Genomic DNA, 56,253 nt, shown 5'->3' with positions numbered 1-56,253 from the left:
ATGATCTTCTTGCCGGTCTCCAGGTCGATGGCGTGCAGCGCCTTCTCGCTGGGGTCGGAGACGTAGGCGGTGTTGTCGCGGACGAACAGTGTGGGCCGGGGCTGCTGCCAGTCCAGCGGCTCCTGCCACTTGCCCACGGCCGGGATCTTCTTCTCAACCTTGCCGCTCGCCGGGTCGAGCACGTGGATCGCCCCGTCGGTGCCGAGGACCAGCGCCTCACCCTGCGGGCCGCGGCCCAGTGACCGGAAGGAGTAGCTGGTGCCCAGGTCGACCAGGCGCAGCTTCTTCTTCTCGGTATCGATGAGGGAGATGCGGGTGGGCCTCTCCAACTCGGCCTCCGCGTCGGTCTTGTAGTCGCCCAGGAGGACCGGAGAGGCGTCGCTGCCGGCCTGGTTGCCGATGCGGCCGTAGCTGTCCGGGGCGTTGACCTTGCTGAACTTGCCATCCTTGTAGATCAGGATGCCGTCCTCGCAGCCGACGGCGATGGCCTCGTTCTTGGCAGCCGCCTCACCGTGCACGCCGGGGCATTTCTCGTAGCGTGCGATCTCCTTGTTGTTCTTGTCCAGCACCAGCACGCCGGTCCGCTTCTCCTCAGTGCCCAGTGTGCTGAGGAGTTCGCCGTTGGCCAGCTCGATGGCGACACCGTGGTGTGCCTCGGCGGAGGCGTAGGTGCGTCCTTCCGGCTTCTTCCCACTGCGCAGGTCGGCGGGGTCGAAGACGTTGACTTCTCCGGTGCCGTCGGTGAAGAGCACCGTCTTGCCCGCGTGACGGACGACGTGACCGGGCTTGGAACCCTTGTACTTGAGGTCGGTGAGGGTCTGCCCGGTGGCGTCGAGCATGCGGAAGCCGGTGTCGGTGGAAACGACGACGTGGTCTTTGTCGCCCGCGGGGTTGACGCGGTTGAAGCCGGGGAGTTGCAGGGTCTTGGTCGGCTTGAGGCTTTCGCCGTCCAGGATGTACAGACCGCCGTCGAAGCTGGCGACCAGCGGGTCCTTGACCGCGGCGGCGGGCGTCGCGCTCGCGGTGCCCTCGGTCTTGGCATCGGAGGAGGAGTCGTCTCCTCCGCAAGCGGTCAGAACCGTGGACACCGCCAGGGCCAGTGCCGTTCCCGTGAGAGCTCTGTTGCGTATCGACTTGTTCATCGGTGTGTTCCTTTCCGGGCCGCTCGGTGGCGGCAGCGGTGTGTGACGGTTCCGGTCCGTCGGCCGGTGTGCGTGGCAGTAAGGGGAGTCAGCCGGCGGTCAGGCCGTCGGTCATGGCGGTGGTGTTGGCGCGCATCATCCGCAGGTAGGTGTCGGCGCCCTCGCCCTGCGCGGTCAGCGACTCCGAGTAGAGCTCGACCACTTGGACCCGGTCGTCCAGTTCCGTGCGCAGGACCTCGGCGAGCTTCGTGGGCTGGGAGGAGTCGGCGAACACTGTGCGTACCCCGGCCTTCTCCATCGCCACGGTGAGCGAGCGCAGGTCGGAGGAGCTGGGTGAGGCCAGCGTGGTGCCGCTGGGGACGACCGCGCCTGTCACCTGGAAGCCGAAGCGGTCGGCGAGGTAGCCGAAGACGTGGTGGTTGGTCACCAGGGCGCGCCTGCTCTCCGGGATGCGGTCGAAGGACTTCTCCATCCAGGCGGTCAGCTCGCCGAGTTGCTTGTCGTAGCGGTCGGCGTGGGCGCGTATCGCATGCTCGTCCACGCCGTCGACGTGCTCGACCACCTCGTCGGCTATGAGGCCACTGACCTTGCGGACCCGGTCGGGATCGGTCCAGAAGTGCGGGTCGGGCTGTCCTTCTCCGTCCTCGGGGCCGCCGTCGTCGGCCGTGTGGAAGGCGAGCGGGTCGGCCGCCTCGCCGACCGCGAAGGTGGCGACGCCTGACTCACGGGCGGCGTCCACGTGCCGCAGGACGTTCTCCTCCAGTCCCAGGCCGTTGTAGACCACGAGGTCGGCGCGCTCCAGTTCGGCGGCCTGCACCGCCGACAGGCCGAAGGAGTGGGGGTCGGCGTTGGGCTTCATCAGGACGGTGACGTCGGCTTCGTCACCGACGATCTCCCGGGTGATGTCGCCGAGGATGTTGGTCGTGACGACGATGCTCGGCTGGTCCCCACCGGTGGTGCAGGCGGAGGCCGCGGCGACTGTGGCGAGGGCGAGCAGGCCTACGATCAGGCTGCGCAGCCGTGCCACGCTCACCCGTACGCGCTGTTTCGCCTTGGTCCGGCTCATCGGCCGGTCTCCGCCATGAGGACCGGCTCGATGTCCAGGTCGAAGGTGCGCGCGATGCGCAGGTCGTCGTTGTAGTCGATCTCGAACACCCTCTTGCCCTTGGGGTCGTTGATGTAGGCGCGGCTGCGGTCGACCTCGATCACCGGGGCGCTGCCGTTGGTGCCGGCCGGGTCTTCTCCCGTCAGGAGTGCCTTGGTCCGTGCGACCTGCTTCCCGGTGGCGATGTCATAACCGTGCAGCGAGCCGTCGGTCTCCAGGACGAGCAACGGGGAGCCTTCTCCGGCGGTGTTCGCCGCGATGACGGGCCCGGTCTCCACCTGGGTCCAGGTCCGGTCGGTGACGTCCAGGACCCATACGGCGTCGTCTCCGGCCGGTGCGGTGAGGGTGTCGCTGCCGGGGCGCTGACGGAAGGTGGTGGCCCGTTCGTTCGGTGGGACGTCCTGGGGGTAGGGAATGGCCTCGGCGGTGAAGGCTCCGTCCTTGTGGCTGACGAGCAGGGCGCCGTCGGCGCAGCCCAGCACCACCCCGCGCCGGGTGACGGCGTCACCCCGGGGCTCTTCGCACTCGGCGTCCGGGGAGGCGACGTGCTCGCCCTTGCGGTCGAGCACGACGAGCTTCGTCGTTGCACCCTCTTGGGCGAACGCCAGCAGGTGTTCCGCGTACGGTACGACGGCACCGGTGTAGGTGCCCGTCAGCGTCCGGGAAGACGCGATCCTGCCCTTCTCCAGTTTGCTGCGGTCGTACAGAACTGTCCGCCCGTCCTCGCCGGTCACCGTGGTCACGACGATGTCGCTGCGCACCTGCGACCGGCCGCCCGCGGGCAGTTCACCGACGTCGCGTATCGCCGCGCTGTAGTAGTGGACGTGATCGCCGTGATCCACCATCCAGGCGCCGCTGTCGAGGACGTGCGTGCCGCCGGGGGTGTGCAGGTAGCCGAATCTTCCGTCCGTGCCCAGCCGGACGGCGCCTTCCACCCGGGCCGTCCTGTGCGTCTTGCCGGTGATGAGGTCGAGGACGCGGCTGTCTGCGCTGTCGGTGTCGTTGAGGAGCAGGCGGGACTGCTGTTCGGCAGCCTCGCGTGCTCCCTCCACGTATCCGTGCTGAGTGGCGGAGGCGGACCCCGTCACTGGTCGGGAGGCGCTGTCCTTCTGTCCCGCGCAGCCCGTGGCGAGCAGCGCGGTGAGTACCAGTGCGGCCGAAGCCCATGGAGTGACGTTTCTGCGGACGGTCATGACGATCACCTCGGGCTTCTTTCAGTTGACTTCGAGGGCAGGAACGGGTCCGAGGCGGGCACGGCGGTGCCGCAGGCCGGACACCACGTGGGAGAGGAAGAACAAGGTCACCGCGAGGGCCGAGACGGTCGCACCGGCGGCGGTGCTCAGGTGCCAGGACAGGAGCAGTCCGCCGAACGTGGCGGTGGCGCCGAGGAGTGCGGCGAGCGCCATGACCCCGCGGACGCTGCGCGCCCATGGCAGGGCCGCCGCCGGCGGAGCTATGAGCAGACCGAGGACCAGCAGCGTTCCGACGATGTGGAACGAGGCGACGATCGCCAGACCGAGCAGGCCCAGCAGTACGGCGTGGGCCAGACGCGGGCGCAGCCCCAGGGTTTTCGCCTTGCGTGAGTCGAACGCCAGGGCAAGGAAGGCCCGATGACCGAGCGCCGACACCACCAGCGCCACGAGCAGTGCCACTGCCAGCAGCAACAGGTCCTGCTCGCGGACGGCGAGGACGTCGCCGAAGAGGAAGCCGGTGAGGTCCACCGCGAAGGACTGCGAGCGCGACACGATGATCACGCCGAGCGAGAGCATGCCGACGAAGAGCAGACCGATGCCGGTGTCCTGCGACAGCCGCCGTACACGCCCCAGTACGGAGACGCCCGCAGTCATGACGGCGGCGCTGGCCACCGCGCCCACCAACAGGTTCCCGCCGAGCAGCGCGGCCAGCGCGATCCCCGGCAGCAGGCCGTGGGACATGGCGTCGCCGAGGAAGGCCATCCCCCTCAGAACCACCCAGGTGCCCGCCAGCGCGCAGATCGCGGACACCAGCATCCCGCCCCACAGGGCTCGCTGCACGAAGGTCACCTCGAACGGGGCCGTCAACCATTCCATGCCGGGGACACTACAATGAAAATCATGTTCAAAGAACCGGGCCATTCGCCCGCCCCGCCCTTGGAGTGGACCCCGCGCGTCCGCTTCACCGACCTGTGCGCGGGCTACCCAGGACGTCCCGTGTTGCGCCAACTCAGCGCCCGGATACCGAAGTTGGCGACAACGGCGCTCGTCGGACCGAACGGCAGCGGCAAGTCGACCCTGCTCGGCGTTCTCGCCGGTGTGATCCACCCAACATCCGGCGAACTGCGCCACGACGGAAACCGGCCCCCCGCGTTCGTACCGCAGCGCGGGGCCGTCGGTGACACCCTGCCGCTCACCGTCCGGCAGGCCGTGGAAATGGGGCGCTGGGGCGAGCGCGGGCCGTGGCGCCGGCTGACCCGCCGGGATCACGCGACCGTCGAGACTGCGCTCGACCGGCTGGGCATCGGCGGCCTCGCCGCACGCCAACTGGGAGAACTGTCGGGCGGACAACGCCAACGCGCCCTGATCGCCCAGGGGTTGGCACAGGAGTCGGATCTGCTGCTCCTCGACGAGCCGACCACGGGTCTGGACCCGGAGGCGAGGAGGCGGATCGGGGCACTCCTGACGGCACTTGTCGCCGACGGCGTCACCGTCGTCCAGGCCACACACGACCTGGAGGTCGCGCGCACGGCGGACGCCTGCCTTCTGCTCCAGGACGGTCGCCTCGCCGGACAAGGACATCCCGACCAGGTCCTCACCACATCGGCGCTGACCCGGATATGGCAGCCCTTCTAGGCCCGGACTTCGCGGGTCGTTGATTCGTATGGTGTGACCGGTCCGGGGGTGTCCTCGGGCTGGGGTGTGGCGTTGAGTGGGGTGTGTCGAAGATTTCCCGGTCCCCGCGGCCACGGTCCCGGCGTCAGCGCTTTGAAGTAGCGGTGACGTCCGTGGTGGAGAAACGTCTGGGCGCTCTGCCTGTCGTTTCCGAGTTCACTCGTCGGCTGGATCTGGCCGGGATCGTCGACGCAGTCTGCCCTGGTGGAGCCAGCGCTCTGGTCACGCACGGGCAGGTGATCGAGGCGCTGGTGGCCAACCGGCTGACCGCGCCCGCACCGCTGGTGCGAGTCGGGGACTGGGCCCGGACCTGGGCGGTGGAAGAGGTCTTCGGAATTGACGCCGGCCTGCTCAACGACGACCGGCTCGCCCGGGCTCTGGACGCGATCGCCCCGCACCTGGAGCACATTGCCGGGACGGTCGGAGCGAGGGCGATCGCCGAGTTCGGTATCGATGTGTCCCGCCTGCACTGGGACATGACCAGTATGTCCGTCCACGGGGACTACCCGGCCGAAGGCCAGGACGAGGACTTCCCGGTCATCAACTACGGGCACCCCAAAGACCGGCGGGCGGACCTGAAACAGGTCCAGGCCGGACTCACGGTGTCCGCCGACGGCGGGATCCCGGTGCATGCCCGGGTCTTCGGCGGCCCGGCGGCCGAGGTCTCCCAGGTCGTCGGCGCGATGAAGGACCTGCGCACGATGGCCGGGCCCCGCGACTTCCTGCTGGTCGCCGACTCCAAGCTGGTGTCCTATGCCAACGTCTCCGCGCTGCTGGTGGCCGGGGTGCACTTCGTCGCCCCGGTGCCGCCGCGCAGATCAAGGACGAGGTCTATGCCGCTCTGGATCTGGAAGGGGGCACGGTTGTGGACTGGGTGCCCGAGCGGGACACGGACAAGCCGGCCGAGCGCGCGAGAAGTACCGGGTGCTGGAGGACACCCACACCCTGAAGGGGGCCAGGAAGAGCGATCCCGAACTCACCGTCCGCCGGATCCTGGTCCACTCCACCACGAACGCCGCAGGCCAGCGGGCCGCCCGGACCAAGCGCCTGGCCAAGGCCACCGAGGAGATGAACAAGCTCGGCGCCTCGGCCGGCGGACGGCACTACAAGAGCACCGAGAAGATCATCGCCCGCATCGGTGTGATCACCGCCAAGCGCCGGGTCACCTCCTGCCTGCGTTCCACCGTCACCGAGGACGACAGTGGCATCCCCTCCCTGACCTGGCACTTCGACCAGGAAGTTCTGGAAGCGGAGGCCGCCGTCGACGGCTGGTACGCACTGCTGACCGCCCTGACCGCCCTGACCGCCCTGACCGCCCTGACCGCCCTGACCGCCCTGACCGCCCTGACCGCCCTGACCGCCGAGCAGGCAGACCCTGCCCAGGTCCTGATCCACTACAAGGGGCAGGGCACGGTCGAACGCCGCTACCACGACTTCAAAGGCCCCCTGGCCGTCTTGCCGGTCTTCGTCCAGCACAACCGGCGCGTCGCCGCCCTGATCCAGGTCATCTGCCTGGCCCTGCTGGTGTTCTGCCTCATCGAACGGCAGGTCAGACGGGCCCTGGGCCCCCGAGCAGACCATGACCGGGCTCTACCCCGACAACCGCCGGGCCCGCCCCACCGGCCGCATGATCTTCTACCATCTCGGCGAACTCACCCCGCGGATTGGCCACATCACCGATCCACCCACCGTCCAGATCACCCGTGGCGTTCAACTCCACCTCCTCGATACCGACATCGGACAAACCCGCTGGCCACAGACCTGAAACGGTGACCCGCGAAGTCCGGGCCTAGAGTGCCGCCATGCCTCCGTCTGATGTTCTAAGGAAAATCTCGCTCAGGGAAGAGATCTCGTCGATGCGGCAGCGGCAGCAGCGTCGGCGGCGCTCGCGTCAGCGTCGGTTCGCCACGGCTGCCGCAGCCGGTCTCGCCGTGATCGCCGGAGGCTTATGGCCGCTCCTGGGCACCGGGCCGCAGCCGGGCGACCATGGCCATATGCGCCGTCGACGGCACCACCCTGCGCGCCGACGTGGACGCGGATGGGCACCTGGACGAGATCCTCTACCAGAAGGGCGAAGGTGCCGGCTCGGTGGTCTTCCGGGGAGGAGATCACCGCACCACTGTCAGTGTGGGCGATGCCCGCGGGTTCTGGCAGAAGCTGCGAGGCGCGCCGAAGGAGGACATGGCGACGCGGGGAGCCTTCGGCGACTTCGACGGTGACGGGTACCTCGATCTGGCGCTCTTCTACAGTCAGGGCGACGAGGGCGACAGCCCGCGGGACAGCATGCTGGCGCATGAGGTGCACTACGGGCCTCTTGCCCGCGACCTGACCAGTGACCGGACCGGCACCATCCGTATGGGTAGCCCGGCGTTCGTGTTCGGGGTGTGGGTCACCGACACCGACCGCGACGGCCGCGTCGAGCTCCAGGTCCTCCAGTCGAGCGGGGACGGCGTGGCTGTCCGCCATGTCGGTCGTCAGAGTGACAGCGGGATCTCTGTGAGCGGCGAGGAGGCCGACTCCTACGCAGGGGCGGACTGGCCCGAGACGGAGCTTGCGCAGGTCGACTTCCGTGCCTGCGCGGCTCACTAGCGCGAGGACCCGCTGGGCCAGGTGCGCAGGGTGAGCTGCGGTCCAGGTCCGGCCGGGAGGTCAGACGGTGTCGACGTCGCCGCGCTTGATGCCCGCCACGAAGGAGGAGAAGGCGCCGGCGGGGAGCGTCAGGACCGGGCCGGCCGGGTTCTTGGAGTCGCGTACGGGGACGATGCCGCGCGGGGCGACGAGGTTGGTGGCGACCCACCCCACCCAACGCCACACTCCGGCCCGAGGACACCCCCGGACCGGTCACACCATACGAATCAACGACCCGCGAAGTCCGGGTCTAGGTTTTGAAGCCGCTACCTCCTCCTGTTAATAATGAATACCGTTTTCATGTAGCGTCGAGGCTCCACTCGTCTCTGGAGGCTGCCATGACGGCACGGCGTGAGGTGTCCCTGGGCACGGCGCAGGAGACCTTGCTCATCCCGCTGTACGGGCGGGCGATGGAGGACCGTAAACCGGAAGCCGCACTGCGTGACGCCCGGGCCGAGGAGATCGTCTACGACTTCGCCCGCTTCGACGGCCTGCCGAGTCTGGTGGGTTCGGTCCTGCGCACCTCCTTGTTCGACCAGCGGGTGTCCGATCTGCTCACCCGCCATCCCGAGAGCACAGTTGTGGAACTCGGCGCCGGGCTGAACACCCGCTATGAGCGGATCGACAATGGCCGGGCAGCCGCGTGGTCGGACGCAGTTCGGGCTGGTGTGGCCATCGAGGCAGCCGGGGGTACGACGGTAACGGCGCTGGGCCTGGCCGCCGAACCAGGCACCGGTGGCGACTCGGCTCACAGGAGGGCAATATCCGGTAGGCCGCCGCTGGCCTCAGCCGGCGGCGGATACAACCGTGCCGCCGGTCAGGGCAGCCCCATACTGCCCGTCGCCGTCTCTCGAAGCAGTGCCGAGAGTGTCATCGGCGTACAGGCGCGACAGGCGCGCAACGCCCATCATCACGAATCGATTCGATCCAAGATCGGGACCATACTCGGACCGGCCTTCCGCAGCTTGTCGCGATCGGAGCAGTTCTCGCTGGTCAAGCAACATCTGAGCTGTGTACCACCAACAGACGAAGAACCCGCTGGCAGGCTCCTGCCCTACCCATGGCAATCACTCAGCGTGTCTACGGGCGCGCCTCAGTGGGACTGGCCTATCCCTCGCAGTAGCTGTAACGCGGGCCAGTTCTGGGAGAATTTGGGGAGTCCGAGCAGCTCTGGGGAGCACGTAGGGAATCGACTACACAACCGGGCACGAGCCTGAAAGAACGCGAAGGAAGAATCAGCGCAGGTCAGATACCTGATCTACCGCGTTGCTGCAGGTCAGGGTCACCTGGTGGACGACTTCAAGAAGATCTTTTCGTCTGACAGAGGCGTGCACTCCCTGCCCGGACGTCCGCTACGGACAGCACAGTCAGGCTTCGCTCTGGCGGATGCATGAGGTATGAAGACGTCCGTGACCAAGCCGTCCCAGACCGCCACCCAGCACGCGTTCATCGCCCTTGCACCGCCCGACGATGCAAAGAACGAACTGGCGCACGCACTGAGCCCAGCCTATGCCGCCTGTCCCGACCTGCGCTGGAACCGCATCGAGGACTGGCACATCACCCTGGTCTTCCTGGGCGAGCTGCCCGTGCAGGCCGTCCAGCGGCTTTGTTCCCCCCTCGCCGACCTGGCGGCTGCCCACCCCTCGCTCGAACTGGCACTCCGCGGTGGCGGACACTTCGATGAGCGAGTGTTGTGGAGCGGCATCGAGGGCGACCTCGACCGACTGCACGAGCTGGCGGAAGCAGTACGGGCGCGGAGCAGGGACTGCGGCGTCGCCTTCGTCGAACGTCCGCTGCGTCCCCACCTCACGCTGGCCCGCGCTCGCCGCTACGACAACGCATCTGTGACGGCGGCAGCCGCCGGCCTCGACGGTTTCACCGGACGCCCTTGGCGGACCGAATACCTCCACCTGGTCGGCAGCACGGTAAGCGGCCACCCCGGTCCCCGGCGCTATCAAGACATCGGTGCATGGACGCTGGTCACGGGTCAAAGGCGCCTTGATCCGAAACAGCCACAGACTGTTGCGCTTGAGCACCAGGCCAGCTCAGGCCCCGCGATCATGCCAGCTCAGCCCCACGCGTCCTGAACCCGGCCGGGCAGTCCCTGGGAGTCGGGCCACCGCATGCTCCTCCGGTTACAGATGGCCGCGCCGGGCATGCAGCCGCACGCTCCGGGGCAACTGCACAACAGTTCCCGTCGAAACAGGATGGCGAGGTCATCGGCTGCAAGTGCTCCAGTCGCGTCGGGACAGGCACCAGACCCCATTCCCTTCGGCGTCTGACTCCGCGCGCTGGGCTACGGTCTCTCCGCGAGGAATAGCTCCAGTCCCGGCCGCCGTACGGAACCTTCTCGATGCGCTTGCCCGCTGGTTTCCAGGCCGTGCCGTTGCGCGTGGTTGACGACGGGCCGCCACTCCGCGACTTCATCGAACTCGCGCATCAGCATGCGGACCAGTTCTGCTCCGGCCCGCACGTTCATCCGCTGGAGCACGGCGTGGACACGCCAGTAGCGGTAGGTCTCCTGCCCGGGGCTCAGGACTGTGGGCGGATGTCGTCTCGTCGTCGACCCTTTTCTCGCACAGGGCTTGCAACGGCTCCGGAGATGGCTATGGCACGGCAAGGCACCAATCCTGGTACGGCGGCGGCTCTTCGAACGTTGGGAACGGGGTGGCCGTGGAACGGCGATGCGGCACCCGACGGCCGTCCAAATCCGGTGCGCGGTGCGCGGCTCCGCCGGCATGGTGAGGAGCCTCTGCTCACGGTGCGCCCGGCCGACGACGCCCTGTTACATGATCTTCATGACTTCACTGCCCGCCTGTTGTCTTGTACGACCTGCGGAAACGCGGCAACACGCGAGCCGACTACGGAAGGTGGGACGCCGGATTAAATATCCGGAGTGTTGACGTAATTCGGTGAGCGTTCCCATGCTGGAGACATGCCATCCACGGAAGGTCATCCCGCACGCGTCAGTCAGGGTACGGAGTACCCGTACCCCAGTTGTCGCACGGTGATGGCCGGCGCAGCCCGAGCAGGCGCAGCGGCCTGTCCAGGTCGTCGCTGACGACATCGCCGCGATTCCTCGGCCGGGGCACCGTCGATGCCCGCAGTCCCGGCTCCGCAGAGAGCTGGGCCCGCGCACGCACTTGAAAGGCCTGGCAGGCCGGAACACCGGGCCAAACAGGGCCGTTGACCCCACCCACCCACCCACCGTTCCGCAGACGTCGCCGTCTGCTTTTCACCCACGCAGGCAGGGCAAACCATGGGGTTTCCCCGAGGACAACAGAGAAAGTGACTGATGACCCGCAGTGAGAACAGGTTCCATGTCGGCCGGCGGTCCCTCCTGGCGGGAGTCGCCGGCGTGGGAACGAGTGCCGCACTTCCGGCGGTCGCCGCGCAGGCGGCGCCGGGGGCGTCCGTATCGGCCGAGTCCGCGGCGGCACGGCGGTACCCGTCGAACTGGCCCGACCCCGAATTCTACGGTCTGGCGGACACCCGGCTGGACCTCTGGCCGCGGGAGGACAACTCCTTCGTCCTCCCGCTGGAACTGCGCCCCCGTGACAAGGAGCGCGGCGTGGTCTGGATACGGGACACCTACGTCAACTGTTTCGTCGTCGGCGGCCGTCCGCTCTACGTCGCCACCGGAACCACCCGGGTGCCAGGACTCGGCGCTGCCGCCCCGTGGAACGACGGCATCTTCGTATGGACGTCCCGCTCTCTGAAGGGGCCCTGGAAACTGGCGGACACGACCGGTATCCGGCCCGGCGCGGAGAAGGGCAAGGTGTGGTCGCCCGAGTTCGTCGACGAGAACACCGCGAGCCGCACGGTCGTCGCTCCGTGGCAGGAATACTGGTACGACGACCGGTTCGGCAAGCGCGGCCATGCCTGGGCCCCGGAACTGCACCACTTCCGCGGCAAGTGGTACATCGTCGCGTGCACCGGCGACTACGCCAAGAAGGTCGGCTCGTTCATGCTCGTGAGCGAGGGCGGGCCCGAAGGCCCGTACCGGCTCGTCGAAGGCAACCTGCGGAAGCCGTTCGGTGACCCGGTCACCGGGGGGCCGAGCTCCATCGAGCCCGGCGCCTACCACCACATCGACGGCGGCCTCTACTCCGAGGGCGACGACGCGTGGCTCGTGCTGCACAACAACCTGTATGCGAAGTTCACGGACGACATGGAGGACATCGTCACGACGACCAACCTCCCGACGTTCCAGCAGCGGCCCTACTCGCCCGAGCCCTATCTCGAAGGCGCGTACGTGTTCAAGCACAAAGGTAAGTACCACCTCGTCCACGCCGCGTGGAACCGGGCGTCCATCAACGCCGACGGCACCACCCGCCATGCCTACGACGTGCCCGCCACCGGGCGCGTGCAGTACCAGTACGACATGATCGTCGCCGTGGCGGACAGGTTCGAGGGTCCGTACTCGCAGCGGTACACCGCCGGTGTCGGCGCCGGCCACAACAACTTCTTCGCCGACCACAACGGTGACCTGTGGGCGACGTACTTCCTCAACCCGGCCTTCGGCTACTACTCCAACTCCTCGCGGATCGATGAGGCTGCCGTGCCTGGTGTCGTACGGCTGGAATGGACCGGCCCCGAGAACAACCGTCTGTACGTCCAGCGCCGGAAGTAGCGGTCGCACGATCATCCGTACCGGTTGGAGGCTCCGGGAGTACCGTCGCTGTCTGTGCCGCAGCCTGCCAGCACCATCATCAGGGCCGCGGCGACTGCCGCACCTCCCACCTCACGCGCCATCAAGGCCCCCACACTGTTCTCGTGAAGGAGGAGTGCCGCACGAAGAGATCATGCAGCTACCGGGATCAAGGTTCCGTCGAGTCTCAGCGACCTGATCGTGACCACCGCCGTGTTGTGCCGCGATGAACGACGCATCCGAAGCTTGTTGGTCTTGTGCCCACGCACTGCGCCCTTGCAGTGCAGCGCGCCGTGTCAGCGAAGGCGTCCCTTCCGCTGCGGCATTCGGGGCGCGGGCGGCCCTCGCGCAGGCTGCTGCAGGGGGGCAGCCGGTCAGCGATGTGATACACGGTGGCTCGGGGTCAGACCGGTCGCGGAGCCGGAGGCTGATCAGCGCGGTGATGGTGAAGGCTGCGACCTGGTAGAGCATGGCGTGCCGGAACGCGGCGTCCGTGTCGGCGGCGGGGGCGTAGTAGGCGAGTCCGGCCGCCGTCACCCCGATGGATCCGCCGAGCTGCTGTGCCGTGGGCAGCAGTCCGGAGACCGAACCGGCGGCGGGACCGTGCACCTGGGCCAGTACCAGGGTGAACACCGACGCGGTGAACGCGCCGAACGCGGCTCCGCCGACGGCCAGCACGGGCAGTGCCGCCTGGCGTCCCGCCGGCGAGCCGACGAGCGGGGCCAGTGTCAGACACATCCCGGCCAGCACCAGGGACGCGGCGGTGAGCACCGTCGGCCCGTGACGGCGGGTGAGCGCGGGCGCGGCTCTGCTGCCCAGAACGGCGGCGGCAGCGAACGGTGCCGAGGTCAGCGCGGCGGACAACGCCGAGTACCCGACGGCGGACTGAAGGTGGAGGAAGAGCAGGTAGGTGAAGGAGGGCACCCCCGTGTTGAACGCGAACACCAGCAACGTGCCCCGCCGCGCCGACCGGTCACGCAGTACCGCGGGATGGATCAGAGGGTCCGGCCGGTGGGGGAGGCTCCGGACGAAGTAGCCGAGGGCGGCCACGGCCACGGCGAAACCCGCCCACGTCCACCAGGGCCAGCCTGCTTCCCGCCCCAGCGCCAGGGGCAGGACCAGCGCGCAGGCTCCGACGGTGACCAGCAGCGCCCCCAGTTTGTCGACGCGGAGTCCGTCCGCCCCGCGGGTGCGGGGCAGCGCGGTCGCTCCGGCCAGCGAGGCGAGCGCCACCGGCACGGTGAGGAGGAGCACCGGCCGCCAGCCGAGGCCGAAGAGGTCGGCACTGAGGACGAGGCCGCCGATCAGCGGCCCGGCCAGTGACGCGACGGCCATGGTGGCGCCGTACAGGCCGAGGGCGCGTGGCCGGCGTGGAGCGGGGGTGGCGGCCTGGATGAGCGACAGGACCTGGGGTGCGACCAGACCACTGCCCGCACCCTGCACCAGCCGGGCCGCGATCAACGACGCGGCGTCGGGGGCACACGCACCGGCCACCGAGCCCGCGGTGAAGACCACGGTGCCCGCCACGAACAGCCGGCGGTAGCCGTACCGGTCGCCCAGCCGCGCGGCCGGGATGAGCAGGCACGCGTACGTCAGGGTGTATCCGGCGAGGACCAGTTGTACGGCGCCCGGCCCGGCGCCCAGACCGGCCTGGATCGCCGGCGTGGCGACCTGGGTGACAGTAACGTTGAGCAGCTGAACGAAAGTGGCGCTGAGCACCACCGGCAGCACAAGGCGTCGGCTGCTCACGGCAGCAGAGCCGCGGCGAGCTCACGGGGCCGGGCGGCGAACGGGCTGTGGCTGCCCGGGAGGGTGCGCACGGTGAACGGGTTGCCGGGCATGGCCCGGTCGGCTTCCGCGATCATCAGATCCTGCACGGCTGTCGGCAGCGCCCGGTCGTCCGCGCAGCGCAGGAAGGTCCGCGGGACGCGCCCCCACCGTTGCGGGGTCACGATGACCGGGGTGGTGGGGATCGTCAGCGGCAGATCGGGGCTCAGTGCCGAGCGCCAGCGGTCGAAGCGGTCCAGGGGGAGGTCGTGGTAGTGGGTCTGCCGCAGTTCCTCGACGTAGGCGGGATCCTGCGAGAGCGGGTTGATCCGCACGGCGCCCAGTTCCCCGGGGTCGCCGAGGTTGAGGCTCTGGCCCTGTGCCGTGGCGTTCTCGGGCGAGCCGAGATAGTCGAAGAACCGCGGTCGCCCGGCAGGCACGAAGGCCGAGAGGTAGGCGATCTCGTCGACCAGTTCGGGTGCCCGCTCGGCGGCCAGTGACGCGGGGCCGCCGCCGGCACTGTGCGCGACGAGTACGACATGACGGTGGCGGCGGGCCTGGCGCAGAGTGTCGAGCACAGCGTCGGCGCTGTCGTCCATCGTCACGGTGGCGAGCGCGGACTTCTCGGTCAGCAGGCCCGGCTGCCCCGGCTGAAGGTATCCGCTGGGCAGCGGTGCGTCGAAGCCGTGCCCCGGCAGGTCGATGGCCATGCTCGCGGCACCGCGTCCGGCGAGTGCGCGCTGCGTCGCCGCCCACTGCCCGGAGCCGTGCCAGGCCCCGTGCACGAAGACGAAGACGGTGTCCGCGGAGGAAGAATCAGTCATGCCTGCATTCCACGCGACCAAGCCTCGATCATCCAGTAAAAGATCTGGCAAGCTGGCCTACGATACTTACAAGGTATGGCCGGGAGGCTGACATGGAGGCGCGGCACCTGCGGTACGCACTGGCCCTCGCCGAGCACGAGCACTTCGGCCGGGCGGCCGGCGCCCTGGGCATCGCGCAGCCCCCGCTGTCCAAGCAGATCGCCGACCTCGAACGTGAGGTGGGTGCTCGCTTGTTCGATCGCACTCGCCAGGGGGTGTTCCCGACGGCTGCGGGCGCGGCCTTCCTCTCCCGGGCGCGCAGGGCGCTCGACGAGATCACGGCGGCCTCGGTCGACGCGGCCAGGGCGGCGCGCGGCGAGACGGGCCGGCTGCGCCTGGGGTTCATCGCCTCGGCGTTGCTCGAACCCCTGCCGGATGTCCTCGGCCGGTTCGGCCGCGAACGGCCCGACGTGCGGCTGGAACTGCACGAGATGGCGACCAATCGCAGCACGGCCGCGCTCGTCGCCGGAGAACTGGACGTGGCGATCGGCCTCGGTCCGCCACGGGGCGTCGGGGCCGAGCAGTTGGTATCGGTCCCGATCGGACACGACCATGTGGTCGCGGTCGTGAGCAGCACGCACCCGTACGCGGGTCAGCCGTCGGTGGACGTGGACCAGCTGCGACGGCAGCCGCTGATCGTGGCGCCGGGGGAGGACGAGCCCGCCGTCGTCACCGGACTGCGGACCCTGCTGGGCAAGGACTCCCCGGCGCTCTCCGGCGCGACCGTCGCAAGGGACATCCACACGATCATCGGCCTCGCCGCCTGTGGTGTGGGCGTCGGCCTGGGACCCTCCCGCATGCTGGCGGCCCCACGACGGGGCACGTGGTTCTGCGAGGTGACCCCGCGCACACCTCTGCCCGATCTCGTGCTGTCCTTCAGTGCCCGGGACCGTTCCCCGGCACTGAACGCCTTCCTCGACGTCATCCGCACCAACTGCCCCGATGTCGGCGCCGCACTTGACCACCGGCTCGGCCCACTCGGCCCATCCGGCCCACTCGGCCCACAAGAAGAAGGCGACCACGGCTCGATTCCTACCTGACCCTGCCTCGCCGAACGCGTAGGAGGAGTTCACCCCGTTTCTGCGCGTCGCTCACACACACCCAACGACCCAGAACCCACACCATTTCTGATCGCTAGGGCATCGTCGAGCGTTCGGTTCGCTCGATTGACAGCCTGCCTGCCGTGGATTGGGCTGCCCGGGGACGGGGACGGGGACGGGGACGGGGCGGCTGGGGTTCTGGCGGACGGCCTTTGTTGGGTATCGCAAGGGCAGGCCAACTATGCGCGGCGCGGCGGATGGTGAGTGTGGCAGTGCTTCTCCGCGATCTGCTTGGCCAGGTCGTACGCCGTCATCGGTTCCATGCCCGGCGCTGTACGGCGGCCTGCTGAATCGGCGGAACGGCGAGTCAGCGGCTACGCGGTGGCCAACCTGGCGCGGTACAGGAGCAGTTCACCACGAGGTCATTGGCACCGCTGTACGGCAGGGTCCGACCGGCGGCTGTTCGGGCTGCCGGCTCCCGGACATGGGTCGCTCGCATGACAACGACTTCACCGCTGCAGGAGGCTCTCCGCGACGCGGCACGGGCGCTGCAGAACGGCCGGTGGCAGATCGGGAAGCCCGACCTGGACGCGGCCGGCGTGCTCGGGGACCAGTTGTGGGCGCCGTTCCAAGACGCCCTGGAGGCCGAAGCGCCGGACCCGGATCGGGTACGAGCGCATCTGAAGGCGGTGCCGGCGGCGTGCGTGGCCGCGCTGCAGGTGCCTGCATCGGATCGGTTCGCCGAGCTACTGCGGATGGTGCCGCAGGCCCTGGCCGATGTGGAGCAGGACCAAGCCGTGCGGTTGTTGGGTCAGTTCGCTTCCTCGGCGGTCTGTCTTGATCGGAGCAGACCGCCGAGTTTGTGACCTGGGCTATTGCGCACCTTCTGAGTCAGCAGCCCGCACGTCTCCCACCTGTGCGGTTGCCAGGTGTTTTGGGACGAGCGCGGTGTCGGGTCGGCAGGGCGGGCACGCGTCGACGCCGTCGGCGAGGCCCTGATGCGGGCTGCCGGAGCGGAACTCGTGTGGACAAGCCTCCGGGTGGTTGACCCGTTCGATCACGTTGTGCGGCCGACGGCCGAGGAGTTTTCCCGAGCCCAGGTCGGACGGGCGGATCAGCGCAGTCCGGCGAAGAGATCGGTCTCGGGTACGGCGGAGCTGGTGGCGTCCTTGACACGTACGAACGTCTCCGTGCCCATCAGCTCGCCGAACCTCTCCTTGCCCATCTTGAGGAAGAAGATGTTCTCGCCCTGACTGGCGTGCGCGGCCAGTGCGTCGAACTTCTGACCGCTGAACGCGATGGTGTCCACCCACGTGCTGATCTCGTCGTCGGGGAGACCCATCTCGGCCATCGCGGCGGCTTCGGCAGGATCCGGCTCCGGCATGTCCGGATGAAGCTCGCGCATGATCTCGCCGAACTGCTGCATCCCCGAGCGGGGCATCGTCGTCCAGTACACCTTCGGTGTCAGCGCGGTCATCTCCAGCGCCGCCATCGTGATGCGGTGGGCCTGGATGTGGTCGGGGTGGCCGTAGAAGCCGTTCTCGTCATAGGTGACAACTACATCGGGTTGGTAGTGCCGCATGAGTTCCGCAAGTCGGGCCGCGCCTTCCTCCACGGGGGTCTGCCAGAAGGATCCGGGGGCGTCGTTGCTCGGCCAGCCCGTCATCCCGGAGTCGGCGTAGTCCAGCATCTCCAGATCGCTGACCTTCAGAACGTCACAGCTCGCCTTGAGTTCTTGACGGCGCATCAAGGCGACGGCCGCCGGATCGTGCCCGGGATCGCCCGGCTTGACACCTCCCGGTCCGTCACCGCAACCGCCGTCGGTACACGTCACGAGAACCGTGCGGATTCCTTCCGCCGCGTACCGCGCGAGGACGCCTCCGGTTCCGGTGGCCTCGTCGTCGGGGTGGGCGTGTACTGCCATGAGCGTCAAGGGCCTGTCAGCCATGAAAAAAATCCTCCTGCAGAAATTACGTCTCGGTCCGAGAATGGGCCGCGGGCGTACCGTGATCCTGGGACCCGGATCCTGGTGGGGCGGACGACCTTGTGGTCTCCGTGGTCCCCGCCCGCGGCGCCGGTCCCTCCGTTGATGCAACGGCGCAGGCCGGACCGCTGTTCCCGGCGCAGCAGCTTGGCTTCCGGGCGCCGGCCTTTCAACGCGAACGAGATACAGGCGCGACTCGCACGTCTCACCCGCACGTCTCAGCGCCACGTCGGAGCCGGTTTCCGTCCGGCACCAGCCGTGAGATTCCGACACGAAAATTGAGGCCCGACAGCTGGCACAGGGGCGTCGTCAGGTCAGCGGAGCAGAAGGTGGTGTCCCGCACGAGCCCAGGGTGCAACGGCGGTCTTCGGGGATCGGTGATCGTCCGATGGCGTTCGGCCGTTCAGACGCGGTCGTGGAGAGTGACCTGGTAGCCGTCGGGGTCGGCGAAGGTGAATGTCCGGCCGAAGGGGCCGTCGATCGGTGCGGAGACGATGGTGTGACCGTCGGCGGCGAGAGCATCGTGAATGGCCTGGACGTCGGTGGCGTGGAGCCAGATCGCGGCGCCGATGCCGGGCTGGGCCACGGATGCGAGATCGGTGCCGGGAACGATGTCGCGGAGTGCGAACGCGATCGGTTTCGTCTCGAAGACGACGGCGTGCGGAGGTCCGGCCTGCGAGCGGACGAGGCCGAGGTACTGCTCGTAGAACGCCTGCGAAGCGTGGAGGTCGCGCGCTTGGAGCGAGATGAAGTCGGGGCCGGTGGCGGGCATGATGATGCTCCTTCTTTTCGTGTCAGCTTTCTGACACAGGTCAACCTATGTCAGAATCCTGACATGAATCAAGACGGTGTCGACCTGAAGACGTCACTGGGATACCTGCTGAAAGGGGCGTCGAGTGCCCTCCGCGCAGCCATGGAGGAGGTGCTGCGGCCGCTCGGGATGAACGTGACGCGCTACTCCTGCCTCGAACTGCTGGCTCAACGGCCGGGCTTGTCGAACTCCGAGCTCGCGCGGGGTGCGTTCGTGACACGGCAGTCGATGAACGTGCTGCTCCAGGCCCTGGAACGAGAGGGCTACGTGACCAGGCCCGCGGAGGCACCCGTCGGAAAGGTTCTTCCCACGCGGCTCACGCCTCGCGGCCGACGGAGCCTGGAGAAGGCGACCGTAGCGGTCCGGTCCGTCGAGGTCAGAATGCTGGCCGGCATGACCGAGACCGAGCAGTCAGGCGCGCTCCGGATCCTGCAGAGCATGATCCATTCCCTGCGGGACGGCAACGACGGTGCATAGCTCGTTCCCCGGCACACGTCTCGCCGCGCCCGGACAGAAGTGCAGCCGAGCGTGAAAATCCGTGCCGGCGACCTCGAGACCCGACAGACCCCGACTGCACCCTCTTCTGTGATGAGCCACTGAAGCGCGAGGCCCCCGGCGGGCCTCAGCCGGGTCCGGGAGGCGCCGAGTGCGTCGGCGAGTTCCGCGGGATTGGCCGGCGCCTTGCGCAGGGCGAGCAGGATCCGGCGGTGGATCGGGGTCGGAGGGCGTGTGGCCGGAGCGGGCCAGCGCGTCGATGTCGGAGGCGACAGCCATCGCCTCATGGCAATGCATCCGATCCTGAATTCAGTGCGTGAGCGTTTTCCAACCTCACGTTGACGCGTGGTGAAGGACGAGGACGGCCTTCACCACGTCGGTGATCCGGTTGGTGCTGCAGCGGAGCTTCCGCAGAAGACGCCAGTCCTTGAGCGTGGCCATGGCTCGTTCGCCGACGCATCGGATCTTGGCGTGACTGGTGTTGTGGCGGCGCTTCCACCCCTTCAGACGGCGACCGCGGAACGGGACCCGAACAGGCCCGTCGGCGCCTTGATACGCCTTGTCCGCCCAGCACTTCAGGCCCGCCGCGGTGAGCGCGTCGATGATTCCGTGGTGTCGGGCAGCAGTGAGGTCGTGGGTCGATCCGGGCAGGGCGGGCGAGGCCCGGAGCAGGCGTCCGAACGGATCGGCGAGGACCTGGATGTTCATGCCGTGGCGCTTGTGTTTCCCGGAGTAGTACGGGGAGTCCGCAGCGATCCGGTCGATCGGCAGCAGGGTGCCGTCCAGGATCACGAACGCCTTCTCGCGGATCGTCCGCATCGCCTCGGCGAGTGAAGGCGCGAGGGCGGCCAGGGCCTCGACGGCTTCGCGTATATAGCGGTAGACCGTGGCGATCCCGATGTCGAATCCGGCGGCGAGCTGGGCGTAGGTATCACCGCACCGCAGGTGCGCGAGGGCGAGCAGAGCCTGGCGGCCGGCGGGCAGGCGTCGCCATCGTGTACCGATCTTTGCCCGCCGCGCGGCCAGTTGACCGGTAAGGAACCGCAGGGTTCGGCTGGACAGATCGATCGAGGATGAGTGGACAAGCATGCGTAGCTCCTGGCAGGCACGGGTGATCTTGGTCGAGAACCCGTCTACCAGGAGCTTTGTCGTTGCGCAGGGGCGTCCAACTTGCGGTCAGCATCGGGATGCTGGAAATCGGCTCACTGTTCAGTCACGGTGGTGAGCTCGGCGACGAATCCCGTTCGTGACCTCGACGCGGTCGCTCCCGGAGCCGATATTCAGCACATCGGCCGGTTGCCCATGAACGAGTACTCATGCAAGAGTAGTCGTATGTCATCGATCAGGTTGTTCATCCTCGACACGTTCGCGAGGAACGGCGAGATGCACGGGCATAGGGTGCGCCTCCAGGCCGAGCGGGAACATCTGCACCTGTGGACGGACGTGTCCGTGGGCAGCCTGTACCAGGCGATCAAGCGCCTGCTGGCTGAGGGCTTGCTCGAAGAGGTCAGGACCGAGAAGGAGGGCAATCTGCCCGAGCGTCAGGTGTACGGCATCACCGGTGAAGGGCGGCTGCGTCTCAAGGAGCTCCAGTCCGAGAGTCTGCGCCACATCTGGATGAAGCCGGACCCGTTCGACCTGGCCCTCACCCGCCTGGACCCGGAGAAGCTGGACGAGCTCCACACGGTGATCGCATCCCGGCTGGATGAACTCGCCTCCATGCTCTCGGACACCGAGGCGCTGAACGCCAACGCCATCGACGGCGGCCACCTGACGGTGAGCGAGGCACTGGCGGTCAGTCACAGTGCGCACAGGCTGCGCGCCGAGATCGCCTGGCTCCAGGAGGTCCTGGACGCGGTGCCCGAGATTGTCACCGATGAACGGACCCGTCAGCCCGACACCCTCTGAATCACCGGATTCCGCCCCCCCCGAATCCACCCGCATCGCAGTCGACGCGGTATCGCCGGTAAGGAGCACGCCCCATGTCCGAACTCATCGAACCCTTCACCCTGTCCGTGCCGGAGGGACAGCTGACCGACCTGCGTGAGCGGCTCTCCCGCACCCGGTGGCCCGATCCAGAGACCGTTCTGGACACCAGTCAGGGACCCCAGCTGGCGAAGCTCCGCGCGCTGCACGACTACTGGCTCAACACCTACGACTGGCGGCGGTGCGAGAAGACCCTCAACGGCTTCGGCCAGTCCCGCACCATCATCGATGGTCTGGGCATTCACTTCCTCCATGTGCGCTCGCCTGAGCCGGACGCCCTCCCGCTGGTCATGACCCACGGATGGCCCAGCTCCGTCCTCGATTTCCACAAGGTCATCGGCCCACTGACCGATCCCGCGGCCCACGACGGTGACCCGCGGGACGCCTTCCATCTCGTGGTGCCGTCGCTGCCGGGATTCGGGTTCTCCGACCGGCCTACGGAACCCGGCTGGGGATTCCCCCGGGTCGCCGATGCCTGGATCACACTGATGGACCGGCTCGGCTACCGACGATGGGGCGCCCAGGGCGGCGACCTCGGATGCGCGGTCACCGACGAGATCGGCCGCAAGGCCCCCGACGGATGCGTCGGACTGCACCTCAACTTCGCCATGTTCCCGCCAACGCCCGACGAGATCCGGGACGCCACCGAGCATGAGCAGGCAATGCTCGACAGCGCCGCCTACTTCTGGGAGAACCTCTCGGGCTACGCCAAGGAGCAGGCAACCCGCCCTCAGACCATTGGCTACTCCCTCGCGGAGTCCCCCATCGGCCTGGCTGCCTGGGTCTACGCGATGTTCCAGGACACCTGCGGCACGCCGGGGGACGCGGAAGCATCTTTCACCCTGGACGAGCTGCTCGACGACATCATGCTCTATTGGCTTCCCAACACCGGGACGTCCTCTGCGCGGACCTACTGGGAAATGGCACGGTCGGCACGGCCCTCCGCGCCGAACGCCGCCGCACCGATCACACTGCCTACCGGATTCAGCATGTTCCCGGAGGAGCACGTCCGGAAGTCCCAGCGCTGGGTGGAACGCCGCTACAGCAACGTCGTCCACTTCAACGAACTTGAGGTGGGCGGGCACTTCGCGGCCCTGGAACAACCGGCACTCTTCGTTGACGAAGTCCGGACCACCTTCCGTTCCTTGCGCTGAGCGCACCGCCGGCTTCGGCACCTCCTACCGACAGCTTCCCCCCAGGAAGGGCGATACCTCATGACACCCCTGCCCGGCGAACTCCTCAAACTGCTGAACCGGCCCAGCCCCTGCTTCATCGCCACCACCATGCCGGACGGCTCGCCTCAGCTCACCCAGACCTGGGTCGACACCGATGGTGAACACATCCTCATCAACACCGTCGAGGGCTACCGCAAAACCAAAAACGTTCAACGCGACCCCCGTGTGGCCGTCAGCATCGCCGACCCGGATGACACCTCCCGCTACTTCTCCGTACGGGGACGCGTCACCAGCGCCACGACCGACGGCGCCGCCGAGGGCATCGAACACCTCGCCCAGAAGTACACAGGCCGCCCCTACGCCTCGTACGGCGGCCCGGGCCAGACCCGGCTCCTGCTGACCATCACCGTCGACTCCGTCATCCATTCCCCCATGCACTAAAGACCAAAGGGACCGTCATGACCAGCTTCCCCCACAGCGCCGGCACCGCCCGCCCCTATGTCTGGGCGCCGGACCAGTCCCCGGCCTACTGGAACGTCGGCACGTACTGGAGAGTGCTCGCCGACGGCAGCCAGACCGACGGCCGGTCCTGCACGTTCGAGGAACTGTGTCCGCAAGGACTCGTCGCCCCACCGCACGTCCACGACAAGGAGGAAGAGGCGTTCTTCATCCTCGAAGGTGATTTCGTGTTCACCGTCGGAGACGAGGAGATCCAGGCCGGACCCGGCAGCTACATCTACCTGCCGCCCAAGGTCCGCCACGGCTTCCGCGTCGAATCCGAAGTCGGCCGTGTCTACAACATGCTCACCCTGGCCGGATTCGAGCAGAACATCATCACCAACGGCCAGCCCACCCCCAGGTCTCGATGCCCCCACCGGGAACGAGCGCCGTGCCGCTATGGAGGCAATTGCGTATCTCCAGGCCCCCAGCCCCCTGGGACGACCCTGCCTGGGCGCCGTCGGTGTTGATGCACCCGCCGAGCGCTGTCGCCCCCACTCACGGTACGCGCGCGGACACGCCATGCCTTCGCCGGCCGCGGAACGCTCAGCCCGGTAAGCGACTGTGGCGATCTGAGCGACGACCGGACCAGCGGATTCGGGTCACCCTCGTTCCACGCCGCTACCACGCGGCTCGGCGCAATGTCGATCAGCGGCACCACAGCCAGCTCCCTGGGCAGGTTGTGCCCGAACGGGGCAATGCCGACTGTTCCGTTCCAGAGCACGGCCTGCGGGCACTCCTGGACAGCGCGTACCCCCGGACCCTCGCGCGGCTCCCCGCCGTTCCAGTACGAATGCCAGATCGGATCCGTGCCGTCCGGGAACTGGAACCAGTTCCTGTCTGCCAGGTCGGCCACCTTCAGGCGGTCGCGGCGGGCCAGTGGATCATCGGCGCGCAGCACCGCGCCGACCGGGTCGACGCGCAGCTCGTGCACTGTCGGACCTGTCTCGTCGAACGGCCCACGGGTCAGAGCGACGTCGACCAGTCCGGCGCGCAGTCCGCAGGTCGGATCGGTCAGGTCGGTCTCGCGGATGCGGACCTCGACACCTGTCCGGATCACCGACATGGTGAAGGCCGTCCTCGTCCTTCACCACGCGTCAACCTGAGGTTGGAAAACGCTCCTCGTCTTGTCGATTCTGCGAATGCCCCGTGTTGGCTCATGTGGGAACGGTGGGCCAAGCTCAGCGACGACGGATCGCGACGGCCGTGGGAGCGATCACGCCGGCCGTGGCGGGCAGTCCCACAAACAGGGTCACAGGGTGGAGCAGTGTGTCGGCGAGGGGGTTCGGGTCGGGGGCGAGGTTATTCGGGTACATGCCCATGGCCAGCGCGATGGTGAAGATCGCCAATCCCGCCCAGAACGCGAAGAACGCCGCGAGAAACGCGATCGGCACCAGCGAGGCAATCTGTCGACGCCTGCCCTCCACCTTCGCAGTCTCGGGTTCGATCCAGCGGGCTCTCCGTACTGGTCGCCAGCGCGTGCGGTGGAGGAACAACAGGAGTAGGAGCAAACACAGCGAGGCAACTGATACGAGCATTCCATAGAATTGGGCGTTGTCGTTGGACGTGTTGTTGTCCCAGGCTATGGAAGCGATGATCGGGCCGAGGAAGGCAGCCGGGACAGCGATCCAGAAGTACAGGTAGGTCCGGATGACCTCGACCGAGCGAAGGCGAGAGCTGCCGACGAACTCGTACTCGGTTGTCGTGCGGACAGAAGAGAACCCGCTCTCGTCGGTGATCTTGCCTTGCCGCACGTAGTAGCGGCCCAGCGGGACGACCGGCAGGATGAACACGATCCAGCAAGTGGCGAAGAAGCAACCACTGGCGTCTGGACGGGAGTTGTGCAGCAGTGTGGTCCCCATGGCGTTGTAGGTCCCTAGCGAGGGCGGTCCATCGCCTGAGGGCAGCGGATACACGGGATCGGGCATGGCTGACATGATATTCACGCTGTTGGGGACGGGTCCCGACACCGGCCTGTATGCCGGCCGAAGGTCGGCCTGTAACACGTGTTCACGGCTATCGCCGTGAACATCGAGCGCCTCGGCCGACTGCCACTGACCGGAGGAGCACTGCCTTCCCGGCCTCCGACTGCCATCCAGGACTTCCTGGACCAGCACGGGATCCTCCGGCTGAAGTCCTGGCGGACCGTCTGCGGCTGACCTCACCAACTAGAAGATCCCCGACTGTGAGGATGTGGGAGGCACCGCTCGAGGGTCCGACCCGATCCCCGATTGACGCTCCGGCTGTCCTCATTGTGAATCGCCGACCTGCCGAGCGGTGCCATTGCGCGTACCGGCCCGGCGATCGTGACTTCACAGGAGCTTGACCGAGGCGGTCCCATCACAGTCGTGTCCGTCCGCCGGGCCGGTGCGCGCGAGCCCACACGGGCCCTCCATCTTGATCGTGGACACCTCGGCACTGGATCTTGAGTCCAGGGAGAGGAGTCCCAGGTGGGGACCTACAAGTACTCGGCGGAATTCCGGGCCGACGCTGTGGCATTGGCCCGTTCGTCGGGCCGGCCGTCTCGCGCGTTGCCGCCGAGCTGGGTGTGAACCTCGAGACGCTGCGGCAGGGGATCAAGACGGCAGAGAAGGCCGAGCGGCCCGAGGCGGTTGCGGCGTCGGCGAAGGACGCGGAGATCACGTCCTTGCGTAAGCAGGTGCGTGAGCAGGTGCGTGAGCTGGGGATGGAACGTCACATCTTGCGCCGGGCCCCCAAACCGACCTCATCGCGCCGTTGTCCGACCGGGGGATCACTCTCTCCACCAGCCAGGTGTATCGGCTGGTGGAGGAACGTGCCGAGCGGCTCAGCTTGAAGATCCTCATGGCGCTGCTCGATCTCCTGGACTGCACGATGGACGACCTCATCGAGCCGGTCGCCGCCACGGGCGCCGCTGGAATCTCAGATCCCAGTCTCCAGGTGTCCACGATCGAGGGGAAGTTTCACAACAAGTGGTCTCCGATCCCACGTACAGAACCAGCGCCACGCGCCCTATGAGCCCCTACTGCACGGCCGGCCACCGCACGGCCTCATGCACTCTCCGGGTTCATGAGGCACATGAGGCACAGGAGGCACAGGAGGCAGTGAGGTCGCCACGTTGCGACAGCGTCACCTAATTGTTATGGCGGATGACAAATAGCGCCTCCCGCACTCTGGCGCACGGGTTCCGGAGCGCCGTAAGTTCCCGCTCACAACATTCAGCCGGGCGGATCACCCGACACCCGGCAATTCCCCCGAGAGCGCGCTTCTCGCCTTCCTTCTCACCACCCTCGGCCGACCGGCCGTCCGGCCGTAACACCAGAAAGGACCCTGCCCATGCGCAAGGGACTCCTCTTAACCACTGCCTCGGTGGCACTGGTCAGCTCGCTCACTGCCTGCGGCGACTCCTCGTCGGGCGACAGTGACTCCAGCTCCGACGCCAAGCCGAAGATCGGTGTGATCCTCCCGGACAGCAAGTCCTCGGCCCGCTGGGAAACCGCGGACCGCAAGTATCTCTCCGAGGCGTTCAAGGCTGCGGGCGTCGAGTACGACATCCAGAACGCGCAGGGCGACAAGCAGGAGTTCCAGACCATCGCTGACCAGATGATCACCAGCGGTGTGAACGTCCTGGTGATCGTGAACCTGGACAGCGGCACGGGCAAGGCAGTTCTGGACAAGGCCAAGGGGCAGGGCGTCGCCACGATCGACTACGACCGGCTCACCCTCGGCGGCTCCGCCCAGTACTACGTGAGCTTCGACAACGTCGCGGTCGGCAAGCTGCAGGGCGAGGGCCTCAGCAAGTGCCTGACGGACATGAAGGCCAAGAAGCCCATCATCGCCACACTCAACGGCTCACCTACGGACAACAACGCCACTCTCTTCGCCGAGGGCTACAACAGCGTCCTCGATCCGAAGTACAAGTCGGGCGAGTACGTGAAGGGCCCGGACCAGTCCGTCCCGGACTGGGACAACGCCCAGGCCGGCACCATCTTCGAACAGATGCTCACCAGCGAGCCCAGGATCGGCGGCGTGCTCGCCGCCAACGACGTTCTCGGCAACGCGGCCATCGCCGTCCTGCGCAAGCAGAACCGCAACGGCGAGGTCCCGGTCACCGGCCAGGACGCCAATGCGCAGGGCTTGCAGAACATCCTCACCGGCGACCAGTGCATGAGCGTGTACAAGGCGGTCAAGAAGGAGGCCGACGCCACGGCCGATCTCGCCGTCGCCCTCGCTCATGGCAAGAAGGGCAAGACGAACGCGACCGTCGAGGACCCCGAGGGCAAGCGCAAGGTCCCGTCCGTGCTGGAGACGCCGGTGGCCATCTACAAGGACAACGTCAAGGACGTCGTGGACGACGGCTTCGTCACCAAAGAAGAGCTGTGCACAGGCAAGTACACCGCCCTGTGCGCCAAGGCCGGCATCAAGTAGCCCCGACCGGCCGGCCGGACCATTGCCCCTGGTCCGGCCGGCCCGACCGCGGGCCCCGGGGCTCCCACCTCCTCGGGACCCGCGACCTCACGACCGTAAGGAGCCGTCTTCCATGACAGCGACCCCGATCCTTCGACTGCGCGGGATCGACAAGAGCTTCGGCGCCGTGCAGGTACTGCACGACGTGTCCTTCGACGTCCACCCAGGGGAAGTGACCGCCCTCGTCGGAGACAACGGCGCAGGCAAGTCCACCCTGGTCAAGTGCATCGGCGGTATCCACCCGATCGACGGCGGCGAGTACTGGTTCGAAGGTGAGCAGGTCCAGATGCACAGCCCACGTGAGGCGGCGGCCCTGGGCGTCGAGATCGTGTACCAGGACCTGGCGCTCTGCGACAACCTCGACATCGTGCAGAACATGTTCCTCGGCCGTGAGAAGCGCCGGGGACTCGTCCTGGACAACGCCACGATGGAGGAGATGGCCGCCCAGACCCTCGACGGGCTGTCGGTACGCACCGTCAAGTCCATCCGCCAGCAGGTCTCCAGCCTCTCCGGCGGCCAGCGGCAGACCGTGGCCATCGCCAAGGCCGTGCTGTGGAACAGCAAGGTCGTCGTCCTGGACGAGCCGACCGCCGCGCTCGGTGTCGCCCAGACGGCACAGGTCCTCGAACTGGTCCGGCGACTGGCCGACAACGGTCTCGCCGTGGTCCTGATCTCGCACAACATGAACGACGTCTTCGCGGTGTCCGACCAGATCGCCGCCCTCTACCTGGGCCGGATGGCCGCCCAGGTCAGCACGTCGGACGTGACGCACTCCCAGGTCGTCGAACTCATCACCTCGGGCCGCAGCGGAAACCTCGGCCTCGCCCACAGCAACGGAGTCACCGGATGACCGCCGCATTCGCCCCCGAGAAGCCGGAACTGCCACGCGGTCCCGGTATGCCGAAGAAGAACGGAGCGGCCGGAGCCACGAGTCTGCGCTCGGTCGCCCAGAACTACATCGATCGGGTACGGGGCGGCGAGTTGGGCGCCCTCCCCGCCGTACTCGGCCTGATCGTCCTGTGCGTGTTCTTCGCCGTCCTGCGCCCGGTCTTCCTGTCCGAGCTGAACTTCGCCAACCTGCTGACCCAGGGCGCGGGCAGCATCGCCATCGCCATGGGCCTGGTCTTCGTTCTCCTCCTCGGCGAGATCGACCTGTCCGCGGGGTACGCCAGCGGGGTCTGCGCCGCCGTCCTCGCCATCCTGCTCACCGACCACGGATGGCCCTGGTACGGCGCGGCCGGCGCGGCGATCCTCACCGGCACGGTCATCGGCCTGATGCTCGGCCTCCTGGTGGCGAAGGTCGGCATCCCCTCCTTCGTGGTCACCCTGGCCGCCTTCCTGGGCTTCCAGGGCATCGTGCTGATGCTGCTCAAGGAAGGCACCAACATCTCGGTCCGGGACGAGACGATCCTGGCCGTCGCCAACAACAACCTTTCCCCCGCGCTGGGTTGGGTACTGCTCGCCGTCAGTGTCGGGGTGTACGCGGCGATCCAGCTCCGGCAGAACCGCAACCGTCGAGGGCGCCGGCTCGCCCCCGCTCCACTCACCCTGCTCGCAGTCAGGATCGGCGGCCTGGCGGTGCTCGGTGCGATCGCCGTCCACCTGCTCAACCAGGAGCGCAGCCGCAACGTCATCGTCGACTCGCTCAAGGGCGTGCCGATCGTGGTGCCGGTCATAGCCGTCCTGCTCGTCGCCGGTACGTTCCTGCTCCAGCGCACCTCGTTCGGCCTGCACATCTACGCGGTGGGCGGCAACCCCGAGGCGGCCCGCCGGGCCGGCATCAACGTGGCAGCCATCCGGATCTCCGCGTTCGTCATCTGCTCGTCCCTGGCCGCGGTCGGCGGCATCATCGCCGCGTCCCGGGGCAACTCGGTCGACCCCAACACCGGTGGCAGCAACGTACTGCTGCTGGCGGTCGGCGCCGCTGTGATCGGCGGGACAAGCCTGTTCGGCGGTCGGGGCAGAGTCGTTGACGCCGTGATCGGCGGCATGGTGGTCGCGGTCATCCAGAACGGCATGGGCCTGATGGGGTACAGCTCAGGGGTCAAGTACGCTGTCACGGGTTCGGTTCTGCTGGTGGCCGCAGGCGTGGATGCGCTGTCCCGTCGCCGGGCCGTACAACGATGATGTCTGGGGCGCCATGAAAGCCGGTCCCTCGCAGGAGGAGATTCGCCGGCACAACCTCGGCACCCTGCTCCGTCATGTGCACATCGGCGGATCCATGTCGCGGGCCGTCCTGGCCGAGCGCATGGGACTCAACCGCAGCACCATCCTGGGTCTGGTGAGCGAACTGGGCTCGGCCGGCCTGGTTCGCGAGGAACTGCCCCGTGAGACCGGCAGAGCCGGCCGGCCGTCCCTGGTCGTGCGGCCCGAGTCCGACCGCGTGTACGTCCTCGCCTTCGACGTGGGCGTGGACCGGCTGGCCGCCGCCCGCATCGGCCTGGGCGGGGTCTTCCTCGACCACCGGGAGATCCCCGTGCTTCCCGGCCACAGCAGCGCCGGCAAGGTGGCCGAGGTCCTCGCCGGCTCCGCGCTGGAAATGGTGGGCTCGGCACGGCACGGCACCTACTGCGTCGGCGTGGCCGCCGCCGTCCGCGGAATGGTGCGCCGACCCGATGGCCTCGTCCGTGCTGCCCCCCACCTCGGCTGGGAGGACGAGGAGTTCGGCGAGGACCTCATGCGCCGGCTGGGCCTCGGCCTTCCCGTCTCGGTGGGTAACGAGGCCAGTCTCGGTGCGCTCGCGGAGCACCTGCGCGGTGCCGGAGCCGGCTGCCAGGACCTCGTGTACCTGCATGGCGACATCGGCATCGGCGGCGGTGTCATCACCGGTGGCCAACTGCTGGGCGGCGACTGTGGATACGGCGGCGAGATCGGGCACATGGTCGTCAACCCGCGGAATGGCAGACCCTGTGGCTGCGGGGCGCGCGGCTGCCTCGAAGCCGAGGCGGGGGAACGCGCCCTGCTGGAGGCCGCTCAGCGCGACCCGTCGGCCACCGGCCGGGAAGCCGTACGCGCTGTCGTCGAAGCGGCCGACCGGGGCGACATCACCGCCCGCGCCGCCCTGCACGACGTCGGCGACTGGCTCGGTATCGGCGTCGCCAACCTGGTCAATGTGCTCAACCCGCGCACGGTCGTCTTCGGAGGGACGCTCCGCGAGGTGTTCCTCGGCTCGGCCGCCCAGATCCGCAGCCGTATCAACCGCCTTGCCCTCACAGCCTCCCGCGAGAACCTGCGGCTGCGAGTGGGGGAACTCGGCGACGACGCGGTGCTCATCGGAGCCGCCGAACTCGCCTTCTCCGAGATCCTGGTCGGTCCTCTGGAGACGCTGGCCCGCGCCGGTGCATAGCCGGTACAGCGACGCGACCGGCATGGAGGCCGGACCGCGGCGCTTGGGGCGTGCAGATCATTGACCTGTCTTCTCGGTCTTGCTTGGAGTGGGGTCGGAGGCGAGGAGCCTGAGGAAAGCAGGCGGGGCCCGGTGCGTGTAGACGATGCGCCCAACTCGTTCTGACGAACCTCGAAGCCAACCGCTGACAGACGATCTACACCGAAGGCTGCCGCCCACGACCAGCGTGAACGCCCCGGAAGACCGTCACATCACCCTTTGACCCGCGACTTCAAGTTGACGGAAGCTCGATCGCTCCGCCCGGGGCGCCACGCCGAACTGGGTGAGCGCGGCGACGGCCGAACTCGACACCAGGAGCCCCGTACACGCCGCCGAACAGCGCAGTGAGCCGCGCCGGCCAGCCCCACACCGCAGGTCTGTAACGGACGGCGGACTCGGTGCGCATACAGGGCCGGTCGCAGTCTTGATTTCCGTGAATGCCGGTGCGTGTGGTGGTCCGGCCGGGAATGCGGCAGTGGATGACCGCACAACTCCGCGTGCGGCAGTTTTCACGCGGGGATCAGTCCCGTCACTGTCGATCACTGTCCAGCCGGCCAGCGGCACCCCTTCCATCTCGACCTCGGGAAAGCCCTCGGGCCGTTTGCGGAGCAGTTCGTAGACGCGGCGGCGTACTGTCGCCCGGGCTCGCCCGGCCCGGGCACGGGCGAGTTCGTCGAGTTCCTTCGGCGTCCGCCACGCGGTGGGGTGGGAGGCGACCGGCCCGAAGACGGGCCGCCCCGGGAGAGGGCGCCACCGTCGCCCTGGTTCTCGCCTCCGACGACTCCAGCTATGTCAACGGCCTAGAACTGGGCCTCGCCGCACTCCTGAAGACCGTGAGCGCCCGAAGTGACGGTCACTCGGCATCGGTTGGCGACGGGACGTCAAAGGCGTTGAGTATCACGGAGATGCTGGAGTACTGCGCGATCAGGAAGACGAGCTCCGCCGTGCCCTGCTCGCCGAAGGACTCGACCGCACAGCGGTAGAGCGCTCCCGGAAGCGGCGCGCCCGAGTAGAGGCAAGCCGCCACATCGTGAGCGACCAGTTCCTCCGACGTCAGAGCCGAGGGCCGCTGTCCTGCCACCAGACCTGCGACGACGCTCTTGGACAGGCCGACCGCCAACGCGACCCTGCTGTGAGAATAGAGTTCGTAGGCCGCGCCGTACCGCGATCCGATGGTGAGGATGGCTACTTCGCGCACGCGCGTCGCGAGCACGCTGCCGCTCGTGACGGTCGTGAACCACTCCAGCAGGGGCCGGGCAAGGCCGGGAAAGCGCAGCATCACGGGGAACGGGCCGATCAGCGCGCCGTTCTCGTCCGTCGAGGTGAAGGGTGTCCGCAGCCCATCCATCATCCGCCGAACATGCTCGTCGAGCACGCGCTGCTCGTCCGACAGAGCACTTGGCTCGATAGCGGGCATCCTCATGATTTCCTCCTGCGTGTGACGGGGCTGCTGCGATGGCCGGCGGGGAGCTTGAGGACGCTGAGGGTCGGGCGGACGTTGGACAGTTGGCTGCGGTCCGGGCTCCCGAGTGGGTGGCCGCCTCGCGATCTCCTGAAGCCGGGCGGTACCGAGGTGGACTTGCCGACCACCATCCATCGACGTCATTTCACAAAGTACACTGGCAAGTGTGATTTTAGGAATGTGGAGTGCGCCGCGTCCCACGGCGTGCCCGCGCACTTTCCGTCCTGAGTGCGCCGAACTCGGCCAGAACGCCGCTGCCGGTGGGGACTTGGTGCGCCTGCGCCGAGGTGGGTGGCGTCGTAGTTCTCACGGCGGAGGGCCGCGGTGAGCCGTACTTGAAACTCAGTAGGCGGATTGTCGCACCACTGATGACGACTCGGCATGGTGCTTGTCGAGAGGCTGAAGGGGTTCCCGACACGAGATACGGAGACTTCTTCGATGGCGACCTTCTTGTACCAACTGGGCCAACGGGCCTTCCGGCGGCGTCGGTGGGTGGCCCTGATGTGGGTGGCTGTGCTGGCCGTCGTCGGCATTGGCGCCCTCAGCGCTGCGGAAGCCCCTGACGATTCGTCGTCGATGCCGGGGATCGAGTCCCAGAAGGCGTTCGACCTCATCAACGAGCAGTTCCCCGGCAGCGAGGCGAACGGCGCGAGCGCCCGGATCGTCTTCGTCGCGCCGGACGGCCAGAAGATCACTGCGGCAGGCCACCGATCGGCCGTCGACCGGTTCCTCACCGAGGCGGCCGACGGACCACAGGTCGCCGACGTGTCGAGCCCGTTCGACGGACCGGGGCTGAGCAAGGACAAGAGCACGGCCTACGCCACGGTCACGTACAAGACCAAGGACGACGAGCTCACCGATGCCAGCAAGAAGGATCTGGAGGGGGCTGTCGAGGAGGTCCGCGACACGGGCCTGACCGTCGAGGTCGGCGGAAGCGCGCTGGCCACCGAGGCTCCCGCCGGAATGGGCGAGATCGTCGGCGTCCTCGTCGCGGCGATCGTACTGCTGATCACCTTCGGCTCCTTGGCAGCGGCAGGGCTTCCGCTGATCACGGCCGTCATCGGCGTCAGCATCAGCCTGGCCGGGATCACCGCTCTCGCCAACGCCTTCGGACTGTCCTCGACCAGTGGCGAGTTGGCCATGATGCTCGGTCTCGCGGTCGGTATCGACTATTCACTGTTCGTGGTCTCCCGCTACCGGGAGGAACGGGCGAAGGGGTGCACTCCGGAGGAGGCCGTCGGTCTGGCCCTGGGCACGGCTGGTTCCGCGGTCGTCTTCGCCGGCCTCACGGTCGTCATCGCGCTGGCCGGGCTCTCGGTGATCGGTGTACCGATGCTGACGAAGATGGGCCTGTCCGCCGCAGGAACGGTCGTCATCGGCGTACTGATCGCGCTCACCCTGGTTCCCGCACTGCTCGGCTTCTGGCCGAACGCCGTCCTCGCCCGTCAGACCCGTAGCGGCCGGGCCCGCAAGTCCGAGCGGGCCTTGCGAATCCCCAGGATCAGGATCCGCCGCCGCGGCCGGCAACTCAGCAAGAGTCAGGAACCCGGCGAAAGCCAGGCACCCCGCAAGAACCGGGAACCCCGCAAGCGCGCGGAAGCCGGAAGCTGGAGCGTCCGCTGGGCGAGCTTCGTCCTGCGACGGCCCGTAGCGGTGCTGCTCGTCACCGTCGTCGGCCTGGGCGCGCTCGCCGTGCCTGCCCTTGATCTGCGGCTGGGCATGCCGGGTGACGAGGCCAAGCCCACTTCGACCACTGAACGCCGTGCCTACGACGCCCTCGCGGAGGGCTTCGGCCCCGGGTTCAACGGTCCGCTGACGATCGTCGTGGACGCACGGGACGCTGACGACCCGAAAGCCGCGGTAGAGACGGTCGCCGAGAGGATCGGCGCCACCAAGGGCGTCGTATCGGTCTCCCCGGCCCAGTTCAACGAGGCCAAGGACACCGCGGTGCTGTCTGCCACACCCTCCACCGCTCCCAGCAGCGAGCAGACCAAGAACCTCGTCCACACCATCCGCGACGAGCGCCCGGCGACGGAGACCGAGACCGGCGCCACCTTCGAGGTCACCGGCACCACAGCCTTGAACATCGACATCGCCAAGAAAATGCAGGACGCGCTGATCCCCTACCTCGTGGTCGTCGTGGGCCTGGCCTTCCTCCTGCTGATGGTGGTCTTCCGTTCCGTACTGGTGCCTCTCAAGGCGGCTCTCGGCTTCCTCCTGTCGGTTCTCGCGTCCTTCGGCGCCGTGGTCACGGTCTTCCAGAACGGCCACGGGGCCAGTCTCCTCGGAGTCGATCAGACCGGGCCGATCATGAGCCTGATGCCGATCTTCCTGGTGGGCATCGTCTTCGGACTCGCCATGGACTACCAGGTGTTCCTGGTGTCCCGGATGCGCGAGGCATACGTCCACGGGGAAGGAGCCGGTCAGGCGGTAGTCTCCGGATTCCGCCACAGCGGCCGGATCGTGGTGGCGGCCGCGCTGATCATGATGGCTGTGTTCTCGGGCTTCATGACGGCCGGCGATTCCATGGTCAAGATGGTCGGCTTCGGCCTCGCCACCGCCGTCCTGTTCGACGCGATCGTCGTCCGGATGGCCCTGGTTCCTGCTGTGCTCGCGCTGCTGGGCAAGCGGGCCTGGTGGCTCCCCGGCTGGCTGGACCGACTGCTGCCGCGGGTGGACATCGAGGGCGAAGCCCTCAACCGCCGGGCCACTGAACTCCCTGCCCCGACCGATGAATCACACCAGGACATGGTGCGCGTCTGACCGACACACCAGGGGAGGGGCCCCATGCCCGGCATGGGGCCCCTCCCCGCTCCACGACCACTCCGGGCCAGACCGGCCGAAGGAACAACCGTCGGCATGTCGGGACCGGACCCACCCCAGCGGAGAACCTCATGCTCGCGACTTGGCGGCAATACGCCGGCCAACACCCCAGGCTCGTCGAAGCGGGGTTCCTGTTGCTGGTGTACGCGGCCACCAGCAACCAGTACAACGAAGGGGGACCAGGCCGGTGGCCCGGACTTCTCTTCGCCACTGCCGCGTGCTCTTCGCTGCTGGCGCGGCGCAGCCATCCAGGAGCGGTCGTCGCGGTCACCTCGGTCTGCGCCGCGATCTCCGGCAGCATCGGCCACCTGATCAGCCCTCTCCTGCTGCTCCCCGTGATCGTGGCGCTCTACGAACTCACCCTGCTCACCCCGCAGAAGACCGCGCACGCCTACGGCACCGCCGTGATCGCGCTGATCGTCCTGACCGCCCTTCTCTCCGACGACAACAACCAGCCCTGGGGACTCAAGACGGTCAGTCCCGCCTTCTGGATCATGCTCCCGGTCGTTCAGGGCTCGGCGATCCGGGCCCGGCGGGCCTACCTGGAAGCCGTTCACACACGAGCCGAGCACGCCGAACGTACACGGGAGGAGGAGGCACGCCACCGCGTCGCCGAGGAACGGATCCGCATCGCCCGCGAACTCCACGACGTCGTCGCCCATCACATGGCCCTGGCCAATGCGCAGGCCGCCACCGCTGCGCACCTCGCCCGAACCCGACCCGAGCAGGCGCAGACGATTCTTTCCGAGCTGGGCACCACGACCTCATCGGCGCTGCGCGAACTCCAGGCCACCGTCGGCCTTCTGCGCCAGGCCGACGACCCTGAGGACCCTCTTGAGCCGAGTCCCGGACTTGGACGTCTACCCGAGCTGGCATCCGCTTTCGGCGCCGCCGGCCTCACCGTCCTCGTCACAGTGGACGGCCAGACACGGCCCTTGTCACCCGGAGTTGACCTGACCGCGTTCCGCATCACGCAGGAAGCGCTGACCAACGTTGCCAAGCACGCCGGCGCGAGCACGGCCCGAGTCGAACTCGCCTACACCATCGACCGTCTGACCCTCACCATCAGCGACGACGGCGGCACCGTCCCGCGCGCACCAGCCCCCAGCGGCGGCTTCGGCCTCATCGGAATGCAGGAACGCGCCCAGTCTGCCGGCGGCCGTCTCCAGGCAGGACACCGGCCTGAAGGCGGCTTCGCCGTCACCGCTCAACTGCCCATCCACGCCTGACTCCTGAAAGACCCTGATGACCATCCGCGTACTGCTCGCCGACGACCAGGCCCTCCTGCGGGCGACATTCCGAATCCTGATCGACTCCTGCGACGACCTGGAAGTGGTGGCGGAGGCAGCCGACGGTGCCGAAGCCGTCGACCTCACACGCGTCCATCACCCCGACGTCGTCCTCATGGACATCCGTATGCCGGGCACCGACGGCCTCGCCGCGACCTCTGTCATCTGCGCCGACACGGACCTGCAGAACACTCGCGTCCTCATCCTCACCACGTTCCAGAGCGATGAGCATGTGGCCCGGGCCCTGCGCGTCGGCGCCAGCGGCTTCCTCGGCAAGAACGTCACCGCTGATGAACTCCTCGGCGGAATTCGCACGGTGGCCTCCGGAGACGCACTTCTGTCCCCTGCAGCCACACGCTCCCTCATCACACGCTACCTCGCCACGCCCGACCGCAGCGACGGCCCGACCCCACGGGTCCTGGAGAACCTCACCCCTCGCGAGCGCGAGATGGTGGTTCTCGTAGCGGATGGGAAATCCGACGACGAGATCGCCGAGGAGGCGTGCCTCAGCCCACTGACTGTCAGAACGCACGTTCAGCGGGCCAAGACGAAGATGGAGGCACGCAGCCGCGCCCAGCTGGTTGCCATCGCCTACCAGGTGGGCCTGGTGCGACCTCTTCCATGAGGCGCTTCGATGGACCGGACTGGTTGAACCGAGTGTCTGCTACACCTGCCGGAGACCGGCCGCGTACTCGGTGTCGGCTGGGGTGTGAAGGAGACCGCGACCCAACCGTCACGGCTCGGACGGAATGCCGATCGCATCGGCCCACGCGTGAATCAACTCGTCGTGGCCGGTGAAGTGCCGGCGCCGGACGACTCCGGACGGGTCGACATGGCGTGGCTCGGAGACTCCGAACTGCTGCAGCAGGTCGACGAGGAACGGCCGTGCGGTAGTAGTGAGCCGGGGGGACAGGCACGTGGTCAGGTCTACGGCGGAACGAGCGGAGCCGACACTGGTGTACTGGCGCTTTCCTGCCGGACCGTACGCGCCACCGGCGTTGTTCCACACCTGTATCGGCGCTGTGGGGCTGGGTCCGACAGGGCAGACGACAGCGACTTCCACGGCGGCTTCGCCCAGGGCCGAGACGTGACGGGCGAAAGCCGCGTTGAGACGCAGCAACGCGATGGTGATCCAGGCGATAGCCCCCTCGCCCAGTGCCCAGACGGGTTCGCCGTCCGGGGGACTGTTCTGAAGTGCCCCCACCTGCAGTCCAGCGAGCACTGACCCGTCCGAACGGAACTCGTAGTAGTACGAGTGCGCTGTACGGCCCGGTTGCCGCGGTGGCGCGAATGTCAGCCTGTCCGTGCGGACGTCCGGGTGCTCGCCTCCGAGAGGGATCGGTGCGGGCCAGTCAGTAACCTGCCGACCGATCCATCGCCGGATGTCTCTGCCGCTCGCCGCGTTGAACTCGCCCGACGCCGGGCGGGTCGGCGACGTGCTCACCACGAGCCAAGGCGAGGTGGCACTGAGCTGTGCGGTCGCGTCGGTGACAGGTTTCCCGAGATGCTCATGTCGTTCGATCAAGCTCGTACTCCGCGTTCAAGGGATGTGTGTGCCGGGACTGAGTCGGAGGCAACAGGTCGGCCCGGCTTCGACCATGCGGAAGCCGGAAGCCGGAAGCCGGAAGCCGGAAGCCGGAAGCCGGAAGCCGGAAGCCGGAAGCCGGAAGCCGGGAGCCGGACCGACCTGTCGAGATGTCGAGATGTCGTCAGAACAGCTTGCGGGCCTCGGAGTCGGCGAGCAGTTCCGGGTCGGGCACCCGGGACTTGCTGGCGACGTTGGCGAGCATCTGGTGCGCCATGTGGAAGCCGAAGTCCTCGGCCACCGTCTTCTTCCAGTGCCGCGACACGATGTTGTGGGTGGCCCACCGCGTGTAGCGCGGCCGCTTCATGATGAACCGTGCGAGTTCCCAGGACCGATCGAGGAGCTCCTCGCGGGGGAGTACGTCGCTGACGATGCCCCACTCGAGGGCCTTGTCCGCCGGGATCGACTTGGCGGCATAGATGTAGTACGCGGCGCGCTTGGGACCCATCAGGGCTTGGAGCGCCATGTACTGACCGTCCCCGGGAGGGGAACCGAGCCAGAAGTGCGGGTCCATGAAGTCGGCGTCCGGCGCCGCGAGTGTCACGTCGCTCATCATGGCGAACTCGGTGTGCACGCCGGGGCCGTTGACGGCCGCGATGGTCGGAATGTCGATGTTGTTGGTGAAACTCTCGATGAGTTTCCAGCCGTCCGTCATCCGCTGGTGGATGTGGTCGGGATCCAGGTCGGAGGCGGGTTTGGGGTTCATCCCCTTGGGGTTGCCGGTCATCCACCGGTCACCGGTGCCGGTGATGATCAGTACCTGGTTCTCGGGATCGTTGCCGATCTCCTGCCACACACGCGTCCAGACATTGTGTGCGGCGTGGGTGTGCGCGTACGGGCCGTCGTCCGTGTGCAGGCGGACCTCGATGATGCCGTCCTCGCGCCGCATCCGGAAGAAGTTCGCGTACCTGGCCGAGTAGTCCTCGAAGTTGGGCGGAGCAAGGTAGCCCTCCCAGTGATCGGCCGGATGGAAAGCCATGTCAGTACCTCCACGTAGTGGGCGGCCGCCCCTCGGTGTTTCGAGTTCGGGCGACGCCAGGGTGGACCGGCCGACCACACGCGTCGGCCCGAGTCACAAAGTACACTCATGAGTGTGCTTTTAGGAGTCGACTGTACGCTGAGCCCATGTCGAGGGCTATCGCGGCGGTTCAGACTCCCGGGCGCCGGCGGCGTTCCGAAGGCAAGAGGGCGGCGATCCTGGAAGCCGCGGAAGCGTTGTTTCTCGCGGAGGGCTATGAGCGGGCGAGTGTCGACGCCATCGCAGGTCGGGCGCAGGTATCGAAGCGGACCGTCTACGACCACTTCGGCGACAAGGCAACGATCTTTCTGCGGGTGACCGAGCGTGCCCACGACGCAGTGGCCGACACCATTCGCTCCGCGATCGACGAGGAGCTGGCTCGGGGGCGTGACCTGCGCGAAGCCTTGACGGCGTTCGGGCAACGAGTGGTCACGCAGGCCTTTCCGTCGTCCGACTACGTGACCTTCCGGCGACTGACCTCGCAGCGATGGGCGGTACCGCAGCTGGCCGAGGCCACGCGCGACCGCCCCGAACGGATGCTGGAGGAGCGCTTCGCCACGCTGGTCGCCGACGGTGAGATCCGGGCCGCGGATCCCGGCCTCGCCGCACGCCACTTCACGGCCCTCACCATCAGTCTCGCGCTGGAGGCACTCGACGTCCGGGCGGACACCGAGGGCGGAGAGCCGGAGATTCTGGCGATCATCGTCGACGGTGTCGATGTGTTCCTGCGGGCGTACCGCTGACCAGCCCTCCGGCACGGCAGGCGGCGCCGAGTCGTTTCCTCGACGGCGCGCACGCGGGAGTGGCGCCCGTGGGGGAGCGGCCCCTGATGCCGGGAACGCCCGCAGCGCATCAATGATCGTGAGGTCGAGTGAGCCATCCATAGGTGCTTTCATGCAGCAACCCAGCACCTCAGGCAGATTTCATGCATTTTTCAGGCTGAATCTCAGGGTCGCTCTAGCGTGACGGCTGTCATGGAAAGCCAATGAGGGCAGGTCGGCGCGTGGGACTCAACGATGGAGCTGCGTTGCGGATAAGCAACGTGCGGCTCATTGACGGTGTCAGCACAGAGGCAGTGGACGATGCTGTGCTGGACGCCAACGACAACGGCTGGATCACCTACGCCGGACCGGCGGCACAGGCGCCCGAGCCGATCCCCGGTGTCAGGGCGATCGACGGTCGGGGCGGAACACTCCTCCCCGGACTGTTCGACTGCCACACCCACCTCGGTGTGGCCTCCGACCGGTCGATCCTGGAAACCGCCTTTCTGACGGACCCCGTCCTGGGTGTTCTCCAGACGACTGAACGTCTGCGCCGGACGCTCGACGCCGGAATCACATCAGCTCGAGACCTCGGTGGACTTCCCGCCGGATTCCGCGACGCCGTCGCATCGGGACTGATCACCGGCCCACGCCTGCAGACATCGGTCGGCGTGATCAGCCACACCGGCGGACACTCCGACGACACCTTCCCCGGCGGAAGAAGCCTCGGCCTCGACTACTGCGAGATCGCGGACGACGTGGTGGGCGCACGGAAGGCAGCGCGACGGATGCTGCGCTCCGGCGCCGACGTCATCAAGATCTGCACAAGTGGCGGGATCAGCAGCGCCCACGACGATCCCGACGACCAGGACCTGCTCGACGAGGAGATCACGGCGGTCGTGGACGAGGGACATCGCCACCGAGGACGCCCGGTCGCCGCACACGCACAGGGGCGGGCCGGCATCCTCGCCGCGATCCGCTGCGGTGTCACGTCGATCGAGCACGGGTTCGGCATCGATGACGAAGGATGCGACCTCATCGGAGAGAGGGGTGCCTTCCTCGTACCGACCCTGTCGACCGCCTTCCAGCCGCTGGACCCGCGGAAGACCGCGCCGTGGCGCTACGAGAAGAAGCTTCGCTGGAACGAGCGGACCAAGGAGAACATCGCCGCGGCCATCGCGCGGAAGGTGAACATCGCGGTGGGCACCGATGCCGGCATCACCCCGCACGGGCAGAACCCGTTCGAGCTGTCGTGCCTCGTGGAACTGGGCATGTCGCCGATCGACGCCATCCGCGCGGCGACATCCAACAGTGCCCGGCTCCTCGGAGTGGCGGACACACTCGGGACACTGCGCCTCGGATACGCCGCGGACCTCGTCCTCTGCGCCGAAGATCCGCTGCGGGACATCGGTGCGCTGTCGGCACCCGAGAACATCACCCTCGTCGCCCAACAGGGAATCGTCCGCAAGTGCACGCTCGCCGACTCCGGTTCGCCACAGGACCTGTCCTCGGCACCTGGACAGAGAAGCCTGCACGCCGTGGCACGCCCGTGAATCTCGTCTGCACGTCCCTCTCCGCCCTACCCCGGCACAGCCGCCTGGGGCGATCCGCAGTGGAAAGGAGCCGCTCATGCAAGACATGAGTCCCAGCCTCACCAGAGACGAGCCGGCGACCGAACTGAACACCGGCTGGACCAAGCCGGTCGTCGGCTGTGTCGCCATCCTCATCCTGGTGAACGTCATGGTCGACACTGTGCTCGCCTCGCCCACCTTCGTGCTTCCGGAGCTGAGCGACGCCTTCGACACCAATCAGTTCGCGTGGATCGATTCCAGCGCGATGCTGGCGGGAGCCACCTGGGCACCACTGCTCGGCAAGAGCGCCGACATCTACGGCAAACGCAAAGTGCTCGTGATCACACTGATGGTCGCCGGCCTCGGCGGAGTCGTGTGTCTCCTCGCGCCCCACATCAGTGTCTTCGTCCTCGGACGCGCCCTGCAGGGCGCCGCGATCGCAGGCCTGTTCCTCTCCGTCGCCATCATCCGCGACATCTGCGCGCCCAAGTTCGCCATGGTGGTGACAGGCATCGTCACCTCGGGCTCGGCCGTCTTCGGGATCGTCTCCCCTTTCATCCTGGACTTCGCCACCGAGGCGTTCGGCTGGAAGTTCGTCTTCGTGGTCTCCGCGGTGTTCGCGGGAGTGGCCGCGCTCTGCGTCCACCTCGTGATCCCGAACTCTCGCAACCGCACGCCGGGCAAGGTCGACGTCGCCGGGGCGCTCACACTCGGCGGCGGCCTCGCGGCCGTTCTCGCCTACATCAGCCTCGGCCAGGAATTCGGCTGGCTGAGGATCGCCCCGCTCGCCATCCTCATCGGTGGGCTGGCCGCGCTGACAGTCTGGTACCTCGTCCTGAGCCGTATCCCGGAGCCCGTGATCGACATCCGTGGCATCTCAGCGGTCCTCGGACTCGGTCTCCTCGTCGTCGTGATGGGCACGGGCGCCTATCGGAGCATGCTCCAGCTCTTCAGCCTGCTGATCGACGTCTCTCCCGACGAGGGCCTCGGATACGGCATCAACGGCCCCGGAGCGCTCGGCCTGATGTTCGGCATCCCATCGATCGGGATCATGCTCGGCGGCATCGTGGCGGGCGCGATCGCCACCCGCGTGGGCCCAGCCCGGCCCTTGGCCGTGGGCGTGGCTCTCGGAACGATCGCCTCCTTCGTGATGTTCTCGGCCGGCGCCGACAGCCTTCCGATCGCCGTGACCTGCTCGTTCCTGCTGAGCATGACGGCAGGCTCGTTGGTCACCTCCGGATTCAACCTCGCGTCCGTCCTCGCGCCGCCGGAGCGGCAGGGCACCGTCTCCAGCATGGTCATGGTGATGGTCGCCGTCGGTTCGGTGACGATGAGCTTCATCGGATCGGCGATCCTCGCGGCCAACGAAATCGTCGTCGACGGAGACACGGTCAACTCGTCGACCGGCGTGCACACGTACATCGCCGTCGCGGGCTGCACGTTCGTCCTCGCCGCCATCCCGATGGCCTTCCTGGTACGGAAGTTGCGAGGCCACGCGGACGTCCCCGCAGAACCCCAGCCAGGAGCAGGAGCATGACGAACCTCGCACCGACAAGTCCCTCAGGGGCGCGGCATCCGTACAGTCCCGTGCGGGCGACCGAGGCCGGACTCGTCTACATCTCGGGGCAGCTGGGCATCGCCGACGGCGACATCGTGGAGGGCGGCATCGCCCACGAGACACGACAGGCCCTGGCCAATCTCCAGAGCAAGCTGGCCTCGGTGGGCCTGGAGCTGCGGCATCTCGTGAAGATCACGGTCTATCTGGCCTCCATGGACGACCGCAACGTCATGGACGCGATCTATCAGGAGGCGCTTGTCGAGCCCCTGCCGGCCCGCACGTGCATCGCCGTCGCCGAACTGCCCTACAGGGCCCGGGTCGAGTTCGACGCCATCGCCGCCCGAGACGGGGCCTGAATGCCCAACTCCCTCATGACACGCGGTAGGAACAGTGTCTGACCTCGCAGTATCCGTCGGCGACATCCGCGCAGCGCATGTACGGATCGCCGAGGACGTGGTGCGGACCCCGCTGTTGCCCGCTTCGTGGGCGCCGGGCGACCTCTGGCTGAAGGCCGAGAACCTCCAGCCGATCGGCGCCTTCAAACTGCGGGGCGCCGTCAACGCGATCAGACGCCTCGATCCGGACGTCAGGGCCCGCGGTGTGGTCACGCATTCGAGCGGCAACCACGGTCAGGCAGTCGCGTGGGCAGCCCGAGCGGCAGGCGTCACGGCGGTGATCGTCATGCCGCAGGAGGCCATGCCCGTCAAGGTGGAGGCCACCAGAGCCCTGGGCGCCGAGGTCATCATGGCCCCCGGCGCCCGACGAGAGATTGTCGCCGAAGCCGTGGGGGCGGAGCGGGGGATGACGCTGATTCCCCCCTTCGACCATGCCGACGTGATCTCCGGTCAGGGGACGCTCGCCGTCGAGGTACTCGAAGACCTGTCCGACATCAACACGGTGCTCGTGCCGATCGGAGGCGGCGGACTCATCTCGGGAGTGGGTGTCGCCGTGAAGGCCTTGTCCCCCCGAACCCGGGTGGTCGGCGTGGAGCCCTCCCTGGCCGCGGACGCGCGCGACTCGCTCGCCGACGGGCGCCGGATCGCGTGGGACGCGCAGGCGACGTATCGCACGATCGCCGACGGAACGCGGACGCCTGTCGTGGGCGAGATCACCTTCCCGATCATCCAGGCGACGGTCGACGAGATCGTCACGGTGGACGAGGACGACATCCTCGCTGCCGTGGGCACCCTGGCGCGTCGTGCTCACCTCGTCGCCGAACCCAGCGGCGCACTGAGCGTCGCCGCCTACCTCGCCGAGCCGGGGAAGTACGGGCGGGCGGTCGCTGTCCTGTCGGGCGGCAACATCGACCCGCCCGTCCTCGCCCGCGCGCTCACCCTCCCCACCTGAAAGGAACCACACGCACATGACGTATGCGAAAGCCGTCGCCGACGGCATCTGGGCGGCAGGCACCGCGCGGGTCGGGTACATCCCCTCCGTGAGCGTGGCACCGGTCGTCAACTCGTTGGTCGCGACCGACGGCGGCACGGACGGCGTCTCGCCGCGTGTCACACCGCTCTCGCGGGAAGAAGAGGCGATCGGCGTCATGGGGGCGGTCGCGTTCACCGGCGTACTCGGCGCCGTCGTCATGCAGGACAACGGTTTCGGCAACGCGCTCACGGCACTCACGACGTTCACGCTCTCCTACCATCTGCCGTTGCTCGTCTTCGCGAACACCCGCGGGAGCCTCGGCGAGTACAACTCGATGATCCACTCCATCAGCCAGCCCGTACCCGCCCTGCTGCGCACGGTCGGGCTCCCCGTCGTCGAACTGGACCGCAGGAGCAGCGCCGAGGACTGGTACGACACCGTGAAGGAGGCCGGTGTGCACGCCGTCATGACGTATCGCCCGGTAGTGGTCCTCGGGTCGTTCTGGAACACCGACGGGAAGGCTGCCTGATGAAACGCATCGAAGCACTCCAGGCCCTCGCGGACCTGACGGGCCGGCATCCCGTGGTCGTGACGTGCGCGGCGACGAGTCGCGAGCTGGCCTCGGTCAAGGACAGCGACAACCACCTCTACCTCCTCGACGCGATGGGCCTCGTCGGATCGGTGGCGACCGGACTGGCCCTCAGCATGGCCCCCTCCGCACCGAAGGTCGTCGGCATCGAGGGCGACGGGTCGCTGCTGATGAACCCGAACGTCCTCCCGACGGGCGGATACCTGGCTCCGGACAACCTGCTCCTCGTCCTTCTCGACAACGGCGTGTACGGGTCGACCGGCGACCTGCCGACCTACTCGTCGAAGATCGACCTGGGGCGGTTCGCGGCCGCCGTGGGATGGACCACGCGATCGACGGACACCGTCGACGGCTTGAAGGCCGCCTTCGGGGAGCTGCTCACGGTGCGGGGCCCGGCGTTTCTGCATGCCCGGATCGAGGCAGGAAACGCGGCAGGCATCGAGAAGCTGCTGATCGACCCGGTTCTGGTCACGGATCGTTTCACCCGCTGGATTCGCGAGGTCCACGCATCGGCGGTCGCGGCATGACGGGAAGGGACGGCGGCATCGTCGTGGTCAACCCCACGACAGGCTACGAGCTGGGCTTCTACCCGTACACGACTCCCGAAGCCATCGACCGGGTGCTCGACGACGCGTCGGCCTCGCCGTGGCCCCGGTCCCGTGTGGAGGACCGCGTCGCGGCGATCGGCCGGCTCGGCGACGTCCTGCTGGAGCGGCGGGAGCCGCTGGCGGCGCTGATCACCCTGGAGATGGGGAAGCCGATCAGGCAGGCGCGCGCCGAGATCGACAAGTGCGTCACCGCGTGCCGCTACTACGCCGGGGAACTGCCCGAGATCCTGTGGCCGGACACCTTCGACATCGACGGCGACACCGCGATGGTCCGGGTCGTGCCGATCGGGGTCGTGTTCGCGATCCTCCCGTGGAACTACCCGTGGTGGCAGGTGATCCGGGCGATGCTTCCCGCGATCGCGGCGGGTAACACCGTCGTCCTCAAGCACGCCGAATCCGTCACCGGAAGTGCGATGGCGGTCGAGGACGTGTTCCAGGAGGCCTTCGGCGCGGGCGTCCTGCAGGCCATCGTCGTCGACGGGCCGACGGCATCGGACATCATCGAGGACAGCCGGGTCGCCGCCGTCACCTTCACCGGCAGCGATCGCGTGGGTGCGCTCGTCGCCTCGCGTGCGGGCGCCGCGCTCAAGAAGTGTGTGCTGGAGCTCGGGGGATCCGACCCGTTCGTCGTCCTCGCCGACGCCGATGTCCCCGCCGCGGCCGCCGCCGCTGTCAAGTCCCGATTCCTCAACAACGGGCAGAGCTGTATCGCGGCGAAGCGGATACTCGTCCATCGCGATGTGCATGACGCGTTCGTGCACGAACTGGTGCCGCACGTCCGCGACTTGAGAGTCGGCGACCCGGCGGAGGAGACGACCGAGGTCGGCCCGCTCGCGCGCCAGGATCTGCGTGACTGCCTGAGTGAGCAACGTGCCCGGGCCCTGGCGGCCGGCGGCCGTGTGATCGCGCAGGCCGATGCGCCCGAATCCGCTCAGGGCGCGTGGTTCTCGCCGTCGATCGTCGAAGTGGACGGGAACGGCTCGGTCCTCCTCACCGAGGAGACGTTCGGTCCGCTCGGCGCGCTCACGACCGGCGCGGACGACGAAGAGCTCATCGCCCTTGCGAACTCCTCGCGCTACGGGCTGAGCAGCAGCGTGTGGAGCACGGACCACGATCACGCCTCGTCCGTGACCGACAGGATCCACGCCGGATCGGTGTTCATCAACACGATCTCCGCGACCGACCCGCGCCTGCCCACCGGCGGCATCAAAGCCAGCGGCTACGGACGCGAGCTGGGAAAGTGGGGGGTCCACGAGCTGACCAACATCCAGGCGCTGCGGACCCGGAAGGCATGAAGGCCCGCATGGACGAGACGGAGCAAAGGTTCATGGGAGAAGTGAGTCAGGCTGATGTGGTGCTTTCCGGCTACGGGCCGGTCGGCCAGGCCTTCGTGAACCACCTGGCCAGACAGGGGGACAAGCTCGCGCGCCAACACGGAGTACGGCCGAGGGTCCGTGCCATCCGTGCCAGTTCGGCGCAGTGTTGGCTGCGCGGCAGTGAGCCCGTACCGCCACGCTCGGCATGGGGCCCGCTCGTCTCCCTGGAAGAGACGCTCGAACAGACCGCTGCCCGCGTGTTCGTCCAGGCGATCCCGTCCTCGCCCGAACTCCGGCAGCAGGCCGCGAAGGAGGCCGTCGAGGCGCTGCGCCAAGGGGTCCACGTGGTCACGGCCACCAAGAGCCATCTGCTCAGCCACTGGCGAGAACTCGACGAAGCGGCCCGCGGACTCGGTGTCATGATCAGGATTTCCGGGGCGACGGGGGCGGCCCTGCCGGCGGGAGACCTGTCGAGAACGGCGTTGCGTGGGATGGGCTGCGCGACGATTCGGGCCTGCCCGAACGGCACCGTCACGTTCGTCCTCGACCGCCTTGCCCAGGCCGATTCGTTGAGTGACGCGATCCGCGAGGCGCAGCGCCGGGGAATCGCGGAAGCGGACCCCTCGGCCGACCTGTCCGGCGAGGATGCCGCCACGAAGGTGCGACTGCTGGCCGCGCTGGCCTGGGGATGGGATCCGGCGCTGGTACGCGTGGAGACGCAGCCGGTGATCGAGGGCACCGCCGGTGAGGCCCTGAGCGCGGTGTCCCGGGATCGCCGACTGCGAGCCGTCGTCGGTGCATCCGTGGACCAGCCCTACTTCGTCCGGGTCCGGCTGGAGGAGACGCGGCCGGGCGACCCCCTGCACGCGCTCGACGGGCCGGAAAAGGCAGTGGTGTTCGGCTGCCCGGACGCGGGCGACGTGACCGTGAGCGGGGGACGCTCAAGTCCGCTGGGGGCCGCGCTCGCCCTGGTGAAGGACACGATCGAGGTCACCGCTCCCCGCACCGGGTTCATCTGATGCGACGAGGCTCGACACCCCGGTGCACCGCCGGGCGGTTCGACCAGGGAGCCGGCGTCACCGATGCTCGGCTGCGGAGTCCTCGGCCAGCAGCGGCACGGAGCGCACCGACCTTCCCTCTGAGTCCAGGACGCGGCCGAGCAGTTTGATCGTACGAAGGACCAGCGACCGGTCCTGAATCCGCAGTGCGGGCAGGACCTGTCTCATCTTCCGCTCCAGGTCGTGCGTCTCCGCCGTCGACCGCAGCCAGGCGTCGATGATGACGTTGTGAGGACCGGCCACGATGCTGCACGCCCGAACCCCCGGCAGCGTACGGATCCGCCCCTCGGCCTCCTCGAGTTCGTGGGCGTCGAGTGACCCGAAGTAGACGGCGCCGATGGCATGTCCCGAGATGAGACGCGAGGTGTCACAGCGGAAGATGATGAGTCCCGCCTCTTCCAGCCGTGTCAACCGGCGCCGCACGGCGACGGGACTGAGATCGACCTGTGCGGCGATCCGCTCGAACGACATGCGTCCATCGATGTTCAGCGCCCGGATGATGCCATGGTCGGGGGCCTGGAGGGCGGTGGCGTGATCCGGTCGGGTCCCGGCGTCGGTACGCAGTTGCCGGCGCTGGTCCTCGTTGAGTGCGCCTTCACGCCACCGACTGGCCTCCAGGGCCGACCGCGTGACGATGTGGCTGTGCAGGGATGTGACCCCGGGGACGTGCTCCACCCGGTCGAGGAGGTAGCCCGAGAGAGCCTCGAAGTCCGGGGCCTGCGCCAGCACCACGACATTCCGTGCACCAGAGGTCAACTTGACGGTGGCAGCCTCGATGTCGGCGGCGAGGACGTCCGCCACGGTGCCCGATCGCCCCGGGACACAGGTGATCTCCACCAGCGCACAGGCAGGTGTCGCGCTCCCTGCAGGGTGGGCCGTGACCCATGCGACCCCCTCGGAGTGCATGCGAGACCAACGACGGCTGATGGTTGCCGGATCCACGCCCAGCACTGGCGCCAGATTGCGCCAGCTCACGCGCGGGGCCGAGCGCACGGCGTCCACGATGGCGATGTCGAGTTCGTCAAAGGGGGAGTCCCGCATGCCGAGCCATCGGTCCTTTCGTGCACGAGAGACATCACTATCGTGGAGTGCGTGCAGCATTTTATCGGATTCTTAGGATTGTGGCGCTCGACCTGAGCCGACACGGCCGGCGCTCTCGGGAGCCCGTCGTTCGGTGAGTTCTTTGTGAGTCCTGCCGTCAAGCAGGGGCCCGTGCCGGACCGAACGTCCTGACCTGGGATTCTCCGGAGCCCCGGCGGCCGCTTCTCACATACGGCGCGCAGAATCGCCGGACTGACACCAGACACCACGGCGACTCACTCGTACACGCCCACGACGGCTGAGCCGAGATCCACACGGCTCCGGGCCGTCCCTTGCTCGGGACGGTCAGGGCCCACGAGCCGTACCTGGGGGTGGTCCAGGGTCAGGAACCGTGTCTGTGCCGGTGGTTCGGCCCGGGTTTCGGCGCGGGCGCGGACTGGCACCAGCGGATGGCTGGTGACGGCGGCGGTGCGCGCCGCCAGCTGATCGCCGAGCCGGTCCCCGTCCTGGACGTCGGTGGTACGCACGTCACCGCCGCGCTCGTCGACCCCGCGACCAGCCACCCGGTCCCGTCCTCGGTGACCCGCAAGCCTCTTGGCGCGCATGCGGACGCCGACGGCATCCTGGACGCCATCGGCCTGGCAGCCCTGCAACTGCCGACCGGTCACAGCTCGTCCTGGGGCGTGGCGATGCCGGGCCCCTTCGACTACGACACCGGGATAGGCCGTTTCACGGGTATCGGGAAGTTCGAATCCTTGTCCGACGTGGACGTGGGCGCCGGACTGCGTCAGCGGCTGGCAGACCGGGCCGGGCGCCTGTGCTTCCTCAACGACGCCGACGCGTTCGCCCTCGGCGAGTACCGGGTCGGCGCGGCCCAAGGACACGACCGTGCGGTGTGCCTGACGCTGGGCACGGGCATCGGCTCCTCCTTCCCGCGCGGCGGCCTGCCCGTGCACGACGATCCCCAGGTGCCGCCCGGCGGCCATGTGCACCGGTTGCGCATCGACGGCGCGCCGCTGGAGGAAACGGTCTCGCGCCGTGCCATCCGCCTCCACTACGCCAGGCTCACGGCTCCCCTGAACCAGCTCGCCCCTCCGGAAGAACCCGCCCTCCCGGCCGTCCACGAGATCGCGGCGCTGGCCGAACACGGCGACCCCGCCGCCTCGGAGGCATTCCGCTACGCTTTCGACGCCCTCGTCCGGGTCCTGGCTCCGTGGATCGACCGCATCGAGGCCACCGCGGTGGTCGTCGGCGGCTCCATGGCCCAGTCGTGGAACTTGATCCAGCCCGCATTCACCCAGGGGTCGGCTCGAACCGGCAGCGCGGCTGTACGAGTTCTGCCGGCCCGGCAGCCTGAGGAGGCACCGCTGATCGGGGCCGCCCACTGGGTACACGGCGCAGCGAGCGCTTCATGACAACCGGTCCGAGGCCAGTGCAAGGTCGGCCGACCCAGGCCGCTGGAGAAGGGGGAACGGGCATGACCGCTCGTCGAGGCGGCGGGCCGACCATGCATGACGTCGGGAAGCTGGCACAGGTCGGTGCCATGACCGTCTCCCGCGTACTCAAGAACGATCCCGGCGTGTCCGAAGCCACCCGCGAGCGGGTCTTCGCCGCGGTGGACCGACTCGGATACCGGCGCAACGAGACCGCGCGCAGCCTGCGCCTGGGCGGCAGCGGGATGATCGGCCTCGTCGTCACCAACCTCGCCAATCCGTTCTACTCGGGTCTCGCGCTCGGCGTTCAGGAAGTCGCCACCGAGTACGGCTTCCGGATGCTGCTCAGCAACTCCGCCGAGCAGGTCGAACGGGAACCCGGCCTTATCGACGGCCTCGTCGACCGCCAGGTCGAAGGGCTCATCGTCGTCCCCGCCGGAAGCCGGCAGCAGCACCTGGCCGCCGCCATGCGGCACGTACCGGTCGTACTCGCCGCACGGACACCCGCCGGACTCGACGCCGACTGTGTGCTGGTCGAAGACTTCCACAGGGCCCGCGAGACCACCGCTTGCCTCCTGGCCGAGGGACACACCCGCATCGCCTTCCTCGGCAATCCGCCCTCGCTCTACACCGGGGCCGAACGCCTGCGCGGGTTCTGGGCGGCGCACGACGAGGCCGGCATCCAGCCGGACAACGCGCTCACTCCTGCCCAGAACGGACCCGCGGGAGCCTGGCCGGGGCAGTGATGCCCACCGATCACGGCTCGCAATATACGAGTAGAACCTTTCGCTGAAATCTGCAGGTCAACATGCGTTCGGCGGAGCCCAGGCAGTTCACTGATCACCCAACACGATCCGACCCGTGGACGTTCGAAGGAGCGCGGGCTCAGCTCCCGGCGTGTGAGCGCGTAGCGCGCAATTGCTGGATCAGGGCGAGTGAACGGTCCCGACGGAACCACGCGATAACCCCTGCGATGACCATGAAGGTGAGTGGGGCGATCGGGCTTTCATCAACGATGAACACGTCGGTGATCACGGCGCCAGCCATGACGCCGACAAGCCCGAGCGCGGCAAGCCCTGACAAGCGCGGGACGAGCAGACCGAGGCCACCTGCTACTTCCAAGATGCCTGTCGAATAACGCAGCCACTGGCCGACGCCAATGTCTGCGAAGATCTCCACGCTCTCCTCACTACCCAGCAGCTTGCCCGGGCCGAAGTTGACGACGAACAGCGCGCCAAGGGTGATCTGGAGGACCCAGAGCGAGATGTTGCCAGCGTTCGCGCGCACGCCGCCTTCGGTGGTGGCCGTTGGCCGGTTCATAGGATGCTCCTTGGTAGTGGACGAATGAATGACTCGATGCCTGACGCGAGCAGCCCGGGATCGTCCGAAAGTTGGCCCCGGGCACCAGCGAGCCGTCGTCGAGGTCGCCGGGCCGATCATGGCCGGAGCGAGGGAATCAGCGGTGGCCGTGCAGACGAACCGTTGATGAGTTCGTCGACTCGGTCACAGCTCCACGATCCCGTAGTGGGAGCGGGCTCCGCGTCCTCCATCCATGGACAATGCGGAGTACCACAACTGCAGTAGATGCTGCAGTTTCAGGCGCCGCCTCACGTTAGAGCCGCGGCGATGGCCACTGCCGTATCGAGACTGGTCATCCTTCGGAAGCGTGGGCCAGACCGCGCACTCCTCGACCGCAGCAGACTTGGCGAGTGTGCAAGCTCCTCGACCGGCTTCCGCCGTCCAGGTATCGACCTTGACCGCGTCCCGGCTTCTTTGCAACGTGCGCTCAGAGGACAGGTTCGCCTCTGCCACCCTCGTCCAGTGGCGAGGACTCCGTACCACGGCCGTGGTAGCAACGATGGTCGATGGCTACCGCCGCCATACGACGCGAGCAGCGCCGACGATCCCGTAGCGTCCTGGTCATGGCATATCCGGTTGTCGCTCACCAGCGCATCGCGGCTCTGGCCGCACGGTACCCCCAGGCCATGGACGTGATCATCGGTGTGCTTCTCGCGCTGGTCTATCTGCTCGCCGTCTGGGACGGCAAGCCAGAAAGCCGGCACCCGGGTCGCGATCTGCATATATGGGACGGTGTGGCAGCGGTCGCCATCGTCGGGTTCATCGCAGTGCGGCGGCGTTGGCCGCGCGTGGTACTGGTCCTTACAGTGGTGGCTACGGCCATCACCATCGCGGCAGGCGAGGCGCGGGCCGCTCAGACTGTGACTGCCGCGATCGCTACGTACACCGTGGCAGACACCTTTCCTCGCCGGACGGCGTGGCTGTTCGGCGGTTCAGCTGCGGTCCTGCTCTACGGTGCGAGTCTCGTGTGGCCGGGCCCGGAGTGGCCGGGTGCCGCGTGGTGGGAACGCGGTGATCTCGGTCTCTTCGCCGGTGTCGGAATGGCCGTCGCGCTGGGCGACGCACTACGGACCCGGAGGGCGTACTTGGTGGCCGTGGAGGAACGTGCGCGCCGGGCCGAGCAGTCCCGCGAGGAGGAGGCACACCGACGGGTGATGGAGGAACGGTTGCGCATTGCACGGGAGTTGCACGACGTCGTGGCCCACCATCTCGCCCTGATCAGTGTGCAGTCCGGCGTGGCGAAACACCTGATGCACAGCAAACCCGAACAAGCAGAGACCGCGCTGGGGCACGTTCGGGACGCCGCCGGCACCGCCGTCGAGGAACTCGGCACGGTCCTCGCCGTGCTGCGGCAACATGACGACCCCGACGAGTCCACCAGGCCGGCCCCCGGCCTATCCCGTGTGCCCGACCTGCTCGACACCGTGGCTGCGGTCGGCCTGCAGGTGCGTTACCGCCAAGAGGGACAGCCCCGCCTGCTACCTGTGGCGGCCGACCTCGCCGCGTACCGCATCATCCAGGAGTCCCTGACCAACGCTCACAAACACGCCACCGGTGCCGTCGTGGAACTGCACCTCTCGTACACCCGTGCAGGCTTGACCATCAAGGTCACCACCCCCCACACCACGCCAGTCGACGTCTTTAGCGGTGGGACCGGGCACGGGCTAATCGGCATGCACGAACGCGCCGCAGCTCTCGGCGGAACCCTCCAGGCAGGACCAGTTGCCGGCGACACCTTCGCGGTACATGCCTTCCTGCCCGCGCCGAACCAGTCAGGAGCAGTTCGATGACGATCCGCGTCGTACTGGCCGACGACCAGGCCCTCATCCGGGCAGGTTTCCACGCCTTGATCGAGTCCGCGAACGATCTGGAGGTGGTCGGCCAGGCCGGCAATGGCCGCGAGGCCGTCAACCTGGTGCGCAGCGCCCGCGCCGACGTCGTCCTGATGGACATCCGGATGCCCGTCATGGACGGGCTCGAAGCCACAAAAGCCATCACCCGCGACGAGTCACTCGCCGGAGTACGGGTCCTCATCCTCACCACCTTCGAGCTGGACGAGAACGTGCTCCTCGCCCTGCGCGCGGGCGCAAGCGGATTTCTGAACAAGGGTGTCGAACCCGACGACCTTCTCGCCGCCATCCGCACCGTGGCTGCAGGCGAAGCGCTGCTGTCGCCGGGCGCCACCCGCAGCCTGATCAACCGCTTCCTCAGCGAGCCCGACCGCCCGCCGATCCCCAAGACGGCGCTGGACGTACTGACCGACCGGGAACGCGAGGTCCTCGCCTTGGTCGCAACCGGACTGCCGAACGAAGACATCGCCAGCCAGCTGTACGTGTCCACACTTACCGCGAAGACCCACGTCAACCGGACCATGACGAAACTCGGCGTTCATAGCCGAGCCCAGTTGGTCATTCTCGCCTACGAAAGCGGCCTGATCCGCCCGGGCACGCCTCCCCCGAGCTGACACCTCGTGGCGTGCGCCCCTCACTTCGATCGCCAGAAGAGTCCAGCCGGGCGGGGAACTTGGAGTTGGATCGTTCCGGATGGACTGTGGGAGATCGCACCGCACCGCAGGTGCGCGAGGGTGAGCAGGGTCTGGCGGCCGGCAGGCAGGCGTCGCCACCGTGTACCGATCTTCGCCTGCCTCGTGGCGAGTTGACCGGTAAAGAACCGCAGGGGCTCGTTCACTCGGGCCCCGTGCATGGTGGCCATGCACGGGGCGGTCAACGTAGTTGAAGCGGGAGGCGTACCAACCAGTTTCTTACGAGATGTTGACACGATGACCAACCGACTCCACTCAGGCTCCTGAACCGGCAAGCCTGGCCCCTCGCCACCGGCCCGAATGGCGTGGCACAACCACGAGGAGTCGAGCATGAGCAGGCCCAACGACCGCGACAACCACAAGCCCACAGCACCGAGTCCACTGAGTGTCATCGGCTGCGGATACCTGGCGACCGCAGCCGTCCGAGCCAAGGCGACTGTTGCCCTGGCCGACCAGCCAGTCCGTACCGCCACCAAGCAGACCACGCCCTCGGCGTCCAGGACGACAGCTGACACAGACCGCTGAGAGGTACCGGCAGCCCATGCCAGCAGCCCGGGGCGTACGATCAGCGGCTGCCACACCGTAGTGACCTGCGCATGCCCCTTCTGGTCGCATCGGCTTCCTGCAGCGGGCGAAGTCGCGTGGAACGGTGATCCGGCCGAGGACATGTCCGCCCGCTCCCTGTGGCGCCGAGGCGACGGCTGTGCAGCAGAGTCATGTTGTAGGCGGCCACAGCCCGGGGCTCGGTCCCGGCGGTCGCGTTGCCCTCCACGATGCCGGATCGGTAGATGTCCAGCACCTGTTCGGCAGGAGCCGCGGCACGGTCACTCTCCGGTCTCGTGATCGTCCGCTGGGCGGCGGGACAGCACGCCGGCTTCGCCGAAGCGGTCGCGCCCCGCTGTCCCCCAGGCGAGCAGAGCGAAGCCCAGGGCGAAGCCGAGCATCGTCCAAACGCCGCGCGGCCAGAAGATGTGGCTGTCGACGAAGGACCAGCCCGCCGCCAGGAGCACCACCGTGCCAGGAAGTACTCGGACGCCGTGCTTCGGGAGCAGCGCGACCGCGGTGGCCGCGATGGCGCCGATGAGAGCGTATGCGCCGGCCTGCCCCAGCGCCTCACCCGTGTCGTAGAGCGGGCGCTTGACCGGTCCGAGGCTCGCTGTCTCGCCGACGTGCTCGACCGCGGTTCCGGCCGCGATGCCGGCGACCGCGTCGAGGCCGGTGTAGAAGGCCGCGTAGACGAAGGCACCCGCCCAGGCCGCCACGGTGGCGAAGCCCGCGAGGCCGAGTCGGGGCCGATGCCACAGGGGGACAAGGAGGCCGACAGTGAGCAGCGGAAAAATCGGCAACAGTGCGATGTGAAGGTGCGCCCAGTCCGCGGCTGTAGATCTGGACAGCCCGTGCGGATGTGCGATGCCCACCGCAGCCAGCACGAGTGGGGCGGCGGTGACGAGGGCAATGCGTCGGATGGTCGACATGCCTGCGAGCGTAGGTGCGTGAGGGCACCCGAAACGGCCGCGTAAGAGTTCCGTAAGACGCTGGCCGTCCTCAGACCGAGGGACCCGGTGATTTGAGAACGCTGTCAGCGGCCATTGAGATACCCAGGTGAGTGGCCGCTGGTGTCCAGGCTGATGGCCATTGGAAGACCATGGGTGTGGGCAGTGGTGTTCCCGTCTGGGGGGGGGCGGTTCAAGGAGACCACTCCCTTCACGGCGAGGGCCTCGGCGAGGCGATGCGAGTCGCCCGTGGTGGTCACGAGGTGAGCGTGGTGCATGAGGCGGTCGGTGCTCGCGCCCGTGAGGGTCTTCGGCATGATCGTGTCGAAGCCCGAAGGATGGATGCTGCTGGTCACCCGCGATGCTGTGACGTTCATAAGCGGCGTCGATGATCCTGTAGAACGCTTCGGCGGTGGCCCCGTCGACCGGCAGCAGGCCAACGTCGTCCACCTATGCGGATATCCGCATAGCTGGACCTATGCGGAGACCGCGACTATGCCGAAGCGGTGTGTGTTGTTCCGCTCCTTCGTGGGGTT

At 67.9% G+C, this 56,253-nt stretch carries 51 protein-coding genes and 6 pseudogenes (1 of these 57 only partly in view); 37 read left to right on the top strand and 20 right to left on the bottom strand.

What is annotated here, in order from left to right; translation table 11 throughout:
• From aztD to aztB, 4 genes are all read right to left on the bottom strand, one after another.
• A protein-coding gene (gene aztD / locus AB0D14_RS35530; RefSeq protein WP_362787235.1) for a zinc metallochaperone AztD crosses the window boundary here: on the bottom strand, positions 1-1,142 show its 5' portion. 58 nt of this gene lie to the left of the window's left edge; 1,142 of the gene's 1,200 nt are visible here — the first part of the coding sequence; it begins with the start codon at positions 1,140-1,142; the stop codon falls past the left edge of the window.
• Between the two features lie 88 nt (positions 1,143-1,230).
• On the bottom strand, positions 1,231-2,208 hold the full coding sequence (gene aztC, locus AB0D14_RS35525) for a zinc ABC transporter substrate-binding protein AztC (protein WP_362787234.1): 978 nt from the start codon (positions 2,206-2,208) through the stop codon (positions 1,231-1,233).
• The gene (locus tag AB0D14_RS35520; protein ID WP_362787233.1) at positions 2,205-3,440 is read right to left on the bottom strand and encodes a hypothetical protein; all 1,236 of its coding nucleotides are present in this window, start codon (positions 3,438-3,440) and stop codon (positions 2,205-2,207) included. The genes aztC and AB0D14_RS35520 overlap by 4 nt, the downstream gene beginning before the upstream one ends.
• Before the next feature lie 21 nt (positions 3,441-3,461).
• Positions 3,462-4,316: a zinc ABC transporter permease AztB gene (aztB, locus tag AB0D14_RS35515; protein WP_362787232.1), complete on the bottom strand. Its 855-nt coding sequence runs from the start codon at positions 4,314-4,316 to the stop codon at positions 3,462-3,464.
• 24 nt (positions 4,317-4,340) lie between these two features.
• Between aztB and aztA the strand changes: the two genes are divergently transcribed.
• The 4 genes and pseudogenes from aztA (at position 4,341) to AB0D14_RS35495 (ending at position 7,703) form a co-directional block, all read left to right on the top strand.
• Positions 4,341-5,075, top strand: a complete 735-nt coding sequence (aztA, locus tag AB0D14_RS35510) for a zinc ABC transporter ATP-binding protein AztA (protein WP_362787231.1) — start codon at positions 4,341-4,343, stop codon at positions 5,073-5,075.
• 83 nt (positions 5,076-5,158) lie between these two features.
• Positions 5,159-5,878: pseudogene (locus AB0D14_RS35505) on the top strand (IS1634 family transposase); the annotation flags it as partial.
• Between the two features lie 160 nt (positions 5,879-6,038).
• A complete protein-coding gene (locus tag AB0D14_RS35500) occupies positions 6,039-6,887 on the top strand; it encodes a hypothetical protein (RefSeq protein ID WP_362787230.1) in 849 nt (282 codons plus the stop codon).
• A 213-nt stretch (positions 6,888-7,100) separates the two neighbouring features.
• Positions 7,101-7,703, top strand: coding sequence for a VCBS repeat-containing protein (locus AB0D14_RS35495; protein WP_362787229.1), 603 nt, complete (start codon positions 7,101-7,103; stop codon positions 7,701-7,703).
• Positions 7,704-7,763: 60 nt separating this feature from the next.
• Here the strand turns inward: AB0D14_RS35495 and AB0D14_RS35490 are convergent.
• Positions 7,764-7,907: pseudogene (locus tag AB0D14_RS35490) on the bottom strand (DUF397 domain-containing protein); the annotation flags it as partial.
• Positions 7,908-8,080: 173 nt separating this feature from the next.
• On the opposite strand from AB0D14_RS35490, the gene AB0D14_RS35485 reads away from it, so the two are divergent.
• The 3 genes from AB0D14_RS35485 (at position 8,081) to AB0D14_RS35475 (ending at position 12,375) form a co-directional block, all read left to right on the top strand.
• Positions 8,081-8,959, top strand: coding sequence for a hypothetical protein (locus AB0D14_RS35485; RefSeq protein WP_362787228.1), 879 nt, complete (start codon positions 8,081-8,083; stop codon positions 8,957-8,959).
• A gap of 192 nt (positions 8,960-9,151) precedes the next feature.
• The gene (gene thpR, locus AB0D14_RS35480) at positions 9,152-9,829 is read left to right on the top strand and encodes an RNA 2',3'-cyclic phosphodiesterase (RefSeq protein ID WP_362787227.1); all 678 of its coding nucleotides are present in this window, start codon (positions 9,152-9,154) and stop codon (positions 9,827-9,829) included.
• A 1,208-nt stretch (positions 9,830-11,037) separates the two neighbouring features.
• Positions 11,038-12,375 carry a family 43 glycosylhydrolase gene (locus AB0D14_RS35475; protein ID WP_362787226.1) on the top strand — a complete coding sequence of 446 codons (1,338 nt, stop codon included), beginning with the start codon at positions 11,038-11,040 and terminating at the stop codon, positions 12,373-12,375.
• Positions 12,376-12,486: 111 nt separating this feature from the next.
• Here the strand turns inward: AB0D14_RS35475 and AB0D14_RS35470 are convergent, their stop codons facing one another.
• Entirely contained in the window at positions 12,487-14,142 is a 1,656-nt protein-coding gene (locus tag AB0D14_RS35470; protein ID WP_362787225.1) for an MFS transporter, read from the bottom strand.
• Positions 14,139-14,984: an alpha/beta fold hydrolase gene (locus AB0D14_RS35465; RefSeq protein WP_362787224.1), complete on the bottom strand. Its 846-nt coding sequence runs from the start codon at positions 14,982-14,984 to the stop codon at positions 14,139-14,141. Before AB0D14_RS35465 ends, AB0D14_RS35470 begins: the two co-directional genes overlap by 4 nt.
• Positions 14,985-15,076: 92 nt before the next feature.
• Here AB0D14_RS35465 and AB0D14_RS35460 point away from each other — a divergent pair, with 92 nt between their 5' ends.
• On the top strand, positions 15,077-16,063 hold the full coding sequence (locus tag AB0D14_RS35460) for a LysR family transcriptional regulator (RefSeq protein WP_362787223.1): 987 nt from the start codon (positions 15,077-15,079) through the stop codon (positions 16,061-16,063).
• A gap of 497 nt (positions 16,064-16,560) precedes the next feature.
• Positions 16,561-16,929, top strand: coding sequence for a hypothetical protein (locus tag AB0D14_RS35455; protein WP_362787222.1), 369 nt, complete (start codon positions 16,561-16,563; stop codon positions 16,927-16,929).
• Positions 16,930-17,177: 248 nt separating this feature from the next.
• On the opposite strand, the gene AB0D14_RS35450 is transcribed toward AB0D14_RS35455, so the two are convergent.
• Both AB0D14_RS35450 and AB0D14_RS35445 read right to left on the bottom strand, forming a co-directional pair.
• Positions 17,178-18,011 carry a PIG-L family deacetylase gene (locus tag AB0D14_RS35450; protein ID WP_362787221.1) on the bottom strand — a complete coding sequence of 278 codons (834 nt, stop codon included), beginning with the start codon at positions 18,009-18,011 and terminating at the stop codon, positions 17,178-17,180.
• 439 nt (positions 18,012-18,450) lie between these two features.
• The gene (locus tag AB0D14_RS35445) at positions 18,451-18,819 is read right to left on the bottom strand and encodes a VOC family protein (protein WP_362787220.1); all 369 of its coding nucleotides are present in this window, start codon (positions 18,817-18,819) and stop codon (positions 18,451-18,453) included.
• 63 nt (positions 18,820-18,882) lie between these two features.
• Between AB0D14_RS35445 and AB0D14_RS35440 the strand changes: the two genes are divergently transcribed.
• A complete protein-coding gene (locus AB0D14_RS35440; protein WP_362787219.1) occupies positions 18,883-19,335 on the top strand; it encodes a MarR family transcriptional regulator in 453 nt (150 codons plus the stop codon).
• A gap of 146 nt (positions 19,336-19,481) precedes the next feature.
• Here the strand turns inward: AB0D14_RS35440 and AB0D14_RS35435 are convergent.
• A pseudogene (locus AB0D14_RS35435) lies at positions 19,482-19,632 on the bottom strand (transcriptional regulator); the annotation flags it as partial.
• Between the two features lie 54 nt (positions 19,633-19,686).
• Positions 19,687-20,442: a transposase family protein gene (locus AB0D14_RS35430; RefSeq protein ID WP_362787218.1), complete on the bottom strand. Its 756-nt coding sequence runs from the start codon at positions 20,440-20,442 to the stop codon at positions 19,687-19,689.
• A 243-nt stretch (positions 20,443-20,685) separates the two neighbouring features.
• Between AB0D14_RS35430 and AB0D14_RS35425 the strand changes: the two genes are divergently transcribed.
• From AB0D14_RS35425 to AB0D14_RS35410, 4 genes are all read left to right on the top strand, one after another.
• Entirely contained in the window at positions 20,686-21,261 is a 576-nt protein-coding gene (locus AB0D14_RS35425) for a PadR family transcriptional regulator (RefSeq protein ID WP_362787217.1), read from the top strand.
• 74 nt (positions 21,262-21,335) lie between these two features.
• Complete coding sequence (locus AB0D14_RS35420) at positions 21,336-22,493, top strand: epoxide hydrolase family protein (RefSeq protein ID WP_362787216.1); 1,158 nt, start codon at positions 21,336-21,338, stop codon at positions 22,491-22,493.
• A 60-nt stretch (positions 22,494-22,553) separates the two neighbouring features.
• The gene (locus AB0D14_RS35415) at positions 22,554-22,955 is read left to right on the top strand and encodes a PPOX class F420-dependent oxidoreductase (protein ID WP_362787215.1); all 402 of its coding nucleotides are present in this window, start codon (positions 22,554-22,556) and stop codon (positions 22,953-22,955) included.
• A gap of 17 nt (positions 22,956-22,972) precedes the next feature.
• Positions 22,973-23,482, top strand: a complete 510-nt coding sequence (locus tag AB0D14_RS35410; protein ID WP_362787214.1) for a cupin domain-containing protein — start codon at positions 22,973-22,975, stop codon at positions 23,480-23,482.
• Positions 23,483-23,563: 81 nt separating this feature from the next.
• Here AB0D14_RS35410 and AB0D14_RS35405 read toward each other — a convergent pair.
• Positions 23,564-24,057: pseudogene (locus AB0D14_RS35405) on the bottom strand (LysR substrate-binding domain-containing protein); the annotation flags it as partial.
• Positions 24,058-24,193: 136 nt separating this feature from the next.
• On the bottom strand, positions 24,194-24,940 hold the full coding sequence (locus AB0D14_RS35400; RefSeq protein ID WP_362787213.1) for a hypothetical protein: 747 nt from the start codon (positions 24,938-24,940) through the stop codon (positions 24,194-24,196).
• Between the two features lie 78 nt (positions 24,941-25,018).
• Here AB0D14_RS35400 and AB0D14_RS35395 point away from each other — a divergent pair, with 78 nt between their 5' ends.
• The 6 genes from AB0D14_RS35395 to AB0D14_RS35370 all read left to right on the top strand — a co-directional run bounded on the left by AB0D14_RS35395 (position 25,019) and on the right by AB0D14_RS35370 (position 30,804).
• Positions 25,019-25,171 carry a hypothetical protein gene (locus AB0D14_RS35395; RefSeq protein WP_362787212.1) on the top strand — a complete coding sequence of 51 codons (153 nt, stop codon included), beginning with the start codon at positions 25,019-25,021 and terminating at the stop codon, positions 25,169-25,171.
• Positions 25,172-25,748: 577 nt separating this feature from the next.
• Positions 25,749-26,009 carry a helix-turn-helix transcriptional regulator gene (locus AB0D14_RS35390; RefSeq protein WP_362787211.1) on the top strand — a complete coding sequence of 87 codons (261 nt, stop codon included), beginning with the start codon at positions 25,749-25,751 and terminating at the stop codon, positions 26,007-26,009.
• Between the two features lie 318 nt (positions 26,010-26,327).
• Positions 26,328-27,419 carry a substrate-binding domain-containing protein gene (locus AB0D14_RS35385; protein WP_362787210.1) on the top strand — a complete coding sequence of 364 codons (1,092 nt, stop codon included), beginning with the start codon at positions 26,328-26,330 and terminating at the stop codon, positions 27,417-27,419.
• Positions 27,420-27,531: 112 nt separating this feature from the next.
• Positions 27,532-28,308: an ATP-binding cassette domain-containing protein gene (locus AB0D14_RS35380; RefSeq protein ID WP_362787209.1), complete on the top strand. Its 777-nt coding sequence runs from the start codon at positions 27,532-27,534 to the stop codon at positions 28,306-28,308.
• The gene (locus AB0D14_RS35375; protein ID WP_362787208.1) at positions 28,305-29,585 is read left to right on the top strand and encodes an ABC transporter permease; all 1,281 of its coding nucleotides are present in this window, start codon (positions 28,305-28,307) and stop codon (positions 29,583-29,585) included. Before AB0D14_RS35380 ends, AB0D14_RS35375 begins: the two co-directional genes overlap by 4 nt.
• 13 nt (positions 29,586-29,598) lie before the next feature.
• Complete coding sequence (locus AB0D14_RS35370; RefSeq protein ID WP_362787207.1) at positions 29,599-30,804, top strand: ROK family transcriptional regulator; 1,206 nt, start codon at positions 29,599-29,601, stop codon at positions 30,802-30,804.
• Between the two features lie 892 nt (positions 30,805-31,696).
• Here AB0D14_RS35370 and AB0D14_RS35365 read toward each other — a convergent pair.
• The gene (locus AB0D14_RS35365) at positions 31,697-32,260 is read right to left on the bottom strand and encodes a hypothetical protein (protein WP_362787206.1); all 564 of its coding nucleotides are present in this window, start codon (positions 32,258-32,260) and stop codon (positions 31,697-31,699) included.
• A 483-nt stretch (positions 32,261-32,743) separates the two neighbouring features.
• Here AB0D14_RS35365 and AB0D14_RS35360 point away from each other — a divergent pair, with 483 nt between their 5' ends.
• From AB0D14_RS35360 to AB0D14_RS35350, 3 genes are all read left to right on the top strand, one after another.
• Positions 32,744-35,068 (top strand): MMPL family transporter, encoded by a 2,325-nt coding sequence (locus tag AB0D14_RS35360; protein WP_362787205.1) that lies wholly within the window; start codon positions 32,744-32,746, stop codon positions 35,066-35,068.
• Positions 35,069-35,199: 131 nt separating this feature from the next.
• Positions 35,200-36,357: a sensor histidine kinase gene (locus AB0D14_RS35355; protein WP_362787204.1), complete on the top strand. Its 1,158-nt coding sequence runs from the start codon at positions 35,200-35,202 to the stop codon at positions 36,355-36,357.
• A 16-nt stretch (positions 36,358-36,373) separates the two neighbouring features.
• Positions 36,374-37,042: a response regulator transcription factor gene (locus AB0D14_RS35350; protein ID WP_362787203.1), complete on the top strand. Its 669-nt coding sequence runs from the start codon at positions 36,374-36,376 to the stop codon at positions 37,040-37,042.
• 108 nt (positions 37,043-37,150) lie between these two features.
• Here AB0D14_RS35350 and AB0D14_RS35345 read toward each other — a convergent pair whose 3' ends face one another.
• Both AB0D14_RS35345 and AB0D14_RS35340 read right to left on the bottom strand, forming a co-directional pair.
• Positions 37,151-37,621, bottom strand: a complete 471-nt coding sequence (locus tag AB0D14_RS35345) for a hypothetical protein (protein WP_362787202.1) — start codon at positions 37,619-37,621, stop codon at positions 37,151-37,153.
• 505 nt (positions 37,622-38,126) lie between these two features.
• Complete coding sequence (locus AB0D14_RS35340) at positions 38,127-38,981, bottom strand: enoyl-CoA hydratase/isomerase family protein (RefSeq protein ID WP_362787201.1); 855 nt, start codon at positions 38,979-38,981, stop codon at positions 38,127-38,129.
• Positions 38,982-39,127: 146 nt separating this feature from the next.
• Here AB0D14_RS35340 and AB0D14_RS35335 point away from each other — a divergent pair, with 146 nt between their 5' ends.
• From AB0D14_RS35335 to AB0D14_RS35295, 9 genes are all read left to right on the top strand, one after another.
• Entirely contained in the window at positions 39,128-39,763 is a 636-nt protein-coding gene (locus AB0D14_RS35335) for a TetR/AcrR family transcriptional regulator (protein WP_362787200.1), read from the top strand.
• Between the two features lie 332 nt (positions 39,764-40,095).
• The gene (locus AB0D14_RS35330; protein WP_362787199.1) at positions 40,096-41,334 is read left to right on the top strand and encodes an amidohydrolase family protein; all 1,239 of its coding nucleotides are present in this window, start codon (positions 40,096-40,098) and stop codon (positions 41,332-41,334) included.
• Positions 41,335-41,410: 76 nt separating this feature from the next.
• A complete protein-coding gene (locus tag AB0D14_RS35325; RefSeq protein WP_362787198.1) occupies positions 41,411-42,889 on the top strand; it encodes an MFS transporter in 1,479 nt (492 codons plus the stop codon).
• A complete protein-coding gene (locus tag AB0D14_RS35320; RefSeq protein WP_362787197.1) occupies positions 42,886-43,266 on the top strand; it encodes a RidA family protein in 381 nt (126 codons plus the stop codon). The genes AB0D14_RS35325 and AB0D14_RS35320 overlap by 4 nt, the downstream gene beginning before the upstream one ends.
• 34 nt (positions 43,267-43,300) lie before the next feature.
• A complete protein-coding gene (locus tag AB0D14_RS35315; RefSeq protein WP_362787196.1) occupies positions 43,301-44,257 on the top strand; it encodes a threonine/serine dehydratase in 957 nt (318 codons plus the stop codon).
• A 16-nt stretch (positions 44,258-44,273) separates the two neighbouring features.
• Positions 44,274-44,807, top strand: a complete 534-nt coding sequence (locus tag AB0D14_RS35310; RefSeq protein ID WP_362787195.1) for a hypothetical protein — start codon at positions 44,274-44,276, stop codon at positions 44,805-44,807.
• Positions 44,807-45,394 (top strand): thiamine pyrophosphate-dependent enzyme, encoded by a 588-nt coding sequence (locus tag AB0D14_RS35305; RefSeq protein WP_362787194.1) that lies wholly within the window; start codon positions 44,807-44,809, stop codon positions 45,392-45,394. Before AB0D14_RS35310 ends, AB0D14_RS35305 begins: the two co-directional genes overlap by 1 nt.
• Positions 45,391-46,770 (top strand): aldehyde dehydrogenase family protein, encoded by a 1,380-nt coding sequence (locus AB0D14_RS35300; protein ID WP_362787193.1) that lies wholly within the window; start codon positions 45,391-45,393, stop codon positions 46,768-46,770. The genes AB0D14_RS35305 and AB0D14_RS35300 overlap by 4 nt, the downstream gene beginning before the upstream one ends.
• A 32-nt stretch (positions 46,771-46,802) precedes the next feature.
• Entirely contained in the window at positions 46,803-47,810 is a 1,008-nt protein-coding gene (locus AB0D14_RS35295) for a homoserine dehydrogenase (RefSeq protein WP_362787192.1), read from the top strand.
• Between the two features lie 57 nt (positions 47,811-47,867).
• Here AB0D14_RS35295 and AB0D14_RS35290 read toward each other — a convergent pair whose 3' ends face one another.
• Positions 47,868-48,890: an Lrp/AsnC family transcriptional regulator gene (locus tag AB0D14_RS35290; protein ID WP_362787191.1), complete on the bottom strand. Its 1,023-nt coding sequence runs from the start codon at positions 48,888-48,890 to the stop codon at positions 47,868-47,870.
• A 449-nt stretch (positions 48,891-49,339) separates the two neighbouring features.
• Here AB0D14_RS35290 and AB0D14_RS35285 point away from each other — a divergent pair, with 449 nt between their 5' ends.
• Positions 49,340-50,305 (top strand): ROK family protein, encoded by a 966-nt coding sequence (locus tag AB0D14_RS35285; RefSeq protein WP_362787190.1) that lies wholly within the window; start codon positions 49,340-49,342, stop codon positions 50,303-50,305.
• Positions 50,306-50,367: 62 nt separating this feature from the next.
• Positions 50,368-51,024, top strand: a pseudogene (locus tag AB0D14_RS35280) (LacI family DNA-binding transcriptional regulator); the annotation flags it as partial.
• Positions 51,025-51,208: 184 nt separating this feature from the next.
• Here AB0D14_RS35280 and AB0D14_RS35275 read toward each other — a convergent pair.
• Entirely contained in the window at positions 51,209-51,643 is a 435-nt protein-coding gene (locus AB0D14_RS35275) for a DoxX family protein (protein ID WP_362787189.1), read from the bottom strand.
• 602 nt (positions 51,644-52,245) lie between these two features.
• Between AB0D14_RS35275 and AB0D14_RS35270 the strand changes: the two genes are divergently transcribed.
• From AB0D14_RS35270 to AB0D14_RS35260, 3 genes are all read left to right on the top strand, one after another.
• The gene (locus tag AB0D14_RS35270; RefSeq protein ID WP_362787188.1) at positions 52,246-53,472 is read left to right on the top strand and encodes a histidine kinase; all 1,227 of its coding nucleotides are present in this window, start codon (positions 52,246-52,248) and stop codon (positions 53,470-53,472) included.
• Positions 53,469-54,146 (top strand): response regulator transcription factor, encoded by a 678-nt coding sequence (locus tag AB0D14_RS35265; RefSeq protein ID WP_362787187.1) that lies wholly within the window; start codon positions 53,469-53,471, stop codon positions 54,144-54,146. The genes AB0D14_RS35270 and AB0D14_RS35265 overlap by 4 nt, the downstream gene beginning before the upstream one ends.
• Positions 54,147-54,554: 408 nt before the next feature.
• Positions 54,555-54,749, top strand: a complete 195-nt coding sequence (locus tag AB0D14_RS35260; RefSeq protein WP_362787186.1) for a hypothetical protein — start codon at positions 54,555-54,557, stop codon at positions 54,747-54,749.
• Positions 54,750-55,048: 299 nt separating this feature from the next.
• Here the strand turns inward: AB0D14_RS35260 and AB0D14_RS35255 are convergent, their stop codons facing one another.
• Both AB0D14_RS35255 and AB0D14_RS35250 read right to left on the bottom strand, forming a co-directional pair.
• Complete coding sequence (locus AB0D14_RS35255; RefSeq protein ID WP_362787185.1) at positions 55,049-55,699, bottom strand: hypothetical protein; 651 nt, start codon at positions 55,697-55,699, stop codon at positions 55,049-55,051.
• 209 nt (positions 55,700-55,908) lie between these two features.
• Positions 55,909-56,167, bottom strand: a pseudogene (locus AB0D14_RS35250) (ATP-binding protein); the annotation flags it as partial.
• Between the last annotated feature and the right edge of the window lie 86 nt (positions 56,168-56,253).

This window comes from Streptomyces sp. NPDC048484, from assembly GCF_040651415.1.
Taxonomy (GTDB): Bacteria; Actinomycetota; Actinomycetes; order Streptomycetales; family Streptomycetaceae; genus Streptomyces.
This window is presented reverse-complemented; position numbering and strand designations above follow the sequence as displayed.

Excerpts from the sequence above, each read along its gene's own strand:
- aztC (WP_362787234.1), bottom strand. The coding sequence starts at position 2,208 with ATGAGCCGGACCAAGGCGAAACAGCGCGTACGGGTGAGCGTGGCACGG.
- AB0D14_RS35520 (WP_362787233.1), bottom strand. The coding sequence starts at position 3,440 with ATGACCGTCCGCAGAAACGTCACTCCATGGGCTTCGGCCGCACTGGTA.
- aztB (WP_362787232.1), bottom strand. The coding sequence starts at position 4,316 with ATGGAATGGTTGACGGCCCCGTTCGAGGTGACCTTCGTGCAGCGAGCC.
- aztA (WP_362787231.1), top strand. The coding sequence starts at position 4,341 with ATGTTCAAAGAACCGGGCCATTCGCCCGCCCCGCCCTTGGAGTGGACC.
- AB0D14_RS35495 (WP_362787229.1), top strand. The coding sequence starts at position 7,101 with ATGGCCATATGCGCCGTCGACGGCACCACCCTGCGCGCCGACGTGGAC.
- AB0D14_RS35485 (WP_362787228.1), top strand. The coding sequence starts at position 8,081 with ATGACGGCACGGCGTGAGGTGTCCCTGGGCACGGCGCAGGAGACCTTG.
- AB0D14_RS35475 (WP_362787226.1), top strand. The coding sequence starts at position 11,038 with ATGACCCGCAGTGAGAACAGGTTCCATGTCGGCCGGCGGTCCCTCCTG.
- AB0D14_RS35465 (WP_362787224.1), bottom strand. The coding sequence starts at position 14,984 with ATGACTGATTCTTCCTCCGCGGACACCGTCTTCGTCTTCGTGCACGGG.
- AB0D14_RS35460 (WP_362787223.1), top strand. The coding sequence starts at position 15,077 with ATGGAGGCGCGGCACCTGCGGTACGCACTGGCCCTCGCCGAGCACGAG.
- AB0D14_RS35455 (WP_362787222.1), top strand. The coding sequence starts at position 16,561 with ATGACAACGACTTCACCGCTGCAGGAGGCTCTCCGCGACGCGGCACGG.
- AB0D14_RS35450 (WP_362787221.1), bottom strand. The coding sequence starts at position 18,011 with ATGGCTGACAGGCCCTTGACGCTCATGGCAGTACACGCCCACCCCGAC.
- AB0D14_RS35445 (WP_362787220.1), bottom strand. The coding sequence starts at position 18,819 with ATGCCCGCCACCGGCCCCGACTTCATCTCGCTCCAAGCGCGCGACCTC.
- AB0D14_RS35440 (WP_362787219.1), top strand. The coding sequence starts at position 18,883 with ATGAATCAAGACGGTGTCGACCTGAAGACGTCACTGGGATACCTGCTG.
- AB0D14_RS35430 (WP_362787218.1), bottom strand. The coding sequence starts at position 20,442 with ATGCTTGTCCACTCATCCTCGATCGATCTGTCCAGCCGAACCCTGCGG.
- AB0D14_RS35425 (WP_362787217.1), top strand. The coding sequence starts at position 20,686 with ATGTCATCGATCAGGTTGTTCATCCTCGACACGTTCGCGAGGAACGGC.
- AB0D14_RS35420 (WP_362787216.1), top strand. The coding sequence starts at position 21,336 with ATGTCCGAACTCATCGAACCCTTCACCCTGTCCGTGCCGGAGGGACAG.
- AB0D14_RS35415 (WP_362787215.1), top strand. The coding sequence starts at position 22,554 with ATGACACCCCTGCCCGGCGAACTCCTCAAACTGCTGAACCGGCCCAGC.
- AB0D14_RS35410 (WP_362787214.1), top strand. The coding sequence starts at position 22,973 with ATGACCAGCTTCCCCCACAGCGCCGGCACCGCCCGCCCCTATGTCTGG.
- AB0D14_RS35400 (WP_362787213.1), bottom strand. The coding sequence starts at position 24,940 with ATGCCCGATCCCGTGTATCCGCTGCCCTCAGGCGATGGACCGCCCTCG.
- AB0D14_RS35385 (WP_362787210.1), top strand. The coding sequence starts at position 26,328 with ATGCGCAAGGGACTCCTCTTAACCACTGCCTCGGTGGCACTGGTCAGC.
- AB0D14_RS35380 (WP_362787209.1), top strand. The coding sequence starts at position 27,532 with ATGACAGCGACCCCGATCCTTCGACTGCGCGGGATCGACAAGAGCTTC.
- AB0D14_RS35375 (WP_362787208.1), top strand. The coding sequence starts at position 28,305 with ATGACCGCCGCATTCGCCCCCGAGAAGCCGGAACTGCCACGCGGTCCC.
- AB0D14_RS35370 (WP_362787207.1), top strand. The coding sequence starts at position 29,599 with ATGAAAGCCGGTCCCTCGCAGGAGGAGATTCGCCGGCACAACCTCGGC.
- AB0D14_RS35365 (WP_362787206.1), bottom strand. The coding sequence starts at position 32,260 with ATGCCCGCTATCGAGCCAAGTGCTCTGTCGGACGAGCAGCGCGTGCTC.
- AB0D14_RS35360 (WP_362787205.1), top strand. The coding sequence starts at position 32,744 with ATGGCGACCTTCTTGTACCAACTGGGCCAACGGGCCTTCCGGCGGCGT.
- AB0D14_RS35355 (WP_362787204.1), top strand. The coding sequence starts at position 35,200 with ATGCTCGCGACTTGGCGGCAATACGCCGGCCAACACCCCAGGCTCGTC.
- AB0D14_RS35350 (WP_362787203.1), top strand. The coding sequence starts at position 36,374 with ATGACCATCCGCGTACTGCTCGCCGACGACCAGGCCCTCCTGCGGGCG.
- AB0D14_RS35340 (WP_362787201.1), bottom strand. The coding sequence starts at position 38,981 with ATGGCTTTCCATCCGGCCGATCACTGGGAGGGCTACCTTGCTCCGCCC.
- AB0D14_RS35335 (WP_362787200.1), top strand. The coding sequence starts at position 39,128 with ATGTCGAGGGCTATCGCGGCGGTTCAGACTCCCGGGCGCCGGCGGCGT.
- AB0D14_RS35325 (WP_362787198.1), top strand. The coding sequence starts at position 41,411 with ATGCAAGACATGAGTCCCAGCCTCACCAGAGACGAGCCGGCGACCGAA.
- AB0D14_RS35320 (WP_362787197.1), top strand. The coding sequence starts at position 42,886 with ATGACGAACCTCGCACCGACAAGTCCCTCAGGGGCGCGGCATCCGTAC.
- AB0D14_RS35310 (WP_362787195.1), top strand. The coding sequence starts at position 44,274 with ATGACGTATGCGAAAGCCGTCGCCGACGGCATCTGGGCGGCAGGCACC.
- AB0D14_RS35305 (WP_362787194.1), top strand. The coding sequence starts at position 44,807 with ATGAAACGCATCGAAGCACTCCAGGCCCTCGCGGACCTGACGGGCCGG.
- AB0D14_RS35300 (WP_362787193.1), top strand. The coding sequence starts at position 45,391 with ATGACGGGAAGGGACGGCGGCATCGTCGTGGTCAACCCCACGACAGGC.
- AB0D14_RS35295 (WP_362787192.1), top strand. The coding sequence starts at position 46,803 with ATGGGAGAAGTGAGTCAGGCTGATGTGGTGCTTTCCGGCTACGGGCCG.
- AB0D14_RS35290 (WP_362787191.1), bottom strand. The coding sequence starts at position 48,890 with ATGCGGGACTCCCCCTTTGACGAACTCGACATCGCCATCGTGGACGCC.
- AB0D14_RS35285 (WP_362787190.1), top strand. The coding sequence starts at position 49,340 with ATGGCTGGTGACGGCGGCGGTGCGCGCCGCCAGCTGATCGCCGAGCCG.
- AB0D14_RS35275 (WP_362787189.1), bottom strand. The coding sequence starts at position 51,643 with ATGAACCGGCCAACGGCCACCACCGAAGGCGGCGTGCGCGCGAACGCT.
- AB0D14_RS35270 (WP_362787188.1), top strand. The coding sequence starts at position 52,246 with ATGGCATATCCGGTTGTCGCTCACCAGCGCATCGCGGCTCTGGCCGCA.
- AB0D14_RS35265 (WP_362787187.1), top strand. The coding sequence starts at position 53,469 with ATGACGATCCGCGTCGTACTGGCCGACGACCAGGCCCTCATCCGGGCA.
- AB0D14_RS35260 (WP_362787186.1), top strand. The coding sequence starts at position 54,555 with ATGAGCAGGCCCAACGACCGCGACAACCACAAGCCCACAGCACCGAGT.
- AB0D14_RS35255 (WP_362787185.1), bottom strand. The coding sequence starts at position 55,699 with ATGTCGACCATCCGACGCATTGCCCTCGTCACCGCCGCCCCACTCGTG.